A 56,711-nucleotide genomic window follows, 5' to 3' on the forward strand; every position below is an offset into this window, starting at 1 on the left:
CGGATAGATGCCAGACACATCCACTCCGCCAGGAGGTCCTCCCCATTTCAAGACGGCACGCCGTCAACAACCTCTCAGGTCACTACAGCTAGGCGACGTTCCGGGTGTGCAGCTCGTGGAGATGGACCTCGCCGATCAGGCCAGTGTGCGCGGCGACGATTGCGGACTTCGTCGACCGGGTCGACCTGCTGTTCGCGACCGCCGGCATCATGGCCACTCCCCTCGAACGCACAGCGCAGGGCTGGGAAAGCCAGTTCGCGGTCAACCACCTCGGCCACTTCGCGCTCACCATGCACCTATGGCCGCTACTGGCCGCGGCGAACGAAGCACGGGTGGTGCTGTACTCCTCCGCCGGCCACCACCACTCCCCCATACGGTGGTCCGACATCGACTTCACCGACGGCGACGACAAGTGGCAGGCCTACGGGCAATCGAACACCGCGATGATTCTGTTCGGTCGCGGACTCGCCGCGCTGGGCGCGGCAGACGGGATCGAGGCGTACTCCCTGCACCCCGGCGCCATCCTCACCCCACTACAAAGACACCTCCCACTGCAAGAGCAGATCGAACTCGGGTGGGTGGACGAAGACGGGAACGGCATCGACACTTCGTTCAAGTCCGTCTCCCAGGGCGCCGCAACAGGATTGTGGGCCGCGACCACCACGAACCTGACGGGCCGCGGCGGTGTGTACTGCGAGGACTGCGATATCGCTCCCCTCGCGCAGCCGGACGGGTCCATGGGTGAGGGAGGGGTGAACCCTATGCAGTCGACGCCGACGAGGCCGCCGCCCTGTGGGAGGAGAGTCGGCGGCGCACCGGACTCGGACCGGCTTTCGGTTGACGGGCGTGGCGCGCGCGACGACCGACCCGTCGCGCCCCCACGCTGTTCTCGGTGCCGACGACCAGCACTCAGTGGTATTCGACGACCGCGTGTGGAGTAGACAGTGCCGTCCCAGTTCCGCGGCTTTGTCGGAGGTGCCCTCATGGTCCAAGGCGTCCATCCCCCACGACGCCACTCAGGTACCGACAACGCAGCTGTACAGCTCCGGCTAGCTATAGCTGAACAGCGGATTAGCTAGCTAGCTAGCTAGCCGTGGCTAATTCGGCTCAAAACATTGCGAGCTGTGCGGGATTGACCAGTTTGCTCCGCCGCCCGGGTGTGCCGCGAACCGGTGGCGGAATCAACCCGGCGGCCACCAGGATCGCTGACCGCACCGCTCGCCGTTCCTGCGGCGAGAGCGACGGGCGCCGGAACTCCGTCAACCACTGTTTGGTGCCGGGTTGCGGTGCGCTCACGACGCGATCGGCGAGCCGATCGAGGAGAACGTCGACGCGGTCCTGCAGAACCGTCGCCGCCTCCGTGACGGCCGCGGTGGACACTGACGATGGGACGCCGCGACGCCGGGTCACCATGTTGCCCACTTCGCCGGGGCCGGTGTCGGCTCCGACGCCGAGGACGCGTCGGACGAGCCCCGGACGTCGTCCGCCGAGTCCGTCACCGAGGCCGTCGTGAAGAGCAACTTCGGAACGGCCCTCATGCTGGGCATCGCCTACGCGGCGTCGATCGGGTCGTTGGGCACCATCATCGGGACCCCGCCGAACACCCTCCTCGTCGGGTATCTCCAGGGTGAGGGCATCGACATCGGATTCCTGGACTGGATGATCGCCGGGGTACCGCTCGCCGTGATCCTCCTCGTCATCGCGTGGTTCCTCCTCACGCACGTCCTGTTCCGTCCGGAGATCGACGACATCCCCGGCGGTCGGGAACTCATCGCCGACGAACTCGGGAAGCTCGGTCCGATGGCGACGGCCGAGAAGCGGGTCGCCGCCGTGTTCGCCGCCGCCGCGGGGTCCTGGGTCGCGGTGCCGCTGGTCTTCGACGAGCCACCGGTGTCCGACGCGGGCATCGCGTTGATCGCCGCCGCCCTGCTCTTTCTCCTGCCCGGCGGGTCGGCTCCGGGCGTCCGACTGCTGGATTGGGAGACCGCCGTCAAACTTCCCTGGGGCGTCCTGCTGCTCTTCGGCGGCGGACTCGCACTCTCCACGCAATTCCAGCGCAGCGGCCTGACGGACTGGATCGGCAGTGTCGCCGCAGGCCTGGACACCATTCCCGTCATCGCCCTGGTGGTGGTCGCGACAGCCGCCACGATCTTCCTGACCGAGATCACCAGCAACACCGCCACGGCCGCGACGTTCCTCCCTCTCGCGGGCGGCGTCGCACTCGGCATGGGTCTCGACCCGCTCGTCCTCACGGTGCCGGTGGCACTTGCGGCCACGTGTGCGTTCATGCTGCCGGTCGCCACACCGCCGAACGCCGTCTCCTACGCCAGCGGATACGTCACGATCGGCCAGATGATGCGGGGCGGACTGTGGCTGAACGTCATCGCGATCGGGCTCATCACCGCCTTCTCGTACACGCTGTTCGCCTGGACGCTCGGCGCGTGACCCGCCGCGTCCCGCCCACCATGGGCCGGTAAGGTCGCCGCGTGACGACGACGGGAGGCGGCATGCGCCTGCGCGGCGTCGTCGTCGCCGTCTCGTCCGTTCTCGTCACCGCCGCGGCGCACGATCTCGGTGGGACGTCGGTCCCCTCCCAGTCCGCGGCCGTCGCCCTGCTCGCGGTGTGCCTCGGAGTGGGGTGGATCGCCTCGACGACGCGGCTCGGCACCGGCCGACTGGTCGCAGCCCTCGTCGCGGCGCAGGTGCTCGGACACTTGACCCTCGTCACCGTCGACGGTCATCTGCACGGGCCGCTGCTCGATCCGCGCATGGCCGTCGCCCACGCGGTCGCCGTCGGAGTCTGCGCCGTGGCCGTCCGCGGCGCCGAGGTCGGCCTCGTCCGTGCGGCCCGCGCGATGCGCCGCATCCTGCCTGCCGTCCTCGCGATGGTTCCGGTCGACACCGACACCGTCCGACCACCTCTGCCCGTCGTGCGCCGGAGCTCGCCCAGCCGCCTGGTCGATCTCTCGGGCCGGGGCACTCGCGGCCCACCCGCTCGATTCCGCTAGTCACCCTCCCCCTGCACCCGACGCCACCGGCGCTCGGGTGACCTCTCGTGGTCCGGACGTTCTCCCGGCCACGCCCGACGGAATCGAGTCGTACCCATGTCCACACCCGAGAAGATCGAGCCGACAGCCGATCTCGCTCCCCCACCCGCACGCCGCTGGCGGCCGCTGATCCTCCGCCTGCACTTCTACGCCGGCGTCTTCGTCGCCCCGTTCATCCTCGTCGCCGCCGTGACCGGCGGCCTCTACGCGATCGCGCCGACCCTCGAGAGCGTCGTCTATCGCGACCTGCTGCACACCGACACCACCGGCCCTGCGCTCCCGATCTCCGATCAGGTCCTCGCCGCGCAGGCCGAGCGGCCCGACCTCACCGTCGCCGCCGTCCGCCCGGCCACCGAGGCCGGTGACACCACCCGCGTGATGTTCACCGACCCGAGTCTCGGCGAGTCGAAGCGCACCGCCGTGTTCGTCGACCCCGCCACCGCCACCGCCGTCGGCGAGTCGACGGTCTACGGCTCGTCCGGCTCACTCCCCCTGCGCACCTGGCTCAGCGAGTTGCACCGCACCCTCCACCTCGGCGAGGCCGGTCGTCTGTACAGCGAACTCGCCGCGTCCTGGCTCGGCGTCGTCGCGCTCGGCGGGCTGTTCCTGTGGGTGGAGCGCTACCGGCGTCAGCGATGCCGGTCCGACGCTCGGTTGTTCACCGTCGATCGCACCACCCGCGGTCGGCGCCGCACCGTGGACCTGCACGGAGCCGGGGGCGCCTGGATCGTCGTCGGGCTGGTCTTCCTCTCGGCAACCGGTCTGACGTGGTCGGCCTACGCGGGGGCGAACATCGGCGACGTCCGCAGTGCGCTGAGCTGTACCACGCCGACCGTCGACACCGACCTCACCGGTCACGCCGGGCATTCCGACGACGAGCACGCCGGCCACGTCGGGCACGGGACGTCGGACGTGGCGACGCCGACCGTGCCGGTCGACGTCCGGCAGATCGACGGCGTTCTCGCCGTCGCGCGGGCGAACGGCATCACCGGCCCCGTCGAGGCGTCCATCCCCGCGTCGAGCGACACGGCGTTCCAGGTGTCGCAGCTCCGAGATCCGTGGGTCTTCTCCACCGATTCGATCGCGATCGACGGTACCTCCGACCGGGTGGTCGACGTGCAACGGTTCGTCGACTGGCCACTGGCCGCCAAGATGACCACGTGGGGCATCAGCCTGCACATGGGGGTGCTGTTCGGGCTCGTCAGCCAGCTCGCTCTGCTGGCGTTGGCCGTGGTGCTGGTGGCCGTGATCGTGGGCGGATACCGAATGTGGTGTCAGCGCAGGCCGTCTCGGTCCGGGGGTGCGCCGGTGGGACGTCCGCCGCAGCGAGGCACGCTCCGCCGCCTGTCGCCGGGCGCTCTGATCGGATTGGCCTTGGTCACCGTGGCGATCGGGTGGTTCGTGCCGCTCCTGGGCCTGTCGCTGCTGGCCTTCCTCGCGGTGGACGTCGTGACGGGGCGCCTACGACGCGCCTGAGATCAGCGGGCTCGCACGGTGATTCACCGTGCGAGCCCGTCTCGGCTCAGAAACGTGGGCGGTACCGGCCTCCGCGCATCAGGTGAACGGAGTAACCGAGGACCGCGATCGTGTACGCCGCCACGGGAACGACGAGCGCCCACAGCGCCACGGACTTCTCCGTCGTGACACAGACCGCCATGAGCCAGGAGAGCAGCACCACGGTGGCCGTGCCGATCCATTCGAGGTCCTCGGCCAGCAATCGGTGCAGCTCCGTCCTGTTCTCCGGCGCCGTCCAGAAGGCGTGCGCCTCGGCCGACGGGAGGTTGATCAGCCGCGCGGGGAGGTGCGGCAGAAACCGTTGCGCCCCGAGGAATGTCGCAGCCACCACGCCACCGACTCCGCCGAGCACCCCCACCAGCGTCCAGACGGATCCGACGCGTGTCACCGCGCCCGACCCGTCGACGCGCAGGGCCACCGGGCCGTCCGCGACCCATACGGCCCACAGCGCCGTCGCGACGAGTACCGCGACCGCGAGCCACAGCGCTCGTCGAGACCACCGTCCCTGGCTCGTGTCCATGATGGAGGTCTATCACAGCGTGCCGAGCGTCCCCTCGCGGGATTTGTTCGGCGCTGTCCCGGATTGCGGTCGGTTCGATGGATCGTGTCGGTGGGGGTCGATACAATCGAACACATGAGCGATCGGGGGGTCGGAGCGGTGGACGCGCCGCAGGTGGGGGGCGTTGCTTGGGCTGCGCGTGACCACGCCGCGATGGGCCTGCCCGCTTCGTTCGACCTCCCCGTCAGTGGGCACCTCGACGCCCTCGTCGACCTGGCTGCGGGGGCGGGATACCTGGAGTGGCGTCGCTATCGGCATGTCGCCGCCCTCCACACCGACCTGGTGCTCGCCGAGGAGGACCGGGACGAGCGGGCGGTCGATGCGTTCGCCCAGTGCGCTGCGCGCATCGCCACCGCTCTGTCGGTGTCGCAGTACGTCGCCGAACGGATCCTCGACAACGCCGTCGCCCTGCGCGATCGGTTGCCGCGGGTGTTCGAGTGCCTGCGCGACGGAGTGGTCTCCCCGACTCACATCCGCACCATCGTCTCCCGTACCGAACTGATCCACGGCCGGTCGTATCAGGGGCTGGTGGACGCCGACATCGCCGCCGCCCTGCGCAAGCCGGGGTCGTGGTCGACGGCGCGGGTGCGGGATCTGTGCGATCAGATGGTCTACCGCCGCGACCCCGACGCCGTCCGCGAACGCCGCGACGACGCACTGAAGGGGCGGTGCTTCTTCACCGAAGCCGGACTCGACGGGATGGCGACCGTGGGAGCGACGATGTCCGCCGAACGCGCCGCCATCGTCGCCCGCGTCGTCGAACGACTGGCCGCGCAGGTGTGCAAGCACGACAGTCGCAGCAAGGGTGCGCGGGCATCGGACGCGCTGTTCGCGTTGGTCAAGCACGCCCCGTTCGGCTGCGACTGCGCCCGCCCCGAGTGCACGTTCACCGTGGTCGATGCGGACGAGGTCGCAGCGAACGCAGCACGCATCGTGATCCACGTCGTCACCGACACCACCACCCTCACCGGCCCCGTCGCCGCCGCTGCGAATGACACCACCGCTGGCACGATTACCGCAGCTGCTGAGGATGCGACGGTCGACGAGGATGCGGCGCCGGCAGCGCACCCCCAGACCCGAGACGTGGACACGACAGCGACTGCCTCAGAGGGATTTTCGGCCGAGGAGAGTGTGGTCGAGGAGACAGCGACCGTCGACGAGGATGAGGTCGAGGAGGTCGCGGTCGACGAGGTCGCGATCGCGGTCGCGGTCGCGGTCGCGGTCGACGAAGCTGCAACCGAGGAGGCTACGGCCGATGCCGTTGCAGCCGAGGCGGTCTCGACCGACGAGATCGCAGCCGTCGAGGCGGTTGCGGTCGACGAGTCTGCTGCGCACGCCGAGCCCGAACTGGTGGACGGTGTCGGCTACATCGCCGGGCTCGGCATCATCTCCGGAGCCCACGTCCGCGACCTCGCCGCCGACCCCGACACCCTGATCCGCCCGCTCGGCGACGGCACGGACACTCCACTGCCGGCGACCCAGCCGGCGGATCCGTACCGACCTTCGACCGCGTTGGACACCTACATCCGCGCCCGCGATCGGTACTGCACCTGGCCCGGCTGCAGCACACCCGCCTGGGACGGCGACCTGGACCACATCACCGAATACGACCACGCCCATCCCGAGCGGGGCGGGCGCACCAGCGCGACCGGACTCGGCGCGAAATGCCGGTTCCACCACCTGCTCAAAACGTTCGGGGACTTCGTCGACGACCAGTACGACGACCCCGACCACCCGGGCCGCATCATTCGAACCTTCACCATCCCGGAAGGCCGGACCGTCCTCGGCCCAGCGCACACCGGGTTCGACACCCACCCCGGACTCGACATGATCGTCTTCGGCGACCCACCCGCCACCCGGCCGCCCACACCCGGCACCGAACCCACCCGCCCCGCCCCACGCACCGAGCAGAAACACGCCCGCCGCCGGCAGGAACGCAACCGAAACCGCCTGCGCAACAACCTGAGAGGAGTCCGACCACCCGAACCCGACGATGCACCACCCCCGTTTTGAACGAGCACCGGTCGCGCGGGGAACGCCGACGTGCGAGAGACCTCGCGCGCCACTCCGCCCGGGGTCTCTACGATCGACGCCATGACCGGGGGGCGAATACGACGGACGTGGCTCGTGGCGATCGGCGTCGTCGCCGTACTGATCGCGGCAGCGGTGATCACCGCCGTGGCGGTCTCGGGTGGATCCAGCTCGGACGACGACAGCACGCTCGCCGTGCCCGCCGAACCCCAACTTCTCGTCGTCGGCGACTCCTACGCCGAAGGCATCGGGGCGGAGGATCCCGCTGCCGACAACTGGGCGCGGCTGGCCGCCGACCGCCTGGCGGAACTGGGCTGGCAGACACGCATCGACGCGGCCGGCGGCACGGGCTGGGTCAACGGTGCGGGCGGGCCGAACACGTACGGCGAACGTCTGGCCCGCGCTGCGCAGAACGACGACTTCGTGCCGAACGTCCTCGTCTTGCAGGGTGGCGCGAACGACTATCAGAGCTCGCCCGACGTCGTCGGTGACGCGGTGGCATCGTCCATCGAGCAGGCCCGGCGCCAGTGGCCGGGAATCGAGGTGGTGGTCTTCTCCTCGTCCGTCCCGTTCGGCCTCACGGACCGGGCGGTGCCGCTCAGCACGGCCATCGCCGACGCCGCCGCGTCCGCAGGCGTGCCCGACATCAACCCCGTTGCGGAGCAATGGATGACGGCGGACACGGCTGCGGACTACACGGCGGGCGACGGGACCCACCTGACCACGGCGGGCTACGCCTACGTCGCGGACCGGTTCGTCGCCGATTTCACGGCGATGTTCGGCCTCGACCGGTGAGGAACTACCGGGCGGCGGTGGCGAACGGGTAGTCCGTGTACCCCTCGGCGCCGGAACTGTAGAACGTGCTTTGATCCGGCGTGTTCAGCGGCAGGTCTTCCTTCCAGCGGTGGACCAGATCGGGATTGGCGATCGCGGGCCGACCGACCACCACGGCGTCGCCGACGTTGTCGTCGACGATGGCCAGCGCCTCGTCGCGGGTCGTGATCTCACCGAAGCCGCTGTTGACCAGGAACGGGCCGCCGAACGCGGTACGTAGGTCCTGAACGAGCTCGCCCGCCGGATCCTTGTGCAGCACACTGAGGTACGACAGGCCCAGGGGTGCGATCCGGTCGACCAACGCACGGTAGGTAGCGCGCACGTCCGCGGGATCGGTCTCGAGCGCGTCCTGAATGTTGTGTTCGGGCGAAATGCGAATGCCGACGCGGCCGGCGCCGATCGCGTCGACGACCGCCTCCACGACCTCGGCCACGAATCGCGCGCGGTTCTCGGGGGAGCCGCCGTAGGCGTCGTCACGCTGGTTGGACGCGGGTGAGAGGAACTCGTGCAGCAGGTAGCCGTTGGCGGAATGAATCTCGACGCCGTCGAACCCGGCGGCGATCGCGTTGCGCGAGCCCCGCACGAACTCCTCGATCACGGACGGGAGCTCATCGGTGGTCAGCGCGTGCGGAACGGGGTACGGCTTCTTGCCGTCGTACGTCCGGGTCTCGCCCTCGATCGCGATGGCGCTGGGCCCGACCACCTCGTGGCCGCCGGTCGTCGCCTCGTGCGTCACTCGTCCGGCGTGCATCACCTGCGCGACGATGAGTCCACCCTCGGCGTGCACCGCGTCCGTCACGGCCTTCCAGCCGGCGAGCTGCTCGTCCGTCACCAAGCCGGGCTGGCCGGGGAAGCCCTGACCGGCGTGGCTCGGGTACGTGCCCTCGCTGACGATCAGCCCGAGGCTGGCGCGCTGGCGGTAGTGCTCGGCCACCAGTGGACCGGGGATGCCCTCGGGACCGGACCGCACCCGCGTCAGCGGCGCCATGACCAGGCGGTTGCGCAGGGCGAGGTCCCCGAGGGTGACGGTGGAGAACAGCGACATTGGTTGGCCCTTTTCCTCGACGACGGATCAAAGGTGCGCAAGGCGCACCGAGTCAGGCCAACCCCGCCGCCACGCAAGGCCATTCCCGGACGAGACGGGGGTCACGTCTCGCGACTTACTGAGCATCGGTTCGACGACTTCGCACGGGGAGGGGCCGCACCTACGTGGCCCGTGGACCGCACCCGTGACCTCACCGGTCCGCGCGTCGACATCGGCCCGTCCACGGAGGGTTCCCTTGATGCCCCTCGAGAAATTCGTCTGGCAGTTCGACGGCTACTGGTCCTCACCGGTGATTCTCGGGCACAAGGTCTCTCTGTGGACCCCGATGCGAACCGGCGAGCACAGCCTGATGGCGTACGAGACGTCGGCCGGCGGACCCACCGCCACCGTGACCGTGAATCCCGCAACCCCCATCGGCCCCGTCTGCATCGTGGCGCCCTGACCGTGCCCCCAGTCGGACTCGAACCGACAACACAAGGATTTTAAGTCCTCTGCCTCTGCCAATTGGGCCATGGGGGCCGTCGCGCGCACCCACCCTAGCGGCCGGAGGGCGGCTCAGGTCGAGCGACCGACTCCCAGCAGCCCGTCGAAGGCGCGCATGCAGATGTCGTACACGGTCTCGGCGTCGACGGCCCGCTCGTCGACCCAGTCGATGCACGTGGCGCGCACGAACGCAATCCAGCCGCGCACCGCCAGGGCGACAGCGGGATCGTCCCGCGCATCGGGACCGAGCGCGTCGAGGATGCGTTCCTGCTGCACGCGAAGATCGTCGGCCATGATCGATTGGATGTCCTCGTCCGCCGACAGGGCGCCACGGTTGACCGCGCGAACGCCGTGTTCGTGGGTGTCGACGTGGTGGATGTAGGCCCGCAGACCGTCGCCCACCTGCCGAGCCACGGGCAGCGACGTGTCGGGTGCGGTGGTCTCGAGCATCCGCGCCGATTCCAGGCGGATGATCTCGGCGAAGAAGTCCCGTTTCGACGAGAAGTAGTGGTACATCAGGCCTTGCGACACCCCGGCGAGGTCCGCGACCTCGTCGATGCCGACGTCGTCGTACGGCCGCGTCGCGAACAACCGGGTTCCGACGGCCAGCAGCTGTGTCCGCCGCTCGGTCGGCGTCAGACGCTTACGCGGACTGGTCATGGTGCCGCCGACCCTACTCGGCGGACCCCTTGACAGTCGTGGCCTCCCGAGTAGCGTCCGGTGTTGAACCGGCCTTCAACAAGCCTCGAGAAAGGGCCCGCGCCGTGGTCACCACCCTCGCTCCCGACGTCTCGCTCCCCCACCCGCCCCGCCGTCTCCCGGTGCTCGGCGACGTCATCGGCATGAACGTCACCACCCCGGTGCAGGACGCGGTCCGTCTCGCGCAGGAACTCGGGCCGATCTTCGAGCGGGTCGTGATGGGCAACCGGTTCGTCGTGGTCAGCGGAGTCGATCTGGTGACGGACCTCAACGACGACACCCGCTTCACCAAGCATCTCGGTCCGGCGGTCGAGGGCCTGCGTTCCATCAGCGGCGACGGGCTGTTCACCGCGTACTCCGACGAACCGAACTGGCGCAAGGCGCACGACCTGCTCCGGCCCGCCTTCACCCAGGCGGCCATGCGCACCTACCACGACACCATGGTCGAAGTGACCCGGGATCTGTTGTCGTACTGGCGCACTCGTGACCGAGTCGACGTGTCTGCGGACATGACCAAGCTGACGCTCGAGACCATCGGCCGCACCGCCTTCAGCTACTCCTTCGACGCCTTCACCCGGTCCGAACCGCACCCGTTCGTCGGCGCCATGGTGCGGACGCTCACGCACAATCAGCGCCGCGAGGTCATCCGCGTGCCCATCCTCACCGACCTGTGGTTCCGGAACCGCGACCGTCGCAACGAGGAGGACAAGGCCTTCCTTGCCGGTGTCATCGACGACATCGTGCGCACCCGACGCGATCACGGCGTGGGCCAGGAGAACGACCTGCTCGACATCATGCTCACCGCCGCTCGGGACGCGGACCCCAATGCGCTCGACGAGGTCAACATTCGTCACCAAATTCTGACATTTCTCATTGCAGGCCACGAAACCACCTCCGGCGCATTGTCGTTCGCGCTGTACTACCTGTCCCGCGACCCGGAACTGTGGGCGCAGGCGCGCGCCGAGATCGACGAGGTCTGGGGCGACGGGCCGCCCGCGTTCGAGCAGGTGGCCAAGGCCCGCCTGGTCCGACGCATCCTGGACGAGGCCCTGCGACTGTGGCCGACCGCACCCGGATACGCGCGGCAGGCGTTGACGGACACCGTCATCGGCGACGGCTACCGCATGAAGAAGGGCGACTGGGCGATGATCCTCATCCCCGGCCTGCACCGTGACCCCGTGTTCGGGGAGAACACCGAGGAGTTCGACCCGGACCGCTTCCTCTCCGCGGCCGTACGCGCTCGGCCGGCGCAGGCGTACAAGCCGTTCGGCACGGGTGAGCGCGCCTGCATAGGCCGACAGTTCGCAGTGCACGAGGCGATGATCGCGCTCGGCACGGTCCTCCAGAACGTGGACGTGCGGCCCGATCCGGACTACCGACTCCGCATCGAGGAGCGCCTGACGCTGATGCCCAAGGGCTTCGAGCTGTCGATCTCGCCCCGCAGGCGGTGAATGGAACTCACGGCGAGTAGAACCGCTGACACGTCGACCGCCGTCGAGAAGTCTGCACGGGAGCCCGTCCCCTCCCGTCAGGAGAACCCGTGTCCCGCGAATTGCACCTCGCCGGCTTCCTCATCGCCTCCCACGTCACGCATTCCCACGCCGCGTGGCGCCACCCGGCGTCGGAAACCGACTATCTGAGCCCGGACTACTACACCCGCGTCGCCCGCACGCTCGAGCGCGGTACCTTCGACTTCCTCTTCTTCGCCGATCTGTTGGCGACGCCCGTCCGCTACGGCGACGACATCGCGGTTCCGCTCCGCAGCGGCACGCAAGCGTCGGCGACCATCGACCCGTCGTTGGTGGCGGCCACACTCGCGTCGGTGACCGAGCGCATCGGACTCGCGATCACCAAGTCCACCACCTACTTCCATCCCTACGAGGTCGCCCGCATCTTCGCGACGCTCGACCACCTGTCGCGAGGTCGGGCGGGATGGAACGTGGTGACGTCCCTGAATCAGGCCGAAGCACAGAACTTCGGGCAGCTCGACCATCTGCCGCACGATCAGCGGTACGACCGCGCGCACGAGTTCCTCGAGCTCGCCTACGACCTGTGGGGCAGCTGGGACCGTGACGCGCTGGTGCAGGACAAGGGCACCGGGGTCTTCGCCGACCCGAGCAAGGTGCGCACCGTCGATCACGACGGGCGGTTCTACAGGAGCCGCGGCCCGCTGACGGTGCCGCATTCCCCGCAGAGCCGGCCGGTGATCTTCCAAGCCGGATCATCCTCGACCGGGCGGGATTTCGCGGCGCGATGGGCGGATGCGATCTTCGAGATCGACCCGACTCCCGAGGGACGACGGGCGTACTACGACGACGTGAAGTCCCGCGCGTCGAACCTCGGCCGGAACCCCGACCACCTGAAGATCTTCCCGTCGTTCGTTCCGTTCGTCGGCGAGACCGAGTCGATCGCCCGAGAGAAGCAGGCCTTTCACAACGAGTTGGCCGATCCCATCTCCGGACTGATCACCCTCTCGGTCCACACCGATCACGACTTCTCGCAGTACGACCTCGACGCCCCGGTCACCGACGTCACCGTGCCCGGCAGTCAGGGGCTGTTCGACCTCGCGCGTCGCCTGAGCGATCGGGACTCGTTGACCCTGCGGGACGTCGGCAAGCTCTACGCGCAGGGGGTGCTGCTGCCGCAGTTCGTCGGCACCGCCTCCGACATCGCCGATCTGATCGAGGAGGGCTTCCACGGCGGCGAGGCGGACGGCTACATCCTGTCGGCCGCGCAGGCGCCGGGCACGTTCGACAATTTCGTCGATCAGGTGGTGCCGGAGCTGCGGCGGCGCGGGTTGTTCCGCACCGAATACACCGGAACGACCCTGCGCGAGCACCTCGGCCTTCCCGCCGCGAGCCTCACCCCCACGCCCCGGGCGGTGGCGGCTCCGGCCTAGGACGAGTCGTGGACTCCGAGCCCCGGATCGCGGGGCTCGGATTCCACGACCACGCGGTCAGTCGGCGTCGGGGTGCGGCACGTTCTGCTCGTCGACGACGGCGCCGCGCTCCTCCTCGTGCGACGAGTCCCGCGGGCCGTCGTTGCTCCCGCTCGACGGAACGGCGTCGGCAGCGTCACTGGGCATGGTCATCGGAGCCTCCTGGTGCGATGGGGTACTGCACTGTCATGCCCCACCGGGGCCGGTCCGAACCTCACTCCGGACCCGTGGCCACCGGGCGGTCCGGGTCCGACGACCACGCCGACCAGGATCCGGGGAAGAGGGCGGCGTCGATCCCGGCGAGGGCGAGCGCGGCCACCTCGTGCGCGGCCGTGACCCCGGACCCGCAGTAGACCCCGACAGTGTCCCCGGCTCGAATTCCGATGTCGGCGAATCGTTCTCGCAGCTCCGCCGGGGAGCGGAACCGTCCGTCCGCGCCCACGTTGTCCGCGGTCGGGGCGCTCACGGCCCCGGGGATGTGACCCGCCCTCGGGTCCATCGGCTCGACCTCACCGCGGTACCGCTCCCCCGCCCGCGCGTCGAGCAGCACGCCGGGAAAATCGGCTGCGTCGTCGGCCGTCAGCGTCGGCATCGCCCCCGGCCGGAGCACCACGTCACCCGTCGCACGCGAGGTCTCGTCGCCGGACCGGATTGGCAGGCCCGCGTCCTGCCAGGCGGTCAGTCCGCCGTCCAGCATCCGCACGTCGTCGTGCCCCGCCCAACGCAGCAGCCACCAGGCGCGGGCCGCGGCCTGGTTGCCGGTGGCGTCGTAGACCACGACGGGTGTGTCCGCGCCGATCCCCCACCGCCGCGCCGACGCCTGCAGCTCGGTGATGTCGGGGAGGGGATGCCGTCCGTCCGTTGCGACGCCGGCGCCCGAAAGTTCGGTGGGTAGGTCGACGTAGATCGCGGTGGGAATGTGGTTGTCGCGGTAGCGCTCATGGCCGTCGGTGCGCCCGAGAGCCCAACGGACGTCGAGCAGGACGGGTGGGTTCCGATCGATCGACGACGCCAGCTCGGACACGCTCACGAGGATGTCGGTCATGGCCCCGAGCCTAGGACGCGCCAGGCGTCCGCGCCCGGCCGCTTGCCAAGACGGAAAGTCGGTGGTTCACTTTCCACATCGGAAAGACACTCGGAAAGACACTGATCCAGACCGAGGAGGCACGATGAGCGACGACTTCTCCCCCGCCGACGCCCTCGCCGCAGTGCAGGCCCAACGCGACAAGCTGGCCGAGGATGCGGCGTCGCCGCGCGGCTACCACCTGATCCTCGCGCTGGCGGCCGGCGTTCTGATCGCCTCTCCGTTCTGGGACAGCCTCTGGGTGGTCGCCGTGGTCTACGTGGCGTTCTTCCTGATCCTGTGGGGTCTGGTCACCTGGTACAAGCGCGCCAAGGGCATGTGGATCAACGGTCTCGACCAGCGCCCCGCACGCGTGTACTCGGCCACGGCCGGCGCGATCGGTGGCGGCGGGTTCGCGGCGTCCCTGGCAGCGGAGTGGGTCCTGCACCTGCACGGCACGAGCCTGGTCCTCGCCGTCATCGCCGTACCGACGATGACCTGGCTCGGCTACCGCTGGGACGCGGCCTACGAGCAGGAACTGCGGGAGTCGGCGTGACGGTCACCCCCGCATTCGATCCCGTCATCCACGCGCCGCTCCGGCTCCGGATCTGCGCCCTGCTCGCGCCGGTGACCTCGATGGACTTCGCCACCCTGCGCGGTCACCTGGACGTCAGCGAATCCGTGCTGAGCAAACACCTGAAGACGCTCGAGGACGCCGGTCACATCCGCATCCGCAAGGCCACCAGCAACTCCCGTGTTCGTACCAGCGCGGCGATGACCCCGGAGGGCAGAGCCGCGTACGACGCACACGTGGCCGAACTTCGACGCATCGTCGGAAGCTGACTCGGTGTGCGCTCGAACGGCTATCGCGCGAGCGACAGGGCGATCCCGTCGAGAATGTCGTGCTCGCTGACCACCAACGAGTCGATCCCCGACTCGGCACCGATGTGGTCGGCCAGCGCGGCGGTCACCAGCGACCCACCACCGATCACGTCGACCCGGCCCGGATGCATCGATCCGATGGCCGCACGCTGCTCCCGCGTCATGCCCACCAGCCGGTCGCACACCTCGTGCAGCTCTCCGAACCCGATGCGCGACAGGTGAATACGGTCCGGGTCGTAGGACGGCAGATCCTGCGCGACCGCCGCGATGGTCGTCATGGTGCCGGCCACGCCCACCCAGGTCCGCGCCTGCGCGACCGGCACGGCCTCGAACGCCGGCGCCAGACGCTCGGCGACGAACTCCCGCGCCGCACCGATCTCGGCCGCGGTGGGCGGGTCGGACGCGAGGCACCGCTCGGTCAACCGCACGCATCCGATGTCGGCCGAGTGGGCCGAGCTCACACCGGACGCGTCGCCGAGAACGAGCTCGGTGGATCCCCCGCCGAGATCGACCACCAGGAACGGGCCGTCGGCCGGATCGAGATCGCCGACCGCGCCCGCGAACGACAATCGCGCTTCCTCGTCGCCCGTCACCACTTCGGCGACGGCGCCGGCGGCCACCGGTTCCAACAGCCGAGAGGTCATGTCGAAGAACAGGTCTCGGTTCGCCGCATCGCGGGTAGCGGACGTCGCCACCATCCGCACCGCGTCGACCCCACCGAGCCCGCCGATGATGTCGACGTACTCCGCCAACGCCACGCGCGTGCGCTCGATCGCCTCGGGGACGAAGGCACCCGTGGCGTCGACTCCCTGCCCGAGCCGCACGACGCGCATCTCGCGCGCCAGGTCACGCAGCCCGGTGGCGCCGGCCTCGACGTCGGCCACCAACAGTCGGATCGAATTGGTGCCGCAGTCGATCGCCGCGACCCTCACGAGCGGAGGTCCTCGATCGTGGGCCACTCCGCCGGCAGCGCGGTCCCGCGCAGCGGACCCTCCGCGGCCAGAGCCACCGACTCGTCACCCAGAGGGTTCACCCCCGGCCCCTTGGCCAGTGAGTGGGCCATGAGCACGTGCAGGCACTTGACACGGTCCGGCATACCGCCGCCGGTGAAGGTGGTTCCGAGAGAACCGATCTCGTCGCGCTCGGCGAGGTACGACTCGTGGGCCCGGCGATAGTGCGCCGCGAGATCGGCGTCGGTGCCGAGACGCTCGGTCATCTCCCGCATGACACCGGCGGACTCCTGACGGGACGCTTCGGCGGTGAGCCGCGGGTCCGTCAGGTAGTAGAGCGTGGGGAACGGCGTGCCGTCCGGCAGCGTCGGCGCCGTCTTCACGACGGCCGGCCGACCGTCCGGGGTGCGATAGGCCACCGCGAGCACACCACGAGGCTCACGGCCCAGTTGCTGCGCGACCACCGCCAGATCCTCGGGGGACACGTCGGTCATGACGAGAGAACTTCCTTCGATCGAACGGGCATGAGCGCCGGTCGGCACTGTCAGCGCGGCACGGTCGCGGTGGACCACAACTCGCTGTACCAGGGGCCGGGGGGAGGCGGAGGCGGATCGTTCGCGATGTCGGATCGTGCTCGCGCGCCGGGCAACTGCACCTGGTACGGCGTCTCGCCGGGCATCACGAAGCCGAGCCGCTCGCGCGCCTGGGCGGTGATGTACGCGGGGTCGTCGCTCTGGTCCTTGCGAATCTGCAGGTCCCGCACCCGTTCCTCGAGCACGACCCGCTCGGCGGCGACGTCGGCCGCATCCGACCGCTGGGAGACGTAGGTGCGCAGCGGGTACGCGAGGGTCAGCGCCAGCGCGCACACCACCACGGCGAGAATCACGGCTTTGCCGGTGGACAAGCCGAGGAAGGTGCGTTCGCCGCCCCCCTCGGCGCGTCCCCGCCGACCTCGTCGGCCGACCAGGGCCGCGCCGTCGGTGAGGACGTCGTCGACCAGCCCGGCCACACCCCGCGCGCCCGAGCCCCGCCGCCGGGTGGACCGACCGGGACGTTCCCCGCGCCGCGACGATCGACCCTCGGGCCGCGCCGCGGGACGGTTCCCGTTCCGGTCGGACGTCACCTCGATCAGTCCTTGGCGAAGTCGAGACGCGGGAACGCCAGGTCCCCGGCGTAGCGCGCGGCGTCGCCGAGCGCTTCCTCGATGCGCAGGAGTTGGTTGTACTTGGCGACGCGCTCGCTGCGGGCGGGCGCGCCGGTCTTGATCTGCCCGCTGCCCACGGCGACCGCGAGGTCGGCGATGGTGGTGTCCTCGGTCTCGCCGCTGCGGTGGCTCATCATCGTGCGGTAGCCACTGCGGTGCGCGAGCTCGACGGCATCGAGGGTCTCGGTGAGGGTGCCGATCTGGTTGACCTTCACCAGCAGTGCGTTGGCGGCACCCTTGACGATGCCCTCCTCGAGGCGCTCGGGGTTGGTGACGAAGAGATCGTCGCCCACCAGCTGCACGCGCTCGCCGATGCTGTCGGTGAGGGCGACCCAGCCGTCCCAATCGTTCTCGTCCAGCGGGTCCTCGATGGACACCAGCGGGTACTGATCGAGCAGCCCGGCGTAGAACGCGGACATCTCCTCCGACGAGCGGGTGGTCCCCTCGAAGGCGTATCCCGTTCCGGCGGTGTAGAACTCGGTGGCGGCGACGTCGAGCGCCAGCGCGATGTCGGAGCCCAGCGTCAGCCCCGTCTTGCCGATGGCCTCGGCAATCAGATCGAGCGCGGCCGTGGTACCGGCGAGGTCGGGCGCGAAGCCGCCCTCGTCACCGAGACCCGTCGACAGTCCCTTGCTCTTCAGCACGGACTTCAGGGCGTGGTAGACCTCGGCGCCCCAGCGCAGCGACTCCTTGAAGGTGGGTGCGCCGACGGGCGCGATCATGAACTCCTGGACGTCGACGCCGCTGTCGGCGTGCGCGCCACCGTTGATGATGTTCATCATCGGCACCGGCAGGACGTGGGCGTTCGGTCCGCCGAGGTAGCGGAAGAGCTCGAGGCCGGCGGACTCCGCGGCACCCTTGGCGACGGCGAGCGAGACGCCGAGCAGCGCGTTGGCGCCCAGCCGCGACTTGTCGGGGGTGCCGTCGAGGTCGAGCAAAGCCTGGTCGACGGCGCGCTGCTCGATGGCGTCGAGACCGATGACGGCCGGAGCGATGTCGTCGAGCACCGCGTTCACGGCCTTCTGCACACCCTTGCCGCCGTAGCGATCGCCACCGTCACGCAGCTCGACGGCCTCGTGCTCGCCGGTGGACGCACCGGACGGGACGGCGGCGCGGGTGAGCGTGCCGTCGTCGAGCGCGACCTCGACCTCGACCGTGGGGTTGCCACGGGAGTCGAGAATCTCGCGAGCTCCGACCTGTTCGATGATGGCCACGACTGAACTCCTAGCAAAGCGATGGGCGGACCTGACACGGTTCGCAGACAGACTAGCCGCCACGCCGTCCCGCCCGACGCCCGACGCGCAGGGCCGTCGACCCCGCTACGGCGACGTCCCCACCGAGTACGCCGCCGCCGCGTCGCGTACGTCCCGCGCGTAGGCGCCGGATCGGTTGTAGGCCAGCAGCGCTCGCTGCCACCCCTCCGGGGTGGTCAGGTCCCCGCCCGACGCGCAGAGATACCGGCCGGCGGACAACGCCGCGTCGTCGAGGGTGTCGGGATCGGCCCGACCGTCGCCGTTGGCGTCGACTCCCCACTTCCGCCACGTCTCCGGGATGAACTGCATCGGCCCCATTGCCCGGTCCAGGACCGGGTCACCGTCGAGTTCGCCGCCGTCCGTGTCACGAATCTCGGCGTTCCCCGCGGTGCCGTCCAGCGGAACCCCACGGATGGGCGGCGACACCACCGAGTCGGGCCCGACGGTCGACCCGCGGAAGGTGCCGTGCCGGGACTCGACGTAGCCGATGCCCGCGAGCGTGGTCCACGCCAGTCCGCACTCGGGCGCCGAGCGCGCCATCACGGCGGCGGCGTGGCCGTACGCCTCGATCGCGGTTCGCCCCACCCCCGTCGAGTCGGCGATGGGAGCGGCCCAGTCGGCGAGCAGGTCCGCGGTGCGACCGGGCCCGTCGACGTCGATCGCGGGGACGGGAACGCCGGGCGCGGGCGGGACGCCCTCGGGAATCTCGACGCCCGGCCCGGTGGTGGTTCCGCATGCCGTCAGCACCAGCGTGCCCGTCACGACCGCGACGAGCGCCGCCCGGGATCGGTGGGGGCCGACAGGGTCACGGAATCGGTCGCGGCGGCGGGATGCGGGCACGGTCCCATCATCCCGAGCGAAGGTAATAAGACCCTAAAGAGAAGCAAAAAACCAGGTCCAGGGCTGTTTTCGACGGGCCCGACCGTGTAGCTTCCTCGCTCGGACAAGGTTTGCCTAACCTCCGATTCCTCCGATCCATCTCCGTCAGCCCACCGTCGATCCCCCCGGGAGCCGCAGTGTCCGTCGTCCTCGCCGCCGCGTCGACACCCGGCGTCGCCACCCAGATCGCCGGCAGCGCCCTCATCGGGCTCCGCGAGGGCCTCGAAACCGGCATCGTCGTGACGATCCTCGTGGCGTTCCTGGTGAAGTCGAACCGTCGCGACGCTCTGCGGTGGGTCTGGACCGGCGTGATCGCCGCCGTCGCCCTGGTGATCGGCGTGTTCGCCGTCATCCACTGGGGGACCTCGACCGTCACCGGCCTGACGGCCGAGATCGTCGCCGGCGCAGCATCGCTGGTCGCGGTCGCGATCGTCACCACCATGGTCCTCTGGATGCGCCGGGCCGCCGCGACGATCTCCGGGACCCTGCGCACCGGGCTCGCCCGCGCCCTCGACGTCGGCCCCGCCGCCCTGGTGTCGCTGTCGTTCCTGGCCGTCGGCCGCGAAGGCATCGAGACCGCCCTGCTCATGGTCGGGTACGCCGAGAACGCGGCAGGCAGTCCCTGGCCGCTCGTGGGGCTGCTCGTCGGCATCGCGATCGCCGCCGCCCTCACGGTCGCTCTCTACGCCGGCGCCATCCGCATCGACCTCGCCCGGTTCTTCCGTTGGACCGGAGTCGCGTTGATCGCGGTCGCCGCCGGCATCCTCGGCTACGGCGTCCGCGCACTCCAGATCGGCGGCGTCGTGCCCGGCGGTGACGCGATCGCATTCGACCTCGGTTCCTGGTGGGACGCCGGCAGCTGGTACGGCACCCTCGTCGCCGGCGTCCTCAACCTGCGTCCCGATCCGACGGTGCTGCAACTTCTCGCGTGGGCGACCTACCTCGTCGTCGTCCTCGCTCTCTTCCTCCGGCCGACGCCCGTGCCCGCCGCACGCTCGGCCGCGCCTGCCCCCGCCGCGTCCTGACCGCACCACCGAGCACTTCCCACCCGCTCCGCACCCCGCCCGAGTACCTCCCACCCGCTCCGCACCCCGCCCGCCTCGAAAGGCATCACCCATGTACGCCGCTCGTCGACGGACCGCCCTGGCCGTCTGCCTCGCCCTGCCCGTCGTCATCGCCGGCTGCACCGCCAAGACCCCTGCGGACGCCTCCGCCGACGGCGAGATCGCCGTCGAGGCCACCGACTCCGCCTGCACCGTCGCCCGCTCGGAGGCCGCCACCGGCCCGTCGACCTTCCGCATCACCAACAGCGGGTCCTCGGTCACCGAGTTCTACGTCTACGGCGAAGGCGACCGGGTCATGGGCGAGGTCGAGAACATCGGCCCCGGCCTGTCCCGCCAACTCGTCGTCTCCCTCCCCCAGCCGGGGACGTACCGCACCGCGTGCAAGCCCGGCATGGTGGGCGACGGGATCCGCCACGACTTCGTCGTCACCGGCGATGCCGTGACCAGGGACGACGACGGCGCGCTCGCCGATGCCGCCGACGGCTACCTGCGGTACGTGCGCGCGCAGACCACCGCCCTGCGCGAGACGACGGGCGGGTTCGTCGACGCCGTCGTCGTCGGGAACGTCGACTCCGCCAAGGCGCAGTACCCGCTGGTCCGGACGTACTACGAGCGCATCGAACCCGTGGCCGAGAGCTTCCCCGACGACCTCGACCCGCGTCTCGATCTGCGCGAACCCGACGTCGAGCCCGGCGACCGGTGGACCGGCTTCCACCGCCTCGAGAAGGATCTCTGGGCGCAGGGCCTCCAGCCCGACACCGCCGAGATCGCCGAGCAGTTGCGAGCGGACGTCGACGAACTGGTGCGCGGGGTCGACTCGGCCGAATTCGTCCTCGACCCGGTCACCGTCGCCGGCGGCGCGCAGGGCCTGCTCGACGAGGTGGCCCAGACCAAGATCACCGGTGAGGAGGACGTGTATTCCCACACGGACCTCTACGACTTCCAGGCCAACGTCGACGGGTCGCAGGCGGCCGTCGCGGCCCTCGACCCGATCCTGCGCGCGAAGGACGCCGAGCTCGCCGACACCATCGCTGCGCGCTTCGCGGATCTCGACGCGGAGTTGGCCCGATACCGCACGGGCGAGGCCTTCGTCTCGTACGACACCGTGACCGAGCCGCAGCGCCAGCAGCTCTCGCAGAAGATCGACGCGCTGTCGGCGTCGGTGAGTCGGGTGCAGGGAGTCGTCGCCGGTGCCTGAGCTGTCCCGGCGCTCCGTCCTCGCCGGCGCCGGGCTGGGCGCGGTCGCCGTCGGGGCGGGGGTCGCTCTGGGACGCGGAACCGCCCCCGCGCCGGCCGTCGCGACGATCGGCGCGGCCGACACCGTGGTGCCGTTCCGCGGCGCCCATCAGGCGGGCATCGTCACCCCCGCGCAGGACCGCATGCACATGACGGCGTTCGACGTCACCACCACCTCGCGCGCGGACCTTCTGGACCTGCTGCGCACGTGGACCCGGATGGCCGAGCGGATGACCCTCGGCGCGGAGGCCGAGCCCGGCGGCGTCGTCGGCGACGGGCCGTACTCCCCGCCGAGCGACACCGGCGAAGCCCACGGCCTCGCCGCGGCGCACCTGACTCTGACCATCGGATTCGGACCGAGCCTGTTCGACAAGCTCGGCCTCGCCGACCGCAGACCGGCGGCGCTGCAGGAGCTTCCGCGCTTTCCCGGTGACGCGCTCGACCCGGCGCGCAGCGGCGGCGACCTGGTGATCCAGGCCTGCGCCGACGATCCGCAGGTGGCCGTGCACGCCGTCCGCAACCTCGCCCGCATCGCCTTCGGTACGGCGTCGGTGCGGTGGTCGCAACTCGGGTTCGGCCGCACGTCGTCGACGTCGACCACCCAGGCGACCCCGCGAAACCTCTTCGGCTTCAAGGACGGGACCAACAACGTCAAGGCCGAGGACATCGCCGCCGTCGAGCAGCACGTGTGGGCGCGATCGGGCGACGGCATGGACGGCGGCAGCTATCTCGTCGCGCGGCGCATCCGCATGCGTATCGAGCCGTGGGATCGGTCCGTGCTGGGCGAGCAGGAACGCGTGATCGGGCGCAGCAAGGGCACCGGCGCGCCTCTCGGATCCACCGACGAGTTCGATCCCGTCGACCTCGCGTCCACCGCGATCGACCGCGACGCGCACGTCCGGCTCGCCTCGGCCGAGGCACTGGGCGGCATCCGCATCCTGCGCCGGGGGTACAACTTCACCGACGGCACCGACGGATTCGGCCATCTCGACGCCGGGCTGTTCTTCGTGGCCTTCTGCGCCGACCCCGGCGCGCAGTTCGTCCCCATGCAGCAGGCCTTGGCGCGCCACGACGCGCTGAACGAGTACATCTCGCACGTCGCGTCCGGCGTCTACGCCTGCCCACCCGGTGTCGCGGAGGGGCGTGACGACGACTTCTGGGGTGCCTCGCTACTCGCCTGACACACCGTGGCCGGGAACGTCACCGGGCCAGTACTTGGTCCACGCCGGGCCGTCCAGATCCGTCGGACGGAGGCCGTCCATCGCGGCGGCGCGTTCGGCCGCACGCACATCGGCGGCGAACGCGGTGACCCGGCGACGCAACCCGTCCTCGGCACTGTCGCCGCCGTGGTCGGGCGAGACGTCGATGCGCACGGCCAGGACGTCCTCGGGAACCAGCTCGGTAGGCAATCCCGCCCGGACCGCCCGAGTGGTCACCTGCTGGGCCAACGCGAGCGCCGGCTGACCGAACGCCACCCCGTCGAGGCAGGAGCCGCGCACCTTCTCCGCGGCCTTGCGCTCCTCCCATGCCCGTTCCTGCGCCGCGATGTCCACCGGTGCGCCCGAGGTGTCGGACAGGTGGGGACTGCGATGGGTCAGCTTGGCCACCAGCGTCGCCGCGACGTCCTCGATGTCGAACGCGTCGCTCTCGGCGTCGGCGGCGATGCGGGCATGGAACAGCACCTGCAAGAGCAGGTCGCCGAGTTCCTCCCGGACCGCGACGGCGTCGCCCGACTCGATGGCGTCGAGGAGTTCGTAGGTCTCCTCGAGGAGGTAGGTGCGGAGGGAGTCGTGGGTCTGCGTCGCCTCCCATCCACCGAGGGTGCGCAGCCGATCCATCACGTCCACGGCCTCCGCGAGCGCACCCGTCCGACGCTCGGCGGTCGGCCGATCACGAGCCTCGACGACGTCCTCGCCTCGATCGATGCGCTCGCGCACGTCGGGGTTGTCCCGGCTGGTGCTGACGAGTACCTCGGGTCGATCGTCCGGGGTCGTGGACGTGTGCGCGGCCAGCCGCCAGCGCACCGAGACGGGAACCTCCTCGGTGAACCCGACGGGCTGATTCAGCAGCGCGATGGCCTGCACGGGAACGAGGGTGGGTCGCAGCGGGTCCAGCAGCAGAACCGTCACCGATCACACCCCACTCGGCTGCTCCACCCGGACGGAGCCCGCCGGTCGCCCGTCGAGTGCGAGCAACGCGTCGGCGACGAACTGGAGCAATTCCTCGTCGCGCACACGGGCCGAACCGACTCCACCGCCCGCGACCCGCGGGATGGGGATCTGCACCGTGCCGGTGGTGGCGCGGTACTGCGCACTGGGGTAGAGCCGCTTCAACCGTAACTGCTTGGAGTCCGGCAGGTCCATCGGCGCGATCTTGACCATCGTGCCGGCCACCGAGACGTCGACGATGCCGTACTCGCGGCACAGCATCCGGAGGCGCGCCACGGCGACCAGACGCCCGACCTCGTCGGGGATTGGTCCGTACCGGTCGGTGAGCTCGTCGATCACCGCCCCGATCTCCTCCTCGTTCTGCGCCGCCGCGAGCTTCCGGTACGCCTCGAGTCGCAGCCGATCGCTGGTGACGTAGTCGGGCGGGATGTGCGCGTCGACGGGCAGGTCGATGCGCATCTCCTTCGGCGCCTCGTCGGTGGTGACGGGCCGGCCGTCCGCCACCGCGCGGTAGGCCTCGACCGCCTCCCCCACCAGCCGGACGTACAGATCGAATCCGACGCCGGCGACGTGACCCGACTGCTCCGCGCCCAGAACGTTGCCCGCGCCGCGGATCTCGAGGTCCTTCATCGCGACGGCCATGCCGGCGCCGAGGTCGGAGTTCTGCGAGATGGTGGCGAGGCGGTCGTACGCCGTCTCGGTGAGCGGCTTCTCCGCCGGATACAGGAAGTATGCGTAGCCGCGATCACGACTGCGCCCCACGCGACCGCGGAGCTGGTGCAGCTGCGACAGCCCCAGGGAATCGGCTCGCTCCACGATCAGCGTGTTGGCGTTGGAGATGTCCAGACCGGTCTCGATGATCGTGGTGCACACCAGAATGTCGTACTCGCGCTGCCAGAAGCCCTGCACGGTCTGCTCGAGCGTGTCCTCGTTCATCTGGCCGTGCGCGACCACCACCCGCGCCTCGGGCACGAGCTCGCGAATCCGCGCGGCGGCCTTGTCGATGCTGCTGACCCGGTTGTGCACGTAGAACACCTGACCGTCGCGCAGCAGTTCGCGGCGGATGGCCGCGGCCACCTGCTTGTCCTGGTACGCCCCGACGTAGGTGAGCACGGGGTGCCGCTCCTCGGGCGGGGTCAGGATGGTCGACATCTCACGGATCCCGGCCATGCTCATCTCGAGCGTGCGGGGAATCGGCGTCGCCGACATGGTGAGCACGTCGACGTGCGTGCGGAGCGCCTTGATGTGCTCCTTGTGCTCGACGCCGAAGCGCTGCTCCTCGTCCACGACGACCAGGCCGAGGTCCTTCCACCGCACACCCGTCTGCAGCAACCGATGCGTACCGACGACGATGTCGACGGTGCCCTCGGCCAGTCCCTCGAGAATCTCGCGGGACTGGGCGGGATCGGTGAAGCGGGACAGCCCTCGCACGGTCACGGGGAAGTTGGTCATGCGCTCGGTGAACGTCTGCAGGTGCTGCTGTGCGAGCAGCGTCGTCGGCACCAGCACCGCGACCTGCTTGCCGTCCTGGACGGCCTTGAACGCCGCCCGCACCGCGATCTCGGTCTTGCCGTAGCCGACGTCGCCGATCACCACGCGGTCCATGGGCACCGGCTTCTCCATGTCCGCCTTGACCTCCGCGATGACCGTCATCTGATCGACGGTCTCGGTGAAGGCGAAGGCGTCCTCCATCTCCTGCTGCCACGGCGTGTCCGGACCGTATGCGTGACCGGGCGCCGCCTGGCGCGCGGCGTAGAGCTGCACCAGCTCGCCAGCGATCTCGCGAACGGCCTTGCGCGCCTTGCGTTTGGTGTTGGTCCAGTCGGACCCGCCCAGCTTGCTCAGGCTGGGCATCTCGCCGCCGACGTAGCGGGAGAGTTGGTCGAGCGACTCCATGGGGACGAACAGTCGGTCGCCCGGGTGGCCGCGCTTGGACGGCGCGTACTCCACGACCAGGTACTCACGCCGGGCGCCGCCGACGGTGCGTTCGACCATCTCCACGAACCGGCCGATGCCGTGCTGATCGTGCACCACCATGTCCCCAGCGGTCAGGGCCAGCGGATCGACCTGGTTGCGACGCTTGGCGGGCAGGCGGCGGCCGTCACCCGCGGCGGCCACTCGGTTACCGGTGAGATCGGCCTCGGTGACCACGACCAGTCCCGCGTCGCGCAGGATCACACCGCTCTGCAGCGATCCGCAGAGCACCGCGACGGTGTCCGGGGTCGGTTCCATCCCGGGCTCGAGGTGGGTGCCGGGGACGCCGGCCTCCCGCAGCCGTTCCACGGTGCGTTGCGCCGTGCCCGCTCCGGCCACGACGACGGCGACGCGCCCGCCCGTCGCCAGGTGGGCCGAGAACTGCTGGAACAGCGCGGCCAGCGCCTCCTCCGACCCGCGCACGTCGGGCGCGGTGTCGACGGGCAGGACGATCTCCTCGTCCGACCCGGACGCCAGCGGGCCCAGCGTCCACCAGGGGCGCCCCGTCGCCTCCACGGACTCGCGCACCTGCCGCAGCGAGCGATACGCCGACGCGCTGAGGTCGAGCCCCGACGCCGGCGTGCCGTCCGCCTGGTCACCGTGCAGACCGCTGGTGTCGAGTGCCTCGGTGTCGAGCGGCGCCGCGGCGCCGATACTCGCCGCCGTCCACGACGCCTCGAGGAATTCGCGACCCGTTCGCACCAGATCGGTCGCGCGCGTCCGGACCTTCTCCGCGTCGCACACCAGCACGTGCGCACCGGTGGGCAGAGCGTCGGTGAGCAGTTCCAGGCCGCCCGCCTTGAGCACGGGCAGCAGCGCCTCCATACCCTCCACCGGGATACCGGCGGAGATCTTGTCGAGCATCTCCACCAGGGCTGCGTCGGACGCGTTGTTCTCGGCCAGCAGGGCGGCGCGACGGCGCACGTCCTCGTCGAGAATCATCTCGCGGCACGGCGGCGCGATGACCGAGTCGACCGGAGCGTCCGGAATGGAACGCTGGTCGGCCACCGAGAACGCCCGCACGTCGGTGACCTCGTCGCCCCAGAACTCCACGCGCACCGGATGATCCGCCGTCGGCGAGAAGAGATCGAGAATGCCGCCGCGGACCGCGAACTCGCCGCGCTTGCCCACCATGTCGACACGGGTGTACGCGAGCTCGACCAGCCGGGTCTGCAGGTCCTCGAAATCGATCTCCGTGCCGACGCGCAGTCCGATCGGTTCGATGTCGCCGAGACCGCGCGCGATCGGCTGCAGGACCGACCGCACGGTGGTGACGACGACGCGCAGCGGTACGCCGTAGTCCGGGTCCTGCGGACGCGCGAGCCGCCGCAGCACCTCGATGCGGCGGCCGACCGTGTCGGCTCCCGGCGACAGGCGCTCGTGCGGCAGGGTCTCCCACGAGGGGAACTGGGCGACGGCGTCGCCGAACATCTCGCCGAGCTCCGCCGTGAGGTCGTCCGCCTCCCGTCCGGTGGCCGTGACGACGAGCACCGGTGCGGCCTGCGCGACGGCGGCCGCGACGAACGAACGGGCGGCCGTCGGCGCGACGACGGTGGCGGTGGGCCGCCCCGCGAGCTCGGTGATGCGGCGGAAGGACTCGTCGGACAGCGCGAGGCGGACCAGCCCGGACAACCGGCCGTCGGCCACCGGCGGTGAGGTGTCCGCAGCGGTCAGCGCAGCAGAGGACGAGGAAGAGGACAAGAACGAGCTCCTGACGGACATCGACGTGGCGCGGCCCGCACCTCACGCAGCACGCGGTGCGGCGTGCCGTGCTGCGTCGGGCGGTACCACGATTCTAGGAGCCCACACCGACAGCCCGACAACGGCGATCGGGTGCCGTCCTCGAGACAGCGGCGATCAGTTGCCGTACTTCAGCACCCGGCGCGCGGCGAACTCGCGGAAGTAGTCGAGCTTGGTCGGCGGCACCAGGGACGGCAGCAGGTAGTGCCACAGCCGTTCCATCCGACTGGACATGCGGTCGGTGCTGTCGGTGGCCACCGCCACCATGTGCGCCCCCACGATCACCTCGAGGAAGAGCATGCCCGTGGTCTCCGCGTCGAGGTCGGGCAGCAGATCGCCCTCCTCGAGGGCCCGGCGGGCGAGTCCGGTGTGGTACTCGGTCCACGTCTCCAGGATGTTCTCGCCGGTACCGCGGTAGTCGCCGATCTGGTACTCGAGCCGGAACATCGCCGCCACCATCGGATCGGTCACGGCCATGTCGACGGTGATGTAGGAGACGCCGATCTCGGCCTCGAGGGCCGGCACTCGGCCGTCGTCGAGCGTCGCACACGCCGCGGTGAGGCGGCGGACGCCCTCGTCGATGACCGCCCTTGCCAGCTCTTCCTTCGATCCGAAGTGGAAGTAGAGCGCACCCTTGGTCACCTGGGACTGCGAGATGATCTCGCTGAGGCTCGCGTTCGCGTAGCCGAGGCGCAGGAACACCGTCGCGGCACCGGCCAACACCGTGTCCCGGGTGATCTCGGCGCGTGCCTGTCTGACCATGCGATCCGCCTCGAAAGTGTCTGCAACGAAGGGTGGGTCCGATCGGACGCCGTGTTCGACACCCGTCGGCACACCGAAACTGTGAACGGTGCCAGAAAACGGTACCACTGCACCTGTACCGGACCCGAGCACTCGTCCCCCGGTCTCGGACGTCGTGTCGGACCGTGCTCGGCGTTCGGATCCGCCGCGCGCCTTACGCCGGACGGCCCGGTCAGGCCCCCAACTGCGGATCCGCCTCCAGGTTGGTCAGACCGTTCCAGCACAGGTTCACGATGTGCGCGGCCACCGCCTCCTTCGACGGCGTGCGGTCGTCGAGCCACCACTGCGCCGTCATCGACACCATGCCCACGAGGGCCTGGGCGTAGAGAGGCGCGGTGTCCGGATCGATGCCGCGGCGGGAGAAGTCCCCCGCCAGGATGTGGCCCACCTGGCTCACGGCGTCGTTCAGCAGCGAGGAGTAGGTGCCCTCGGCGGCCGCCACGGGCGAGTCGCGGACGAGGATGCGGAACCCGTCGGTGTGATCCTCGACGTACGTGAGCAACGCCAGGGCCACCCGTTCCACCCGCACGCGCGACCTGTTCTCCGTGAGCGACGACGTGATCATCGACAGCAACGTCGACATCTCCCGATCGACGACGACGGCGTACAGGCCTTCCTTGCCGCCGAAGTGTTCGTAGACGACGGGCTTGCTCACCTGCGCTCGCTGGGCGATCTCCTCGATGGAGGTGGCCTCGTACCCGCGTTCGGCGAAGAGCGTGCGGCCGATCTCGATCAGTTGCGCCCGGCGTTGCGTCCCGGTCATCCGCACCCGCGGGCCGCGCTCGGGGGTGGCGGCGTTCGACGACGTCATGGCTTCACTGATACACCACACCGGTCGCGTCGGGGTTTTACCCGCCGGGGCACTTCGTGCGAGACTCCTTCCGCTCGGTGCACGCCGGCCGAGGCTGTGATCCGCCGTGGTGTAATGGCAGCACCTCTGATTTTGGTTCAGATAGTTCAGGTTCGAGTCCTGGCGGCGGAGCTCACTGTCTGAACATCCCCGAGGAGTTTCATGTCGTCGAAGGTCGCCGTCGTCGTGCTCGCCGCAGGTGCGGGGACACGGATGCGATCGAAGACACCCAAGGTGCTGCACCGACTGGCCGGTCGCTCCATGCTCGCCCACGCCCTGCACGCCGCGGACGGCGTGGACCCCGATCATCTGGTGACCGTGGTCGGACACGACCGCGAGAAGGTCGGTGCCGCCGTCGGCGAGCTCGCCGAGTCCCTGGGTCGGACCATCGACATCGCCGTGCAGCACGAGCAGCACGGCACCGGTCACGCCGTGCAGTGCGGACTCGCCTCGCTCCCCCGGGACTTCTCCGGCACCGTCCTCGTCACCGCGGGCGACGTTCCCCTCCTCGACGCCCACACTCTCCGGGCGCTGCTGCACGACCATCGCTCCTCCAGCGAGACCGTCGCCGTGTCGGTACTGACGTTCGTCCCGGCCGAGCCCAACGGCTACGGCCGCATCGTGCGGGACGCGCAGGGCCGGGTCGCCGAGATCGTCGAGCACGCCGACGCCACCCCCGAGCAACTGCGCATCACGGAGGTCAACTCCGGCGTCTACGCGTTCGACGCCGACGCGCTGCGGACGGCGCTGGCCTCGCTCGGCACGGACAACGCCCAGCACGAGCTGTACCTGACCGACGTCTTGAAGATCTCCCGCTCCCACGGGCTGCCGGTGTTCAGCACCCAGCTCACCGATCCCGATCTGGTGCGCGGGGTCAACGACCGCGTGCAGCTCGCCGAGGTCACCCGCACCTTGAACGAGCACATCCTGGCCCGCCACATGCGCGCCGGGGTCACCGTGATCGACCCGGCATCGACCTGGATCGACATCGGGGTGACCATCGGGCGCGACGCCGTCCTGCACCCGGGCACCCAGCTGCACGGCACCACCGAGATCGGCGAGGACGCCGTCGTCGGACCCGACACCACCCTCACCGACGTGTCCGTGGGACCCGGCGCCAGCGTGGTGCGCACCCACGGCAGCGAGTCGACCATCGGACCGGGCGCCGTCGTCGGGCCGTACACCTACCTCCGGCCGGGTACCGAGCTGGGCACCGCCGGCAAGCTGGGGGCGTTCGTCGAGACCAAGAACGCGGCCATCGGTGCTCACTCGAAGGTCCCGCATCTGACCTACGTCGGCGACGCGACCATCGGCGAACACTCGAACATCGGCGCGTCGAGCGTCTTCGTGAACTACGACGGCGTCGGCAAGTCCCGTACCGAGATCGGATCGCACGTGCGGACCGGCTCGGACACGATGTTCATCGCCCCGGTGCGGGTGGGCGACGGGGCCTACACCGGCGCCGGGACCGTGCTGCGCCATGATGTACCCGCAGGTGCGCTGGCCGTGTCCGGTGGTCCGCAACGGATCATCGAGGGCTGGGTGCAGAAGAAGCGTCCGGGAACGCCGGCGGCGGAGGCCGCCGAACGCGCCCGTTCGACCGAGGATCCACACGTGCACGAATCGAAGGACGGCGAGTAGAGCAGTGACCACAGCCAACTGGACCGACAACCAGAAGAACCTGATGCTCTTCTCCGGTCGCGCTCATCCCGAGCTCGCCGAGCAGGTGGCGAAGGAACTGGGCATCGAGGTCACCCCGCAGACCGCCCGCGACTTCGCCAACGGCGAGATCTTCGTGCGCTTCGAGGAGTCGGTCCGCGGATCGGACGCCTTCGTCCTGCAGAGCCACCCGTTCCCGCTGAACCAGTGGCTCATGGAGCAGCTCATCATGATCGACGCGCTCAAGCGCGGCTCCGCCAAGCGCATCACCGCGATCCTGCCCTTCTACCCCTACGCCCGGCAGGACAAGAAGCACCGCGGCCGCGAGCCCATCTCGGCCCGACTGGTGGCCGATCTGCTCAAGACCGCCGGTGCCGACCGCATCATCACCGTCGATCTGCACACCGATCAGATCCAGGGCTTCTTCGACGGCCCGGTCGATCACATGCACGCTCACAGTCAGCTCGCCGACCACATCCGCGAGGGCTACAGCCTCGAGCACATCACCGTCGTCTCGCCGGACTCCGGACGCGTGCGCGTGGCCGAGAAGTGGGCCGACTCGCTGGGCGGCGCTCCCCTCGCCTTCATCCACAAGACGCGTGACCCGTTGGTGCCCAACCAGGTCAAGTCCAACCGCGTGGTCGGCGAGGTCGAGGGACGCACCTGCATCCTCATCGACGACATGATCGACACCGGCGGCACCATCGCCGGCGCGGTCAAGGTGCTGAAGGAAGCCGGCGCGGGCGACGTGGTCATCGCCGCCACGCACGGTGTCCTCAGCGACCCGGCCGCCGAGCGACTCGCGACGTGCGGCGCCAAGGAGGTCGTGGTCACCAACACCTTGCCGATCAGCGACGACAAGCGCTTCGACACCCTCACCGAGCTGTCGATCGCACCGCTGCTGGCCCGCACCATCCGCGAGGTCTTCGAGAACGGCTCGGTCACCAGCCTGTTCAACGGCAGCGCCTAGTCCGTCCGCGGCTCGGCGCGGGGGGTCGCCCCTCGCGCCGAGCCGCGCTCAGCCCTCCCGACGCGCCGCGAGGACGGCGAATCGACGATCTGCGTCGGTCCAGAAGCGGTCGACCACGAAGCCGGCCGCGGCCAGTTCGCCCGTGATGGACTCCTCGCGGAACTTGGCGGAGATCTCGGTGCGCATCTCCTCGCCCTCGTCGAAATGCACGTCGAGCCCCAGGGCCTCGATCCGAACGTCCTGTGCGCGGGACGATCTCAGGCGCATCTCGATCCACTCGTGCCGGTCGTCCCACACCGCGACGTGTGCGAAGGACTCGGGATCGAACGTCGCGTCCAGAGAGCCGTTCAGGACCGTCAGCACGTTGCGATTGAACCGCGCGGTCACGCCTGCGGCGTCGTCGTACGCCGGCACCATCACCGCCGGATCGACCACCAGGCCCACACCGAGCAGCAGGAACTCCCCGGCGTGGACGGTGCGTCCGATCTCGGCGAGGAACTCGGCGCGCTCCTGCGGCACCAGGTTGCCCAGGGTGCCGCCCAGGAAGGCCACGGTTCGCCGTCCTCCGGCGGGCAGCGATCGCAGGGTGTCGGTGAAATCGCTGACCACACCGTGAATCTCGAGCTCCGGGTAGTCGCGGACGAGATCCTCCATGGCCCCGGTCAGCGCCGACGGGGACACGTCCTGCGGGACGTATCGCCGCAGCGATCCCTCCGCGGTGCCCGCCGAGAGCAGCAGCCGGGTCTTGTCGGACGATCCCGACCCGAGCTCGACCAGGACCTCGGCGCGGGTGAGCGCGGCGATCTCGTCGGCGTGCTCGGTGAGCAGGCCCCGCTCGGTGCGCGTGGGGTAGTACTCGTCCAGCTCGGTGATGAGCTCGAACAGCTTGCTACCGGTGGCATCGTAGAACCACTTGGGCGGCAGCCACTTCGGGGTGGCGGTGAGACCGCGCAGGACATCCGTGCGCAGTGACGCACGCACATCGGCATCGGTGAGGTGAACGTCGAGCGTCGGCGCAGCCATGGTGGAACCCTTCGGGTCGGTCGAGACGGTGGGAGGCGGGGGCAGAAGTCGAGGTGAGCAGCGGGGTCAGCGATCGAGTGGTGTGACCTCCAGCGCGCCGACCGCGGCGGTCACGATCGACCGATCCGGAACGGCACGCCAACTCGGGTCGTCGTCGGTCGGTTCGGACGCGACGACGGCCGACTCGCCGTCGACGCGAACCGAGAGCGCATGATGCACCGCCGTGGCCCACAGCGTGCGGCCGTCGGAGAGCAGCAGGTTGAGCCGGGATCCGGGGGCGGCCGCGTCGACGTCCCGCACGAGACCCGCGAGCGCCTCCCCCGGTTCCTGCCGACCGAGCCTGTGCTGCAGCACCGTCCAGAGTGCGGCGGCGTCCGTCGGAGTTGCGAGGCGAAGGAGGTCGACCGTCGGAACGTCGGCGGCCAGGGCGGCGACACTGCGCGGCCACCCGGTGACCACGCCGTTGTGGCTGAACGCGAACGTTCCGGCCACGAACGGAGCGCACGCCGAGCGGTCGACCGGCATGCCGACCGTCGCCGACCGGATCGCCGCCAGCACGGCCGTGGACCGCACCGACGTCAGTGTGTCGGTCACGGCGGGGTCGGTCCAGATCGGCATCGGATTGCGGTAGTGCCCGACACCGCCGTCCGTCCACCACGCCGCGCCGAACCCGTCGGCGTTGACGGTGCCGCCGCCGCGCATGTCGCGCGGCGCCCACGACTGCTGCATCAGGGACGAGGTGCCGGCGGTGAGGACGTCACCGACCGATCGGGCGGGACCGAGGTAGCCCAGGTGGCGACACACTCAGGCGACTCCCACGTCCCGCGCACACCGGAACCCCGAGAAGATCTGCCGACGGATCGGGTGGTCCCAGTTGCGGAACGTCGACCGGATCGCCGTCGGATCGGTGCCGAAGGATCCGCCGCGCAGCACCTTGTAGTCGCCGCCGAAGAACACCTCGGAGTACTCCGGGTACGGGAACATCTCGAATCCCGGATACGGCTCGAAGTCCGACGACGTCCACTCCCAGACGTCGCCCATCAGCTGCTCGACCCCGAGCGCCGACGCCCCGTCCGGATACGCACCCACGTCGGCCGGTTCGAGGTGTCGCTGACCCAGATTGGCGTGGTGCGACGCGATCTCGTCGTCTCCCCACGGGAAGCGACGCGAGCCGCCGTCGGCCGGATCGAGGCGAGCGGCCTTCTCCCACTCCGCCTCGGTGGGCAGGCGTTTGCCGGCCCAGCGCGCGTAGGCGTCGGCCTCGAACCACGACACGTGTACCACGGGCTGCGCCGGACGGACCGGCACGCGGCGGCCGAACACCCGCCGCCACCACGTCCCGTCCGGGTCCTGCTCCCAGAAACCGGGCGCGATCAGACCCGCCTCGCGGCGGTGCTGCCAGCCGCGCTCGGTCCACAGCTCCTCGCGGTCGTAGCCGCCGTCCGCCACGAACCGCAGGAAGTCGCCGTTGGTGACCGGCACCGCGTCGATCGCGAAGGTCTCCACGTGCACGGTGTGGGCGGGACGTTCGTTGTCCAGCGCCCACGGATCGGTGTCGGTCCCCATCTCGAACGGCCCGCCGGGGACGATCACCTCGAGGTTTCCATCGGCGGGAACCTCCGCCCGCGGCGCGTCCGGCGCGTGCAGGACTGCCGGACCGGTCCGGAGTTGGTGGGTGGCGAGCATGGTCTCGTCGTGCTGCTGTTCGTGCTGGGCCACCATGGCGAAGACGAACCCGTTCTCGGTGAGCCGACGCTCGTCGAACGTCGTGTCCTGCAATGCCTCTCGCGACAGCTCGCGTACCCGCGCCACGTACTCGCGCGCCGCGTCGGGCGTGAGGAGCGGTAGTCCCGGTCGCGTGGACCGGGCGTGCCGGAACGCGTCGTACAGATCGTCGATGTCCCCGAGCAGCGGGGCGTGTCCGCCGACGTCCCGCGCCAGCCACAACTCCTCCTGGTTCCCGATGTGCGCGAGATCCCAGACCAACGGACTCATGAGTGGCGACACCTGTTCGCGCAGACCGTCGTCGTCCAGGCAGTCGGTCAGCGCGGCCGTGCGGGCACGGCTGCGATCGAGCATGTCCTGCAGTCGCTCTCGCAGGACCTCGGTGTCGGTGGTCCGGACGGGGTCGGTGGTGGTCACCGGGCGGCCTCCTTCGTGAACGCGTGGGTGGACGAACGGGACTCTCCGGGGGCGAGACGGGCAGCACAGCGCTCGGCCGCGGCCTGCAGACGGTCGGCGACGAGGCCCACCGACGCGGCCGCCGCCACCGCGAGCACGGCGGACGCCGCGTCCGCGAGCGCGGCGTCGGCCAGACCGAACCGGGCGGCGTCCTCCCACCGGTTCTCGGTGCCGAGCACGGCCGCGCGCGCCGCGGCGCGGACGGACTCGTCCGCGACGAGGGCGGCCACGGCATGGATCGGTACGTCCCACAGCCCGTCGGGCTGACCGTCGAGGTAGCGCACCTCGAGGTGACCGCCGGCCCGGACCAGCGGGAACAGCGTGGTGAGGTGGTAGTCGAGATCCGCCGTGGTGGGGCGGTGCTCTCCAGGGCCCACCGCGTCGTCCAGCGCGCCCGCCATCCACTGCGCGAACGTGGTCTCGCGCGGCGGAGACTGCAGTCGGCTGCCCACCCGAATGCACAGCAGCGGGACGTCGAGGGCCCACCGCGCGTAGTCGACGACGGGGTCGACGCCGAGGGGAACCCGCGTCCGGGTCCGGTCGAGCTCGAACCACGTCCGCATGCGCTGTGACGCCCACGGCTCGGCGGGCACCCCGGCCAACACGGGTGTGGCGGCGAACGCGGCGAGGAGCGCCGGCCCCACCGCGTGCAGGGTTTCCCAGCGATCCCGAATCTCGGCTCGATCGCGCCCCGCGTCCACGCTGATCTGGACGGCCGCGGTGTTGCACATCATCGCGCGCCCGAACGGTCCGACCGTGTCGAAGCGCGACTCCATCGCGCAGTAACGCGGCAAGGTCAGCAGACGCTCGGGATCTCGCGCGACGTCCGCGCCGCCGGTGCCGAGGGTCACGCCGTAGGGCGCGAGCAGATCCTGCAGGCGGTCGGTGTCGCGCCGCATGGCATCGACCACCAGGTCGGCCGACGCGGCCGGGGCGGAGGACAGTTCGAGTTGGCCACCCGGCTCGACGGAGACGACGTTTCCGGAGCGGAGGGGCAGGGCCGGGGAATCCGGACGCAGCGACGCGGGGGTGTGATCACCGAGCGCGGCGGCCAGCAGATCGAGCGACGGGCGGGACCCGTCGGGAAGGGACGTGAAGAACTCGAGTTCGGCACCGACCAGCGCGGGCGGGCCGATCTTGAAACACACTCGCTCGAGGTAGGCCTCGGCGACGGGGCGCGAACCGAGTTCGCTCGACGCGGTCATGCCTCGACGCTAGCGCGCCGGACCGACATAGTCTTCGAGGCGATGGAAAAGAACTCGTCGTCCGTAGTCGACACCGTGCTCGCCGAGACACCCGCGGCCGCCCGCGGCGTCTTCCTCGACAGCGCCGGCTCGTCCCTGCCGCCGCGGGTGGTCACCGACACCGTCGTCGACCACCTTCGTCGCGAAGCGGAGATCGGCGGGTACGCCGCGGCCGCCGAACGCGCGGACGACCTTCTCGCCGTCCGCGGCTCGGTCGGTCGTCTGCTCGGCGCGCCCGCCCACACGATCGCCCTGTCCGACTCCGCGACCCGCGCCTGGTGCGACGTCTTCTACGCCGTGCCGCTCGCACCCGGTGACCGCATTCTTCTCTCGCCCGTCGAGTACGCCACCGGGGCCGTCGCGGCCCTCCAGCGCGCCCACGCCACCGGAGCGGTGGTGGAGCAGCTGCCCGCCGACGACACCGGGGCGATCGACGTCGCGGCGCTGGGGCGCGTGTTGGACGAGCGGGTGAAACTCGTGTCGTTGGTGCACGCCCCGACCAACAGCGGCCTGATCAATCCGGTGCGCGAGGTGGTCGACGCGGCCCACGCCGTCGGGGCACTGGTCCTGCTCGACGCCTGCCAATCGGTGGGGCAGGTCGACCTCGACGTGCGCGAGCTCGGTGTCGACGCACTCTCGGCCACCGGCCGCAAGTGGCTGCGCGGACCGCGCGGGACCGGGATGCTGTACGTCGCCGAGCACCTGCTCGACGGGCTCGAACCGCGATCGCTGGATCTGCACAGCGCCACCTGGACCGGGCCCACCTCCTACGAGATCGTCGACGACGCACGACGATTCGAGACCTGGGAGCACGACGTCGCCGCCCGGCTCGGCCTCGGCGCCGCCGCGGACCACCTCCTCGCTCTCGGTCCGGACGTCGTCGAGGCCGCGGTCCGCGACCGGGCGGACCATCTGCGCGCCGAACTGGACGCGCTCCCCCGCGTCACCGTGCAGGACGCCGGGTTCCGACGCCCGGGCACGCAACTGTCCGGCATCGTGACGTTCACCGTCGACGGCGTCGACCCCTACGAGGTGAAGTCCCGCCTGGCGGAGCAGGGTGTCACCGTCACCGTCAGTCCGCGGTCGTCGACACTGCTCGACATGACGGCGCGTGGTCTGGACGCGGTGGTGCGGGCGTCGCCCCACTGCTTCCTTCGGACCGACCAGCTGGACGCGGCCGTGTCGGCCGTGGCGGCGCTGCGGTAGGTGCGCGCAGCACCAGCGCCACGGCCACCGCGCACAGCGCGAGACCCGGGACCGTCGCGAGACCGAGCCTGTCCCCGAACATCGCCCAGCCCCAGATCATCGTGACGGGCGGGGTCAGGTACAGCAGGGCGCTCGCCGCGGTGGCCCCGCGGCGTCCGATGACGACGAAGTAGCTGCCGATCGCGAGGAAGGTCGAGAGCACCACGGTCCACCCGACGGCGAACCAGAACCCGCCGTCGGCCGGGGGCAGGGCGTCGCCCGCCGCGAGGCTCCACGCGAGGAAGAAGACCGCGGCGGTGGCGGACTGCACGGCGAGTCCCACCGTGATCGGCACCGGCTCGGAATTTCGGGACTGCAGCAGGGTGCCGACCGACAGCGAGACGGTCCCCCCGACGGTAAGGGCGTACGCCCACCACGGCGCGTCGCCGCCGAGATTGCCGCCGACCACCACCGCCACCCCGACGATGCCGAGAAGCAGTCCCGCCGCGGTGCGCCCGCCGATGCGTTGGGCGAGGAACGCGGCGGCGAGGGCGGCCACCACCATCGGCTGCAACGCGGCGATCAGCGCACTGAGTCCGGCGGACACCCCGTACTGGACGCCGGTGTAGATCCCGCCCAGGTACAGACACTGCATGACGACGCCGAGTCCGATCTGGCGGCGCACGGCCGCGCGGGACACGCGCTGCGCTCGAACGAGGACCACGGCCCCGAGGACGAGGGCGGCGACGACGAAGCGCCACGCCAGCACGGCGTGCGACGAGGCGGTGCGCGTGCCGAGCTCGGCGCCGACGAAGCCCGAGCTCCAGGTGACGACGAGCAGGGCGGCCAAGGAGGCGTCTCGTGGGTTCACGCCACGAGGTAACCATACTGGTCTGTATACTCGCAGTGTCCTGTTGTCTCGACCGACGGGAGCCTCCCCGGTGCGCACGATTCCCGACCCCGCCGCCGCCCTCACGCCGGCCGGCGAACGCATCCACGACGTCGCGGCCCGGTTGTTCTACGAACGCGGCATCCGCGCCACCGGAGTCGATCTCGTCGCGGACGAGGCCGGCACCACCAAGAAGACCCTCTACGACCGGTTCGGCTCGAAGGACGGGCTGGTGGCCTTCTATCTCGGTCGTCGCCGACTGCGGTGGCAGCGGTTCGTCCTGGACCGGCTGGACGGCGTCGCCCCGGGACTGCCACGCATCCTGGCCATGTACGACGCGCTCGAGGAGTGGCTCGCGGATGCCTCCCGCGGGTGCGGATTCGTCAACGCCCACGCCGAGATCGCCGGCACCGACCACCCCGGCCTGGCCGTCGTGCACGCCGAGAAAGCCTGGGCGCGTGCGCTGTACGTCGAATTCTCCCGCGACGCCGGGGTGACCGACCCCGACACCGTCGGCACCGGACTGTTCCTCCTCCACGAGGGCGCGGTGGTGGCGTCGACCGCCGGCGGCGTCGCCGACGCAATCGCGGTCGCTCGGCAGTCCGCGCGAGCGCTGATTGCCGGGGCCGTCGCGGCGGCGTCGCCCGGGGCGGCGGATTCGGTGGTCGCCGAGCCCGTCCGGTAAGGTGTTCCAGGTTGTCTCGGCGAGGGTGTCCGGGCCACGGACCCGTCCGAGGACCGACACCGTGATCGACGCAGGCACGGCCCGTCTCTCGGCCGTCCTCGTCCGTGTCCGCGCCGGACAAGTCGTACCGCCGCACACGCCGTCATTCGAGGAGTTCCACCATGGCCGACACCAACGTTCTCACCGCTGCGCTGCGCACGGAGTTCGGCAAGGGCGCCGCCCGCCGCACCCGTCGCGACGGCCAGGTCCCCGCCGTCCTGTACGGCCACTCCACCGACCCGAAGCACCTCGCCCTGCCCGCTCGGGAGTTCGCAGCCGTGCTGCGCGCCGACGGCGTGAACGCCGTCGTCGAGCTCGACATCGACGGCGAGAAGCAGCTGGCTCTGACCAAGTCGGTCGTCGTCCACCCGATCAAGAACTACATCGAGCACGCCGACCTGCTGGTGATCCGCCGCGGCGAGAAGGTCACCGTGGAGATCGCCGTCACCACGACCGGCGACGCCGCCCCCGGCACGCTGGTCACGGTCGACACCAACGCCGTCGAGATCGAGGTCGACGCCACGCAGATCCCCGAGCAGTTCGAGGTGTCGGTCGAGGGCGCCGAGATCGGCACGCAGATCCTCGCCTCCCAGCTCGAGCTGCCGTCGGGCGCCACCCTGGTCACCGACGGCGAGACCCTGCTGGTCAACGTCGTCGAGGCCCCCACCGAGGCCGAGCTCGAGGCCGAGGGTGCCGGCGACCTCGCGTCGAACGTCGCGGCCGAGGAAGAAGAGGCCGTGGAGGACTCCTCCGCTGCCGACGAGGCCGCCCCGGCGGACTCCGACAACTGATCTCAGCCCCACCCGCACGGCGCGCTCTCCGCACGGAGAGCGCGCCGTGCGTCGTTCCCACCCGAGACGAGGCGACATCATGACCAGTTCCGCAGCCGGACCGATGGTGGTGATCGGCCTCGGCAACCCGGGCTCGCAGTACGCGAAGACGCGCCACAACATCGGCGCCGTCGTGCTGGACACCCTCGCGGCCAGGGCGCACGGGTCGTTCTCGGCGCACAAGCGCAGCAACTGCGACGTGCTGTCGGCCCGGCTGGGCGACCGCGCGGTGGTGCTCGGCAAGCCCCGCTCGTACATGAACGAGTCCGGCGGCCCGGTGGTCAACCTGGCCCGGTTCCATTCGGTGGCTCCGACCGACGTGATCGTGGTGCACGACGAGCTCGACCTGGACTTCGGCGTCGTCCGACTCAAGCGCGGCGGCGGCGAGGGCGGCCACAACGGGCTGCGCTCGATCTCGAAGTCGCTGGGCACCAAGGACTACGTCCGGGTGCGCGTCGGTATCGGCCGCCCGCCGGGTCGCATGGATCCCGCGTCGTTCGTCCTGAAACCGTTCGCCGCCGCCGAACGCGACGAGATCGCGGTGAGCGTCGAGGACGCTGCCGACGCGGTCGAACTGGTGGTGCGCCTGGGCCTCGAGGATGCCCAGAACCGCCTCCACGGCCCCTGATCGGCCCGTCCGTTCCGCGTAGTCTGCAGATGCCGCCGTCGTCTCCTCGACGGCGCGCGCCCGATCGAGAAAGGCCCCCGTGAGCACCCCGTCCGATCTGTCACCGACCGCCGAGAGCGCCCCCGCCGCACCGAAGAACCTGCGTCGGGAGGTCGATCGCCGACGGACGTTCGCGGTCATCTCGCACCCGGACGCGGGCAAGTCGACGTTGACCGAGGCGCTCGCCCTGCATGCCCGCAAGATCTCCGAGGCGGGGGCCATCCACGGCAAGGCAGGCCGCAAGTCCACGGTCTCGGACTGGATGGAGATGGAGAAGGCCCGCGGCATCTCCGTCAGCTCCACCGCCCTGCAGTTCGACTACGCCGATCACACCATCAACCTCGTCGACACCCCCGGCCACGCCGATTTCTCGGAGGACACCTATCGGGTTCTCACCGCCGTGGACGCGGCGGTCATGCTGATCGACGCCGCCAAGGGTCTCGAGCCCCAGACCCTCAAGCTCTTCCAGGTGTGCCGCCACCGCGGCATCCCCGTGGTGACGGTGATCAACAAGTGGGACCGTCCGGGCCGCACGCCCCTCGAACTGCTCGACGAAATCGACGAGCGCATCGGGCTGACCCCCACCCCGCTCTTCTGGCCGGTGGGCATCGCCGGCGACTTCCGCGGACTGCTGGACGTGACCGCCGGCGGGTACATCCACTTCACCCGGACCGCCGGCGGCGCGACCATCGCGCCCGAGGAGTTCCTGGACGCCGACGCCGCTGCGGCGCGTGAGGGCGACGAGTGGACCACGGCGCTCGAGGAGAGCGAGCTGTTGGTCGAGAGCGGTCAGCAGCACGACGAGGAGGCGTTCCTCGCCGGGCGCACGTCGCCGGTCATCTTCGCGTCGGCCATGCTGAACTTCGGCGTCCACCAGATCCTGGACACCCTGGTCTCCTTCGCCCCGCCGCCCGGGCCGCGTCCCGACGTCGCCGGCGGCGCCCGCGACGTCACCGACCCGTTCAGCGCCGTGGTGTTCAAGGTCCAGGCGGGCATGGACACCGCACACCGCGATCGCCTGGCGTTCATGCGGGTGGTCTCCGGTGTCTTCGAGCGCGGGATGGTGGTCACCCACGCACAGACCGGCAAGCCGTTCACCACGAAGTACGCACTGACCGTGTTCGGGCGCGAGCGCACCACCGTGGAACACGCCTATCCCGGCGACGTCGTGGGTCTGGTCAACGCGACGGCCCTCGCGCCGGGCCACACGCTCTACGCCGACCGCAAGGTCGAGTTCCCTCCCATCCCCTCGTTCGCGCCGGAGCACTTCTCCATCCTGCGAGCCGAGAGCGCCGCCAAGTACAAGCAGTTCCGACGCGCGGTGGACCAGATGGATTCCGAGGGCGTCGTGCAGATCCTGCGCAACGACCTGCGCGGCGATGCCTCACCCGTGCTCGCCGCCGTCGGCCCCATGCAGTTCGAGGTGGTCGCGGCGCGCATGAAGTCCGAGTTCGGCGTCGAGGCCCGCATGGAGCCGCTCGGCTACTCGCTGGCCCGCCGGACCGATGCCGAGTCCGCCGACGAGCTGGGCCGTCAGCGTGGGGTCGAGGTGTTCACGCGCAGCGACGGGGTGTTGCTCGCCCTGGTCAGCGACAAGTGGCGGTTGCAGTACATCGAGAAGGAGCTGCCGCACCTCACGCTCGAGCCGCTGGTGGCTGCCGCGGACTGAGGGGCGCGGACCGAGGGGCGCGTGGCTCGAACCCCATGCCTCACTGCACACAAGTCGGAGGTCTCGGCGGGAATCCGTCGAATCGGACGAGCTGTGTGCAGCCAGGCAGGTCGCGGCCGTCATGCTCGGACCGCTGTCGTGTGATGTCACCACGAAACATCCCGTGAGTTGGGCTCATTACCAGCCATTGGCTGCATATATCGGACGAATAACGCGCCCGTGGTACTTTTTGCCGTGTCGAACGTACTCGAAGTCCGTTTTCGTGCGTCGACACGGCGGGGGGCCACGTGGTTGTCCGCCCCGCGACACCGCACACCTCACGACGATGGAGCACTCCGAGCATGAACGACGGATCAGGTGGGCCCCTCACGGGCGTCAAGATCGGCAAGGCCCCCGCCCACAGGTCCACCAGGACGCCCTCCACCACCGCAACCCCGACCAACACCAGCGAGGCCGACGTGACCACCAGTGACCAGATCTCCGAGCACGCTCTGCCGGGCAGCTCTTCGGCGACCAACGGCGGATCGAACGGGAGCAGCTTCTCCGGCGCGTCCCGCCACCCGAGCCCGGATCGCCGCACCGCGATGGGTATCGCGTCCATCCGCATCGCCGGCCGGCTCACTCAGAACGAGCTGACCAGCCGCGACACGCGTCCGATGGACACCTCCAACGGACCCGACGAGCTGCTGCAGCTGCTCGGCGAGTACCTCACCTCCGGCGGTCTCTCGAGCCCCGAGCTGCACGTCCGGTCCAACGGCACCACCGTCGTGCTGGACCTCACCAACCCCGCGAAGGGCTTCCGCTGATCCGAGCGCGTCACCGCATGCGAACGGCCCCCGGTTCCACTGGAACCGGGGGCCGTTCTGCTACGAGAGTCGGGTCCGAACGCTACCCGTCATCGCGAGGGGATCAGGCCGGGGGCATGAGCACCGAGTCGATGAGGTAGACGGTCGCGTTGGCGGTCTGGACGCCACCGCAGACGACGTTGGCGTCGTTCACCTTGAGGGCGTCGGTCTCACCGGTGACGTTGACCTGCTGGCCCTCGACGGTGGTCTGCTCGCCGTCGATGTCGGACGGTGCGATCTGGCCGGGCACCACGTGGTAGGTCAGGATCTTGGTGAGCAGCGCCGAGTCGGTCTTCAGCGTCTCGATGGTGGCCGGGTCGATCTTCGCGAAGGCGTCGTCGGTCGGCGCGAAGACGGTGAACTCGCTGCCGTTCAGCGTGTCGACCAGGTTGACTTCCGGATTCAGCTGGCCGGAGACGGCCTGCGTCAGCGTGGTCAGCAGCGGGTTGTTGGACGCGGCCACGGCGACCGGGTCGGCGGCCATGCCGCTCACGGAGCCGGCACCGTCCGGAACCTGCTCGGCGTACGCGGCGCAGCCGGGTCCGACGAGGTTGGAGGCGGGGTCGGCGGAGCCGGACGCCATCGCACTCGAGGTCATCGACTGTGCGGACGTGGTCATCTCGGCCATCGACGACGTGGCGGCGTCGGTGGTGCTGCCGCCGTCGTCGGAGGAACAGGCGGACAGGCCGAGAACGGCCACCGCCGCGAAGCCGACGGCCATTGCGCTCTTGCTCTTCGTGACGCTCATTGCGAAACCCTTCTCGTTGTGTGAACCGAACTGCTCAGCGGCCGGTGTGCTCGGTCACTGTCGGTTGTGTCATCTACTCTTCGGAGCATCCCCACAGGGGGGATTGGTGCATCTGTCGGAAAATACTCGAGCCGCTCCGAATCGGACGAGTCGGACATACATCACTGCAGGTGGAGGCAATTTTCCTCCCCCACAGCCGATCTCATTTTCTGGGATCCACCCTCTTCGGACCGACGCCCGCGGGCAGCTTCTCGGGCGGGCAGCTCTCCTGCACCGCGGTGAACCATCCGCTGTAATGGAACAGGCGTCCCAGAGCCCGCCCGCGCACCTCGATGTCGATTCGGTGCCGCCCCTCCTTCTCGTCCCACCACTCTCGGCCGAAGGTCTCCGCCGACAGGAGAGCGGGCGGCTTCATCGATCCACGGGGCGCGAGGAAACGCGGTGTGCCACTGGTCAACCGGAGGCCACCCTCCTCGTCCGCCGCGCACGACGTCGAGACCACCATGTCCGGTCCGGCCCCGATGTAGTCGAGCGCGTCGCCCTCGGGATCTCGCACCATCACCGAATCGAGCGACACCTCGCGCCCGGGAAACTGGAACCGTCGGACGAAAGCCAGTGTCTCCCTTCCCAGCTCGTCCACGTAGGCATAGTTGGCGATCGTGAAGGGGATGTTCTCCCCCGCGCTCGCGGGCACCATGCGCCGCGCACCACCGAGCCACAGCGCCGGCGGCGGGAGCAACCGTGAGTGCTCGATGGTGTCCATGACCCCGGTGCCGAACTGAGCGACGTGATCGTCCGAACCGAACCCGAAGCGCCACTGCACTTTCGGATGCAGGCGATCGAATTCCGGCCCCATCACCGCGGACACGACGGACGGCATCGGCACACTCCTCCTCCGCGCGACCGACCGGACACGCGATGACGGTGTACCCCGTCTCGTTCGAAACGACACAGCACCCGACACTGCACCGACGCACGGCGCCGAGAGAACGGGCCTCAGCCCAGCTCGTCCGCCAGTTCCATCCAGCGTTCCTCGACGGCGTTCTTCTCGGCGACGACGGTGTCGAGCTCGGCTCCGAGGGTCTGCACTCGGACGGGATCGGTGGCCGCCTCCGCCAACGCCGCGTGCAACGCCTTCTCGCGATCGTCGAGCTTGACCAGGGACCGTTCGAGCCGCGACAGCTCCTTGCGGGCGGCGCGTTCGTCCGCACTGCCCTTGACGGACGACGCCGACGCCGCCGCCGACGCGCTCGCGGCAGGTGCCGAGGCCCCGGCGGACCGCCCGGAGCCGGCGTCGACCGCGTCGGCGAGCTGTGCCCGACGGCGGAGGTACTCCTCGATGCCCCCGGGCAGGTTGGTCAGTCGACCGTCGCCGAACAGCGCCCACGTGGAGTCGCAGATGCGCTCGACGAGGTACCGGTCGTGGCTGATGACCACCAGCGTCCCCGCCCACGAATCGAGCAGATCCTCGAGCTGCTGGAGAGTGTCGATGTCGAGGTCGTTGGTGGGCTCGTCGAGCAGGAGCACGTTCGGCTCGGACATGAGCACGCGCGTCAGCTGCAACCGTCGGCGCTCGCCGCCGGACAGGTCACCGACGGGCGTCCGCTGCCTCGCCGGGGTGAAACCCAGCCTCTCGGCGAGCTGGCCCGCGCTGATCTCCTTGTCGCCCAGCTGAATTCGCTCGGCCACGTCCTGCACCGCCTCGAGAACGCGCATGTCGACCGGGAGATCGTCCAGTTCCTGCCGGAGCCAGCCGATGCGCACGGTCTGCCCCTCGATGCGGCGACCGGACGCGGGATCGAGCTCGCCGGCCAGGGTGCGCAGCAGCGTCGTCTTGCCCGAGCCGTTGACGCCCACCAGGCCGACTCGCTCCCCCGGCGCGAGACGCCAGGTGAGGTCCTCGACGAGAACGCGGCCGTCGGGCGTCGTCAATGTGGCGTCCTCGAGTTCGACGACGACCCGCCCGAGTCGCGTCCGGGCGAAGGATGCCAGCGCGACGGAATCGCGCGGCGGGGGCACGTCGGCGATCAGCGCCTCGGCCGCCTCGATCCGGTAGCGCGGCTTGGACGTGCGCGCGGGCGGACCGCGGCGCAGCCAGGCCAGCTCCTTGCGGGCGAGGTTACGACGCCGGTCCTCGGCGGCGTCCGCCTGTCGCGCGCGTTCGGCGCGGGCGAAGATCCAGTCGCCGTAGCCGCCCTCGTACGTCTCGACGCGCCCGCCCACGACCTCCCAGGTGCGGGTGGCGACGGTGTCGAGGAACCACCGATCGTGTGTCACGACCACCAGCGACGACCGGCGTCCGCGCAGATGCTCGGCCAGCCACTGCACACCCTCGACGTCGAGGTGGTTGGTGGGCTCGTCGAGCACCAGGAGGTCGAGGTCGCGCACCAGCGCCGCGGCCAACGCGGTGCGCCGCCGCTCGCCTCCGGAGAGTTGCTCGACGGGCGCGTCCAGCCCGAGGCCGGTGATCCCGATGCCGTCCAGCACGCTGCGGATGCGGGCATCGCCGGCCCACTCGTGCTCCGCGACACCGAGCGGAGCGAGCACGACGTCTCCGACGGTGGAGCCGGGCGGCAGCACACCGCGCTGGGTGACGACGGCCATGCGGAGGCCACCGACGCGGCTGACCCGGCCGGAGTCGGGCTCCTCGATGCCCGCCAGGACCTCGAGCATGGTGGTCTTGCCGCCGCCGTTGAGACCGACGACGCCGATGCGCTCGTTCTCCTGCACGCCCAGCGACACGCGTTCGAGCAGCGGCTTGACCCCGAACGACTTCGAGACCTGTTCGAGGTTGACGAGATTGGCCATCAGGAACGTCCTCGTTCGTCTCGGGTGACGCGGGCGCCGGGCACCGGCCCGGACGCGACGCGCACCGTGCGGCACACCCCGGCGCCGGACAGTTCGGCGCCGACCTCGACGGCGTCGTCGGCGGACGCGCACAGGAACGCGCAGGTGGGACCGGAACCCGACACGATGCCGGCGATGGCGCCCGCGTCGAGGCCGGCGCGCAGCGTCCGGCGCAGGTCCGGGCGCAGCGACAGGGCGGCCGCCTGGAGATCGTTCACCAGCAGCGGACCCACGCGGGTGGGGTCACCCGACGCGAGCGCCTGCATCAGTTCGTCCGGATCGCCGGCGCGCGGCGGGGTGCCGCGCTCGCGCAGCCGATCCAGTTCGCGATACACCGATGGGGTCGACAAGCCATCCTTCGCCAGGGCCAGAACCCAGTGAAACGTATTGCGGGACAGCACCGGGAGCAGCTTCTCCCCGCGTCCCGTTCCGACGGCGGTCCCGCCGGCCACCGAGAACGGCACGTCGCTACCGAGCCGGGCCGCGAAACCCATGATTTCGGCGCGGGACAGGCCCAGTTCCCACAGCTCGTCGAGCGCGACGAGGGTGGCGGCGGCGTCGGCACTCCCCCCGGCCATACCGCCCGCGACGGGAATGCCCTTGTCGATCGTGATCGCGACGCCGGGCGCGCGGCCCACGGCCTCGGCGACCATGACGGCGGCCCGCCACGCGAGGTTGCTCGAATCCACGGGCACCGACGCGGCGTCGTCGCCCCGCACGGTGATCGCCATGCTCGGAGCACTGACCACCGACACGTCGTCCACCAACGACAGGGCGTGGAAGACGGTGGTGAGGTCGTGATAGCCGTCCGCGCGCAGATCACCGACGGCCAGGTGCAGGTTGACCTTGGCGGGGGCGCGAACCCGGACGGGCCGCGTGACGACGGTGAGCACGACGAACCACTCTAGTCGGGGCCGGGTCCGGGACCCGCATCAGGCGGAGTCGGGGCCGGCCCGGTCAGGACGAGGTGGCCGCCAGCCGCACGAACGCGGCGGCGTCGAGCGTCTCGCCGCGCGCCGACGGGTCGATCCCGGCCTCGACGAGGCGACGCTCCGCCGCGGCGGCTCCGCCGGCCCATCCGGCCAACGCCGCCCGCAGGGTCTTGCGGCGCTGCGCGAAGGCGGCGTCGACGACGGCGAACACCGCCCGTCGGGTGTCCTCGTCCTGCGGCCACGGCGGCGTCGCGTAGCGGTCGATGCGCACCAGACCGGATTCCACCTGCGGGACGGGCCAGAACACGCTGCGTCCCACGGCTCCGGCGCGGCGAACGACACCGAAGAACGACGCCTTCACCGACGGGACGCCGTAGATCTTGGACCCCGGGTCGGCGGCCAAGCGGTCGGCCACCTCCGCCTGGACCATCACCAGCGCGGTGCGCAGGCTCGGCAGGGTCGAGAGCAGGTGCAACAGCACCGGCACGGCCACGTTGTAGGGCAGGTTGGCCACCAGCGCGGTGGGGTTGCTCGGCACCTCGTCCGGCCGCACGCGCAGCGCGTCGGCCTCGATCACGGTCAGCCGGTCCGCCCGCGAGCCCGCGCGCTCCGCGGCCGTGATCGGCAGGCGCGCAGCGAGAGGAGGGTCGATCTCGACGGCGACGACGCGGTCGACCACGTCCATCAGGGCCAGCGTCAAAGACCCGAGTCCCGGACCCACCTCGAGCACCGTGTCGTCCGGCCCGACGCCGGCCGCGGCGACGATGCGCCGCACGGTGTTCGCGTCGTGGACGAAGTTCTGGCCGAGCGTCTTGGTGGGCCGCACGCCCAGCTCAGCGGCCAGGGTGCGGACCTCGGCCGGGCCCAACAGGCGCACTTCGCTCGACGACACGGGTGCCGAGCCTACTGCGCCGAGAGCCGACCGCTCGCGGCTCAGCGCAGACCGAGCTTGCTGGAGCAGGACGGCCAGGCGCCCCAACCCTGCGTCTGCTGCGTTCGGGTTGCGACGGCGATCTGCTCCTCGCGGGTGGCGAGGTCGGCGCGGGGGGCGTACTTGAGACCACCCTGCCGCTCCCAGGTGTTCTGGTCGAACTGGACGCCGCCGTAGAACCCGTTGCCGGTGTTGATGGCCCAGTTACCGGTCGCCTCGCACTGGGCGAGGGCGTCCCAGGTGGCGCCGTTCTGCACGGGCGGTACCTCCGTGCCCGGCTTGGCGCCGACGCGCACGACCTTCGGCACGGCGGGAACGGTGACGTCCGCGTCGACGAGCGTGCGGCCGGTCTCGACGCCGTTGACCAGCGTCACCTCGTACGTCGCGTTCTGCTCGCCGGGCGCGCCGGCCGATTCCTCGACGGTCCGCGACATGTTCATCGTCGGGTCCTCGATACGCTGGTCCGGCGGCGGCACGGCCTCGGTGAGCGTGCGCACCTCGGTGCGCTGGCGGGTCACGGTGATCTGCTGGCCGTCGGTCAGCGGGGTGTCGGCGGAGGGCTCGACGGTGTCCTGCTGTTCGAGCGGTGCACCGGCGGCCGCGAGGAACTCGCCCACGGTCGGGGCCGCGAGGCGCAGCGGCGCGGGCTGCGCGGCACCGTCGACGAGCGTGACGGACTTGGGCAGAACCACCTCGACGGTGCCGCCCTCGAGCGGGATCTGCTGATCCTCGGGCTGGTCGATGTGCACGTCCGGAGCGATACCGAGCTCGTCCTTGGCCTCGGCGACGGTGCTCGCCGTGGTCCACACCGACGACGGCGCACCGTCGACGAGCAGCGTGACCTCGCGGGCCCGCTTCAGCGTCACCGTGTCGCCGTCGGTGATGGCCGCGTCCGCGGCGGGTTCGACGACGTCGCGCTCGGCCGGGACGTATCCGGCCGCGGCGAGCGCGCCGCGGGCGTCGGTGCTCATGGTCGACAGCGAGATGCGCTGCCCGTCGACGTCGACGGTGATCGTCTTGTGCCGGACGACGGCGACGGACGCACCCACCACGAGGGTGAGGAGGAGCGCGGCGACGGTGGCGTACAGCAGTCGCGAGCGTGCGGAGTTGAGGCGGGCTACGTGAGACATGTGCTCACGGCATCGCGAAGGGTCACGAGAAGATCACGCACGAGAGGTCCTTGCCGGTGAAACGATCCCGCTCGCGTCGCGGCGGACACGAACCAGGGCTTGCGGTCACGATACGGTAACGGACGTGCGTCGCCCCGGCAACTTCGGACGGTGCGCGTACGCTCCGCGGCTTCTTACCGATCGGTAATAAGAGGCGTGGCCCCGGAGGGGTTTAGTGTCCGACCCGTGAACTCGACCATCCCACCCGTGCGTCGACTGTCCGTGGTCGCCGCCCTCGTCGCCCTCCTCGCGCTCGTGCTGGGCCCGACCGCACAGGCGCAGCCCGCGCCGCCGAGTCCCGTCGAGGGCCGCACGTTCACGATCGCCACCGACGTCACGTTCGCGCCGTTCGAGTTCCAGAACGCCGACGGGCAGTTCGTCGGTATCGACATGGACCTCATCCGGGCGATCGCCGAGGATCAGGGGTTCTCCGTCGACATCCGGCCGCTCGGCTTCGACGCGGCGCTCCAGGCAGTCCAGGCCGGCCAGGCCGACGGCGTGATCGCCGGCATGACCATCACCCCGGCCCGCGAAGCGGTGTTCGACTTCTCCGAGCCGTACTTCGAGTCGGGCGTTCAGATGGCCGTCCTCGAGAACTCGTCGATCACGTCGTACGAGGACCTCGCCGGCCAGCAGGTGGCGGTCAAGAACGGCACCGAGGGCGCGGACTTCGCCGAGTCGATCAAGGACCGGTACGGCTTCACGACGCGCTACTTCGCCGACTCGGCGAGCATGTACGACGAGGTGCGGACCGGGAACTCCGTCGCCGTCTTCGACGACTACCCGGTGCTGCAGTACGGCATCACGCAGGGCAACGGACTGAAGACGGTCACCGAGAAGGAATCGCCCAGCAATTACGGATTCGCCGTCAACAAGGGCGCGAACGCCGATCTGCTCGCGGCGTTCGACACCGGTCTGGCCAATCTGCGCTCGTCCGGTCAGTACGACGAGATCCTGAACACCTACATCGGCGCGGGCGCCGAGGAGACCGACAACTCCATTCCGGGGCTGATCAAGACCGAGTACAAGGAGCTGCTGAAGGGTCTGTGGCTCACCGTGGTCCTCACGGTGATCTCCATCGTCATCGCCCTGATCCTCGGTGCGATCTTCGGCCTCTTCCGCGTCAGCACCAAGTCCTGGCTGCGGGCGATCGGGGCGACCTACGTTGCGATCTTCCGCGGGACCCCGCTGCTGGTCCAGGCGTTCTTCATCTACTTCGGCATCCCGGCCGCGCTCGGGTTCACGATGACGGCCTTCACCGCGGGCATCATCACGCTCTCGCTCAACGCCGGTGCGTACATGGCCGAGATCGTGCGCGGCGGCATCCTGTCGGTGGACAAGGGCCAGATGGAGGCCTCTCGCAGCCTCGGCATCTCCTACCTGACGTCGATGCGCAAGGTGGTCATGCCGCAGGCCATCCGCACCATGATTCCGTCGTACATCAACCAGTTCGTCATCACACTCAAGGACACCTCGATCCTGTCCGTGATCGGCCTGGCCGAGCTCACGCAGTCCGGGCGCATCATCATCGCCCGCAACTTCCAGTCCTTCAACATGTGGCTGATCATCGCCGTCATGTACTTCGTCATCATCATGGCGCTGACGATGCTGTCGAACCGTCTCGAGAAGAGGATCAACAAGTGACCAGCACGGAGAAGTCGGACGCGGGACAGTCGGCCGCCGAGGTCAAGATCCGCGCGACCGGCCTGAAGAAGGCGTTCGGCGACCTCGAGGTGCTCAAGGGCCTCGACGTCGACATCCACTCCGGCGAGGTGGTGTGCGTGATCGGGCCGTCGGGCTCGGGCAAGAGCACGTTCCTGCGCTGCCTGAACAAGCTCGAGGACATCACCGGTGGCACCGTGGTGGTCGACGGATTCGATCTGACGAACCCGAAGGTCGACCTGGACGAGGTGCGTCAGCACATCGGGATGGTGTTCCAGCACTTCAACCTGTTCCCGCACATGTCGGTGATCGAGAACGTCATGCTCGCGCCCGTCGAGACCAAGCGGGCCGACAAGAAGTCGGCGCGGGAGAACGCCCTGCGGCTGCTCGACCAGGTCGGTCTGGCCGAGAAGGAGAACGCCAAGCCGGCCCAGTTGTCGGGTGGGCAGAAGCAGCGCGTCGCGATCGCTCGCGCGCTGGCGATGAATCCCGACATCATGCTGTTCGACGAGGCCACCTCCGCCCTGGACCCCGAGATGGTCGGAGAGGTGTTGCAGGTGCTGCGCGATCTCGCGAAGGGCGGCATGACCATGGTGGTCGTGACGCACGAGATGGGTTTCGCCCGCGAGGTCTCGGACCGTGTGATCTTCATGGCCGACGGGTACATCGTCGAGGAGGGCACGCCGGAGCAACTGTTCGGTGACCCGCAGAACGACCGCACCAGGGACTTCCTGAACAAGGTTCTCTGACGACAACCACGGTGCCGCCGGGCCGATCCCGTCCGGCGGACACCACGAAAGGCGCGCCATGACCGACGAGCAGGAACTCATGCAGAAGATCGTCGCGACGATCGACGCCCGGCTGGGACAGGAGACGTCGGGCCTGCAGAACGAGGTCCCGCCCGGCGCCAGCGCGCAGTCCGACGACGAGGACGGTGAGCGCGGCCCCCTCGGCCGCGACTACCACCTGGCGGGCAAGTACGCCCAGGCTCTCGCGATCGGTGAGGCGCAGGTGATCGACCGGGCCGAGTTCGACCGCCTGGTCGAGACCTATGGCGAGGACGCGAAGTAGGCCGCTCGTGGCCCGATCGTGACCTTCGGGTTGCTAACGATCGGCACGTGACCGGCGACACATCGGTCATGACCATCACCACCGCGACCGTTCGAGTCGTCGTGCTCGCGGCCTGCGCGGCCGTCGCCGCGGCCTGCGGCGGCCAGACGGGCGGAACCGCCCTACCGGCCCCGGCCGACCCGACGACGTCCGTCGCTGCGGCCCCCTCGTCGACTCCCGCCGCCGCGCCGTCGGCGTCGGACGTCCCCACGCCGGGGCCCACGTTCACCGAGACCGTCACCGTTCCCGCCCCGGCTCCCGCCGGTCCCGTGCCGTGCGTGGACCCGTCGTCGTCGAACGTCCGGGCCGCGGTGGCCGACCTCGGAACCGATTCGCAGGGCGGGCGTTTCGTGATCGACGATCACACGACGGGCATCAGCTCCGACGGGTGCCCGTCACTGGAATGGGCGCGCGCCACGGGCACCGGCATCCAGAACGGCACCGTGCAGTCCCACGTCCTGTTCTTCACGAACACCGGGTCCTACCTGGGTACGGCCACGTCGGATGCGTACAGCTACACCTCGGTGGTCGGGGCCTCCGACGACACGGTCACCGTGCGGTACCGGTGGCTCTCCCCCGACGACGCCAACTGCTGCCCGTCCAACGAGTCGTACGTGACGTTCACCCTGGTCGGCGGAAACACCATCGTGCCCGACGGGCAGTTCCCGCCGCGGCCGTGACCGGCCGGCCCTGCGCGGCGCGTCAGAGCCGCAGGTAGATCTCCTCGTTGACCCGATCGGCGATGCCCTGCAGGCGGCTGCGCCGGTGGGCGCCGGCGATCGCGGCGATCTTGGTGGGCCGCCATGCATCGTCGTCGTCGTGCACGATGCGCACACGCGACGACGACCACAGCGGATCGACGTACGGGTGCGATCCGTGGCGGCTCGTGATCGGCGGGCTGCTGGGCACGATCACCGCCGACAGGGTCGGGGCGAGGCACAGCGCGACATGGGCCAGAGCCGGACCGAAGTACAGCCGGGGCCACGGCACGCGCAGGGGATCGCTGACCCGTCGCACCGTCGTCCGGACGACGATCAGCTCCTTGCCCAGCTCCGTCGCGGCTGCTCGGGCCCGCTCGGTGGCCAGCGCCGCCGCCGACCCGTCGTGCTGGTCGAGGTCCATGCCCAGCGCGAAGATCAGGTGGGTGATCTCGTCCAGGTGCTTGCGCACGGCGTGGAAGGAGTCGACGCCGAGGCTGAAGAAGCAGCCGACGACGCGAACATCGCACCCGCCGCGGCGGCGCCCGCGCGCTGCTCGCGGTCGACGTGCCCGGTCACGCCCGTTCCCGCCCGCAGCTCGAGGGAATCCGCCACCCGCATCGCGAGGGCGTAGGTAGCGGGAACCCAGGGCGCGACCCCGGTGTCGATGGGCACCGAGGCCGAGGTCTCCGCGGTGAAGTGGCCGCGTCCGGTGTCCAGACGCACCGCGGTGCCGTGGGCATCGCGCTGCTCGACCGTGGCGATCATCGGTCGGCGCGGGCGGCGGAGGGGAATCACGAGCTGTGTTGTATCACAACGATCGGGTGGGCCGAACGGCGAAACCGACCGGTCAGGTCAGCCGGTAGACCCGCTCCGCCGTGGCCGTCGCCGACGCCGCCGCGGCCTCCGGATCCCGCCCGGTGATCTCCGCGAAGGCACGGGCCGTGTAGGGCAGACAGTAGGGCTCGTTCGGCGCCCCGCGGAACGGGTGCGGAGTGAGGAACGGTGCGTCGGTCTCGAAGAGGAACTGCCCGTCGGGAACCAGCTGCGCGGCTTCGCGCAACTCGTGCGCGTTGCGAAAGCTGACGGTGCCGGAGAAGCTCAGAACGTATCCGGCCTCGACGCAGGCCTCGGCCATCTCCGGACCGGAACTGAAGCAGTGGAAGATCACCGTGTCCGGGGCGCCCTCGTCCAGCAGCACCGCCAACAGGTCGTGATCGGCCTCGCGGTTGTGGATCATCAACGGCTTGTGCAGTCGCTTCGCGAGGTCGATGTGCCACCGGAAGCCGTCGACCTGCTCCTCGACGGTCGCGCAGCCGTCGAGCTTGCCCGGCCAGTAGTAGTCCAGTCCGGTCTCCCCCACCGCGACCACGCGACGATCCCGGGCGAGCGACTCGATCTCCGCCTTCACCTCGTCGGTGAGGACGTTCGCGCGTGTGGGATGGATGGCAACGGCGGCCCACACCCGTGTATCCCAGTGCGCCGCCTCGACCGCGAAGCGTGCGGCGTCGAGATCGTCCGCCACCGTGACCACGCGCGAGACCCCGACCGCCTCGGCGCGGTCGAGAGCCGCGGCCACACCGGCCGCGTCCGTCGCACCACAGGCGTCGAGGTGGGTGTGCGCGTCCACGAGCGGGACCAGCGGGGCAGGGGCATCCGGGGCGGGACGGTCTTTCGGCACGAAAGATAGAGTATGCGCACCATGACTCCTACTTCCGATGCTCCGGTGAACGCCGCCGGCCGCCCGCCGTTCTACATCACCACCGCGATCGCGTACCCGAACGGCACCCCGCACATCGGGCACGCCTACGAGTACATCGCGACCGACGTGCTGGCGCGGTTCAAGCGTCTCGACGGCTACGACGTCCGGTTCCTCACCGGCACCGACGAGCACGGGCTGAAGATGGCGCAGACCGCGGCGAAGGAGGGTCTGAGCACGGCGGATCTCGCGCGACGCAATTCGGACGCCTTCCAGGCCATGCAGGAATCGCTGGGCATCACGTTCGACCGCTTCATCCGCACCACCGACGCGGACCACCTCGAGGCGAGTCGCACTCTGTGGCAACGCATGGCCGACCGGGGAGACATCTACCTCGACACCTACAGCGGGTGGTATTCCGTGCGGGACGAGGCCTACTACGCGGAGAGCGAGACCACGCGGCTGGACGACGGGTCGCGCATCGCGACCGAGACCGGAACGCCGGTGGAGTGGACCGAGGAGTCGACGTACTTCTTCCGACTCTCGGCGTACCAGGACAAGCTGCTCGCGCTGTACGAGGAGCGTCCCGACTTCGTGCTCCCCGCCACCCGGCGCAACGAGGTGGCGAGCTTCGTCGCGAGCGGACTGAAGGATCTGTCGATCTCCCGGTCGACGTTCGACTGGGGTGTTCCGGTGCCGGGCGATGAGGCACACGTGATGTACGTGTGGGTCGACGCCCTCACGAATTACCTGACGGGCGTGGGCTATCCGGACGTCGAGGGCGACGCGTTCCGCACCTACTGGCCCGCGGACGTGCACATGATCGGCAAGGACATCGTGCGTTTCCACGCCGTGTTCTGGCCCGCCTTCCTCATGTCCGCGGGCATCGAACTGCCGAAACGGGTGTTCGTGCACGGCTTTTTGACCAACAAGGGCGAGAAGATGTCCAAGTCGGTCGGCAACGTGGTCGATCCCGCGGCGCTGATCGCCGACTACGGCCTGGACGCCGTACGGTTCTTCCTGCTGCGCGAGGTCTCGTTCGGCCAGGACGGCAGCTACAGCCACGAGGCCATCGTCACGCGCATCAACGCCGACCTGGCCAACGAGTTGGGCAATCTCGCGCAGCGATCCTTGTCGATGGTGGCGAAGAACTGCGACGCACGCGTACCGACGCCGGGGGACTTCACCGACGCCGACGAGGCCATGTTCGCGCACGTCGCCGGTCTCGCGGATACCGTTCGGGCACACATGGATCGGCAGGAACTGCACCTTGCGCTGGAGGCGATCTGGTCCGTTCTGGGCGAGACCAACCGCTACTTCTCCGCGCAGGAGCCGTGGGTGCTGCGCAAGACCGACCCCGAGCGCATGGCCACGGTCCTCTACGTGACGCTCGAGGTCCTGCGCGTCGCGGTGATCCTCACTCAGCCGTTCATGCCCGATTCCTGCGCGCGCCTGCTCGACCTGCTGGGGGTGTCCGATCGCGACTTCGCTTCTCTCCCCACCCGTCTCACCGCGGGTGTCGAGTTGCCGAAGCCGACGGGCGTCTTCCCGCGCTACGTCGAGCCCGACGTGAACTAGACCCGTGTAGATCCGTCAGGCGAGCTTCTCGAGCTCCTCGAGGGCCGTGTCGAGGTGAGTCAGCATGCGCTGCAACGACGGAACGCTCCGGCGGTCTCCCACCAGCCCGAAGTTGACGTTGTCGGCGTTGGTGGCCAGCGTGATGTTGAGCGCCTGCCCGTCGAGCACGATCGACGCCGGGTAGACGCCGTCGAGACGCGCGCCGTTCCAGTACATCTCGGTCTTCGGCCCGGGCA

56 protein-coding genes, 2 tRNA genes and 1 pseudogene (1 of these 59 running past the window's edge) are annotated in these 56,711 nt (G+C 70.1%); 28 read left to right on the forward strand and 31 right to left on the reverse strand.

The features are described from left to right. The first annotated feature begins 143 nt into the window (after positions 1–143). A complete protein-coding gene (locus BMZ18_RS14605) occupies positions 144–941 on the forward strand; it encodes an SDR family NAD(P)-dependent oxidoreductase (protein ID WP_068364858.1) in 798 nt (265 codons plus the stop codon). A gap of 166 nt (positions 942–1,107) precedes the next feature. Here the strand turns inward: BMZ18_RS14605 and BMZ18_RS14610 are convergent, their stop codons facing one another. Further along, on the reverse strand, positions 1,108–1,380 hold the full coding sequence (locus BMZ18_RS14610) for a hypothetical protein (protein WP_068364855.1): 273 nt from the start codon (positions 1,378–1,380) through the stop codon (positions 1,108–1,110). A 129-nt stretch (positions 1,381–1,509) separates the two neighbouring features. Between BMZ18_RS14610 and BMZ18_RS14615 the strand changes: the two genes are divergently transcribed. From BMZ18_RS14615 to BMZ18_RS14625, 3 genes are all read left to right on the forward strand, one after another. Continuing rightward, positions 1,510–2,445 carry an SLC13 family permease gene (locus BMZ18_RS14615; protein ID WP_082895126.1) on the forward strand — a complete coding sequence of 312 codons (936 nt, stop codon included), beginning with the start codon at positions 1,510–1,512 and terminating at the stop codon, positions 2,443–2,445. Positions 2,446–2,486: 41 nt separating this feature from the next. Next, positions 2,487–3,008 carry a hypothetical protein gene (locus BMZ18_RS14620; RefSeq protein ID WP_139203985.1) on the forward strand — a complete coding sequence of 174 codons (522 nt, stop codon included), beginning with the start codon at positions 2,487–2,489 and terminating at the stop codon, positions 3,006–3,008. A gap of 96 nt (positions 3,009–3,104) precedes the next feature. Next, the gene (locus BMZ18_RS14625; protein ID WP_068364850.1) at positions 3,105–4,523 is read left to right on the forward strand and encodes a PepSY-associated TM helix domain-containing protein; all 1,419 of its coding nucleotides are present in this window, start codon (positions 3,105–3,107) and stop codon (positions 4,521–4,523) included. A 46-nt stretch (positions 4,524–4,569) separates the two neighbouring features. Here BMZ18_RS14625 and BMZ18_RS14630 read toward each other — a convergent pair whose 3' ends face one another. Continuing rightward, positions 4,570–5,082 carry a hypothetical protein gene (locus BMZ18_RS14630; RefSeq protein WP_068364847.1) on the reverse strand — a complete coding sequence of 171 codons (513 nt, stop codon included), beginning with the start codon at positions 5,080–5,082 and terminating at the stop codon, positions 4,570–4,572. 114 nt (positions 5,083–5,196) lie between these two features. Between BMZ18_RS14630 and BMZ18_RS14635 the strand changes: the two genes are divergently transcribed. Next, positions 5,197–7,134: an HNH endonuclease signature motif containing protein gene (locus BMZ18_RS14635; RefSeq protein WP_074922270.1), complete on the forward strand. Its 1,938-nt coding sequence runs from the start codon at positions 5,197–5,199 to the stop codon at positions 7,132–7,134. 81 nt (positions 7,135–7,215) lie between these two features. Next, positions 7,216–7,947 (forward strand): SGNH/GDSL hydrolase family protein, encoded by a 732-nt coding sequence (locus BMZ18_RS14640; protein ID WP_082895030.1) that lies wholly within the window; start codon positions 7,216–7,218, stop codon positions 7,945–7,947. A gap of 4 nt (positions 7,948–7,951) precedes the next feature. On the opposite strand, the gene BMZ18_RS14645 is transcribed toward BMZ18_RS14640, so the two are convergent. Then, entirely contained in the window at positions 7,952–9,031 is a 1,080-nt protein-coding gene (locus BMZ18_RS14645; RefSeq protein ID WP_068363325.1) for an alkene reductase, read from the reverse strand. A gap of 238 nt (positions 9,032–9,269) precedes the next feature. On the opposite strand from BMZ18_RS14645, the gene BMZ18_RS14650 reads away from it, so the two are divergent. Further along, positions 9,270–9,473, forward strand: a complete 204-nt coding sequence (locus BMZ18_RS14650) for a hypothetical protein (protein ID WP_068363323.1) — start codon at positions 9,270–9,272, stop codon at positions 9,471–9,473. Positions 9,474–9,476: 3 nt separating this feature from the next. On the opposite strand, the gene BMZ18_RS14655 is transcribed toward BMZ18_RS14650, so the two are convergent. Together BMZ18_RS14655 and BMZ18_RS14660 are read right to left on the reverse strand one after the other, a co-directional pair. Continuing rightward, positions 9,477–9,550: transfer RNA gene (locus BMZ18_RS14655), tRNA-Leu, on the reverse strand. 36 nt (positions 9,551–9,586) lie between these two features. After that, a complete protein-coding gene (locus tag BMZ18_RS14660; protein WP_068102577.1) occupies positions 9,587–10,174 on the reverse strand; it encodes a TetR/AcrR family transcriptional regulator in 588 nt (195 codons plus the stop codon). Positions 10,175–10,278: 104 nt separating this feature from the next. On the opposite strand from BMZ18_RS14660, the gene BMZ18_RS14665 reads away from it, so the two are divergent. After that, positions 10,279–11,664 carry a cytochrome P450 gene (locus BMZ18_RS14665; protein WP_068102579.1) on the forward strand — a complete coding sequence of 462 codons (1,386 nt, stop codon included), beginning with the start codon at positions 10,279–10,281 and terminating at the stop codon, positions 11,662–11,664. Positions 11,665–11,753: 89 nt separating this feature from the next. Next, entirely contained in the window at positions 11,754–13,112 is a 1,359-nt protein-coding gene (locus tag BMZ18_RS14670) for an LLM class flavin-dependent oxidoreductase (protein WP_068363321.1), read from the forward strand. A gap of 57 nt (positions 13,113–13,169) precedes the next feature. Here the strand turns inward: BMZ18_RS14670 and BMZ18_RS20215 are convergent, their stop codons facing one another. Together BMZ18_RS20215 and BMZ18_RS14675 are read right to left on the reverse strand one after the other, a co-directional pair. After that, positions 13,170–13,304 (reverse strand): hypothetical protein, encoded by a 135-nt coding sequence (locus BMZ18_RS20215; protein ID WP_256365857.1) that lies wholly within the window; start codon positions 13,302–13,304, stop codon positions 13,170–13,172. A gap of 61 nt (positions 13,305–13,365) precedes the next feature. Beyond that, positions 13,366–14,196, reverse strand: coding sequence for a sulfurtransferase (locus BMZ18_RS14675; RefSeq protein WP_068363320.1), 831 nt, complete (start codon positions 14,194–14,196; stop codon positions 13,366–13,368). A 124-nt stretch (positions 14,197–14,320) separates the two neighbouring features. Between BMZ18_RS14675 and BMZ18_RS14680 the strand changes: the two genes are divergently transcribed. Next, entirely contained in the window at positions 14,321–14,770 is a 450-nt protein-coding gene (locus BMZ18_RS14680) for a hypothetical protein (protein WP_068363319.1), read from the forward strand. Further along, a complete protein-coding gene (locus BMZ18_RS14685) occupies positions 14,767–15,057 on the forward strand; it encodes a transcriptional regulator (RefSeq protein ID WP_068363316.1) in 291 nt (96 codons plus the stop codon). The genes BMZ18_RS14680 and BMZ18_RS14685 overlap by 4 nt, the downstream gene beginning before the upstream one ends. 20 nt (positions 15,058–15,077) lie before the next feature. On the opposite strand, the gene BMZ18_RS14690 is transcribed toward BMZ18_RS14685, so the two are convergent. The 5 genes from BMZ18_RS14690 to BMZ18_RS14710 form a co-directional block, all read right to left on the reverse strand. Beyond that, positions 15,078–16,028: a Ppx/GppA phosphatase family protein gene (locus tag BMZ18_RS14690; protein WP_068363313.1), complete on the reverse strand. Its 951-nt coding sequence runs from the start codon at positions 16,026–16,028 to the stop codon at positions 15,078–15,080. Next, positions 16,025–16,540 carry a DUF501 domain-containing protein gene (locus BMZ18_RS14695; RefSeq protein ID WP_068102589.1) on the reverse strand — a complete coding sequence of 172 codons (516 nt, stop codon included), beginning with the start codon at positions 16,538–16,540 and terminating at the stop codon, positions 16,025–16,027. The genes BMZ18_RS14690 and BMZ18_RS14695 overlap by 4 nt, the downstream gene beginning before the upstream one ends. A gap of 50 nt (positions 16,541–16,590) precedes the next feature. Beyond that, a complete protein-coding gene (locus BMZ18_RS14700) occupies positions 16,591–17,169 on the reverse strand; it encodes an FtsB family cell division protein (RefSeq protein WP_068363311.1) in 579 nt (192 codons plus the stop codon). A gap of 5 nt (positions 17,170–17,174) precedes the next feature. Beyond that, positions 17,175–18,464: a phosphopyruvate hydratase gene (gene eno, locus BMZ18_RS14705; RefSeq protein ID WP_068363308.1), complete on the reverse strand. Its 1,290-nt coding sequence runs from the start codon at positions 18,462–18,464 to the stop codon at positions 17,175–17,177. 105 nt (positions 18,465–18,569) lie between these two features. Next, complete coding sequence (locus BMZ18_RS14710; RefSeq protein WP_068363306.1) at positions 18,570–19,343, reverse strand: lytic transglycosylase domain-containing protein; 774 nt, start codon at positions 19,341–19,343, stop codon at positions 18,570–18,572. Between the two features lie 176 nt (positions 19,344–19,519). Between BMZ18_RS14710 and efeU the strand changes: the two genes are divergently transcribed. The 3 genes from efeU (at position 19,520) to efeB (ending at position 22,863) form a co-directional block, all read left to right on the forward strand. Beyond that, positions 19,520–20,407, forward strand: a complete 888-nt coding sequence (gene efeU, locus BMZ18_RS14715) for an iron uptake transporter permease EfeU (protein WP_074922271.1) — start codon at positions 19,520–19,522, stop codon at positions 20,405–20,407. 91 nt (positions 20,408–20,498) lie between these two features. Further along, positions 20,499–21,644, forward strand: a complete 1,146-nt coding sequence (efeO, locus tag BMZ18_RS14720; protein ID WP_074922272.1) for an iron uptake system protein EfeO — start codon at positions 20,499–20,501, stop codon at positions 21,642–21,644. After that, positions 21,637–22,863 carry an iron uptake transporter deferrochelatase/peroxidase subunit gene (gene efeB, locus BMZ18_RS14725; protein ID WP_068365111.1) on the forward strand — a complete coding sequence of 409 codons (1,227 nt, stop codon included), beginning with the start codon at positions 21,637–21,639 and terminating at the stop codon, positions 22,861–22,863. Before efeO ends, efeB begins: the two co-directional genes overlap by 8 nt. Here the strand turns inward: efeB and BMZ18_RS14730 are convergent. The 4 genes from BMZ18_RS14730 to BMZ18_RS14745 all read right to left on the reverse strand — a co-directional run bounded on the left by BMZ18_RS14730 (position 22,852) and on the right by BMZ18_RS14745 (position 29,176). Further along, positions 22,852–23,811: a nucleoside triphosphate pyrophosphohydrolase gene (locus BMZ18_RS14730; protein ID WP_068365102.1), complete on the reverse strand. Its 960-nt coding sequence runs from the start codon at positions 23,809–23,811 to the stop codon at positions 22,852–22,854. The genes efeB and BMZ18_RS14730 overlap by 12 nt on opposite strands. Positions 23,812–23,814: 3 nt before the next feature. Further along, a complete protein-coding gene (gene mfd / locus BMZ18_RS14735; protein WP_082895138.1) occupies positions 23,815–27,546 on the reverse strand; it encodes a transcription-repair coupling factor in 3,732 nt (1,243 codons plus the stop codon). A gap of 135 nt (positions 27,547–27,681) precedes the next feature. Then, complete coding sequence (locus BMZ18_RS14740) at positions 27,682–28,326, reverse strand: ScbR family autoregulator-binding transcription factor (protein WP_068106119.1); 645 nt, start codon at positions 28,324–28,326, stop codon at positions 27,682–27,684. A 211-nt stretch (positions 28,327–28,537) separates the two neighbouring features. Continuing rightward, positions 28,538–29,176: a TetR/AcrR family transcriptional regulator gene (locus tag BMZ18_RS14745; protein ID WP_068365096.1), complete on the reverse strand. Its 639-nt coding sequence runs from the start codon at positions 29,174–29,176 to the stop codon at positions 28,538–28,540. A 100-nt stretch (positions 29,177–29,276) separates the two neighbouring features. Between BMZ18_RS14745 and BMZ18_RS14750 the strand changes: the two genes are divergently transcribed. From BMZ18_RS14750 to BMZ18_RS14760, 3 genes are all read left to right on the forward strand, one after another. Continuing rightward, positions 29,277–29,347 (forward strand) — tRNA-Gln (locus tag BMZ18_RS14750). Between the two features lie 30 nt (positions 29,348–29,377). Then, on the forward strand, positions 29,378–30,856 hold the full coding sequence (glmU, locus tag BMZ18_RS14755; protein WP_068365093.1) for a bifunctional UDP-N-acetylglucosamine diphosphorylase/glucosamine-1-phosphate N-acetyltransferase GlmU: 1,479 nt from the start codon (positions 29,378–29,380) through the stop codon (positions 30,854–30,856). 4 nt (positions 30,857–30,860) lie between these two features. Further along, the gene (locus tag BMZ18_RS14760; protein WP_074922273.1) at positions 30,861–31,844 is read left to right on the forward strand and encodes a ribose-phosphate diphosphokinase; all 984 of its coding nucleotides are present in this window, start codon (positions 30,861–30,863) and stop codon (positions 31,842–31,844) included. 48 nt (positions 31,845–31,892) lie between these two features. Here the strand turns inward: BMZ18_RS14760 and egtD are convergent, their stop codons facing one another. The 4 genes from egtD to egtA all read right to left on the reverse strand — a co-directional run bounded on the left by egtD (position 31,893) and on the right by egtA (position 36,253). After that, on the reverse strand, positions 31,893–32,867 hold the full coding sequence (gene egtD, locus BMZ18_RS14765) for an L-histidine N(alpha)-methyltransferase (protein ID WP_068365089.1): 975 nt from the start codon (positions 32,865–32,867) through the stop codon (positions 31,893–31,895). 66 nt (positions 32,868–32,933) lie between these two features. Further along, positions 32,934–33,671, reverse strand: a complete 738-nt coding sequence (gene egtC, locus BMZ18_RS14770; protein ID WP_068365085.1) for an ergothioneine biosynthesis protein EgtC — start codon at positions 33,669–33,671, stop codon at positions 32,934–32,936. Continuing rightward, positions 33,672–34,946: an ergothioneine biosynthesis protein EgtB gene (egtB, locus tag BMZ18_RS14775; protein WP_082895141.1), complete on the reverse strand. Its 1,275-nt coding sequence runs from the start codon at positions 34,944–34,946 to the stop codon at positions 33,672–33,674. A gap of 59 nt (positions 34,947–35,005) precedes the next feature. Further along, entirely contained in the window at positions 35,006–36,253 is a 1,248-nt protein-coding gene (gene egtA / locus BMZ18_RS14780; RefSeq protein ID WP_068365079.1) for an ergothioneine biosynthesis glutamate--cysteine ligase EgtA, read from the reverse strand. A gap of 42 nt (positions 36,254–36,295) precedes the next feature. On the opposite strand from egtA, the gene BMZ18_RS20100 reads away from it, so the two are divergent. Continuing rightward, positions 36,296–37,498: an aminotransferase class V-fold PLP-dependent enzyme gene (locus tag BMZ18_RS20100; protein ID WP_068365076.1), complete on the forward strand. Its 1,203-nt coding sequence runs from the start codon at positions 36,296–36,298 to the stop codon at positions 37,496–37,498. Positions 37,499–37,517: 19 nt separating this feature from the next. Here the strand turns inward: BMZ18_RS20100 and BMZ18_RS14790 are convergent. Further along, positions 37,518–38,471, reverse strand: a pseudogene (locus BMZ18_RS14790) (DMT family transporter); the annotation flags it as partial. On the opposite strand from BMZ18_RS14790, the gene BMZ18_RS14795 reads away from it, so the two are divergent. The 5 genes from BMZ18_RS14795 to BMZ18_RS14815 all read left to right on the forward strand — a co-directional run bounded on the left by BMZ18_RS14795 (position 38,419) and on the right by BMZ18_RS14815 (position 43,062). After that, on the forward strand, positions 38,419–39,051 hold the full coding sequence (locus BMZ18_RS14795) for a TetR/AcrR family transcriptional regulator (RefSeq protein ID WP_082895136.1): 633 nt from the start codon (positions 38,419–38,421) through the stop codon (positions 39,049–39,051). The pseudogene BMZ18_RS14790 and the gene BMZ18_RS14795 sit on opposite strands and share 53 nt — an antisense overlap. A 161-nt stretch (positions 39,052–39,212) precedes the next feature. Continuing rightward, entirely contained in the window at positions 39,213–39,881 is a 669-nt protein-coding gene (locus BMZ18_RS14800; protein ID WP_068365072.1) for a 50S ribosomal protein L25/general stress protein Ctc, read from the forward strand. Between the two features lie 79 nt (positions 39,882–39,960). Then, entirely contained in the window at positions 39,961–40,548 is a 588-nt protein-coding gene (gene pth, locus BMZ18_RS14805; protein WP_068365069.1) for an aminoacyl-tRNA hydrolase, read from the forward strand. Between the two features lie 79 nt (positions 40,549–40,627). After that, on the forward strand, positions 40,628–42,256 hold the full coding sequence (locus tag BMZ18_RS14810; RefSeq protein ID WP_068365066.1) for a peptide chain release factor 3: 1,629 nt from the start codon (positions 40,628–40,630) through the stop codon (positions 42,254–42,256). Between the two features lie 341 nt (positions 42,257–42,597). Continuing rightward, positions 42,598–43,062, forward strand: a complete 465-nt coding sequence (locus BMZ18_RS14815) for a hypothetical protein (protein ID WP_068102626.1) — start codon at positions 42,598–42,600, stop codon at positions 43,060–43,062. A gap of 103 nt (positions 43,063–43,165) precedes the next feature. Here the strand turns inward: BMZ18_RS14815 and BMZ18_RS14820 are convergent, their stop codons facing one another. The 6 genes from BMZ18_RS14820 to BMZ18_RS14845 all read right to left on the reverse strand — a co-directional run bounded on the left by BMZ18_RS14820 (position 43,166) and on the right by BMZ18_RS14845 (position 49,689). Then, on the reverse strand, positions 43,166–43,849 hold the full coding sequence (locus BMZ18_RS14820) for a fasciclin domain-containing protein (RefSeq protein ID WP_068365063.1): 684 nt from the start codon (positions 43,847–43,849) through the stop codon (positions 43,166–43,168). Between the two features lie 202 nt (positions 43,850–44,051). Beyond that, positions 44,052–44,729, reverse strand: coding sequence for a DUF4166 domain-containing protein (locus tag BMZ18_RS14825; protein ID WP_068365060.1), 678 nt, complete (start codon positions 44,727–44,729; stop codon positions 44,052–44,054). Positions 44,730–44,845: 116 nt separating this feature from the next. Then, positions 44,846–46,657, reverse strand: coding sequence for an ABC-F family ATP-binding cassette domain-containing protein (locus tag BMZ18_RS14830; RefSeq protein WP_068365058.1), 1,812 nt, complete (start codon positions 46,655–46,657; stop codon positions 44,846–44,848). Beyond that, entirely contained in the window at positions 46,657–47,589 is a 933-nt protein-coding gene (locus BMZ18_RS14835; RefSeq protein WP_068365055.1) for a 4-(cytidine 5'-diphospho)-2-C-methyl-D-erythritol kinase, read from the reverse strand. The genes BMZ18_RS14830 and BMZ18_RS14835 overlap by 1 nt, the downstream gene beginning before the upstream one ends. Before the next feature lie 64 nt (positions 47,590–47,653). After that, positions 47,654–48,520 (reverse strand): 16S rRNA (adenine(1518)-N(6)/adenine(1519)-N(6))-dimethyltransferase RsmA, encoded by an 867-nt coding sequence (rsmA, locus tag BMZ18_RS14840; RefSeq protein WP_068365052.1) that lies wholly within the window; start codon positions 48,518–48,520, stop codon positions 47,654–47,656. 41 nt (positions 48,521–48,561) lie between these two features. Further along, a complete protein-coding gene (locus BMZ18_RS14845; protein WP_068365049.1) occupies positions 48,562–49,689 on the reverse strand; it encodes a resuscitation-promoting factor in 1,128 nt (375 codons plus the stop codon). Between the two features lie 225 nt (positions 49,690–49,914). On the opposite strand from BMZ18_RS14845, the gene BMZ18_RS14850 reads away from it, so the two are divergent. The 4 genes from BMZ18_RS14850 (at position 49,915) to BMZ18_RS14865 (ending at position 53,180) form a co-directional block, all read left to right on the forward strand. Beyond that, entirely contained in the window at positions 49,915–51,372 is a 1,458-nt protein-coding gene (locus BMZ18_RS14850) for an amino acid ABC transporter substrate-binding protein/permease (protein ID WP_068365046.1), read from the forward strand. Next, on the forward strand, positions 51,369–52,139 hold the full coding sequence (locus tag BMZ18_RS14855) for an amino acid ABC transporter ATP-binding protein (protein WP_082833901.1): 771 nt from the start codon (positions 51,369–51,371) through the stop codon (positions 52,137–52,139). The genes BMZ18_RS14850 and BMZ18_RS14855 overlap by 4 nt, the downstream gene beginning before the upstream one ends. A 58-nt stretch (positions 52,140–52,197) precedes the next feature. Continuing rightward, a complete protein-coding gene (locus BMZ18_RS14860) occupies positions 52,198–52,461 on the forward strand; it encodes a modification methylase HgiDII (protein WP_068102639.1) in 264 nt (87 codons plus the stop codon). Positions 52,462–52,529: 68 nt separating this feature from the next. After that, a complete protein-coding gene (locus BMZ18_RS14865; protein ID WP_139203986.1) occupies positions 52,530–53,180 on the forward strand; it encodes an LppP/LprE family lipoprotein in 651 nt (216 codons plus the stop codon). Positions 53,181–53,202: 22 nt separating this feature from the next. Here the strand turns inward: BMZ18_RS14865 and BMZ18_RS14870 are convergent, their stop codons facing one another. Genes BMZ18_RS14870 through BMZ18_RS14880 form a run of 3 tightly spaced genes read right to left on the reverse strand, consistent with a single transcriptional unit; the run spans position 53,203 to position 54,879 of the window. Continuing rightward, positions 53,203–53,670: a hypothetical protein gene (locus BMZ18_RS14870; protein ID WP_068365040.1), complete on the reverse strand. Its 468-nt coding sequence runs from the start codon at positions 53,668–53,670 to the stop codon at positions 53,203–53,205. Continuing rightward, entirely contained in the window at positions 53,637–53,996 is a 360-nt protein-coding gene (locus BMZ18_RS14875; protein WP_139203987.1) for a hypothetical protein, read from the reverse strand. The genes BMZ18_RS14870 and BMZ18_RS14875 overlap by 34 nt, the downstream gene beginning before the upstream one ends. 52 nt (positions 53,997–54,048) lie before the next feature. Then, positions 54,049–54,879: a TatD family hydrolase gene (locus tag BMZ18_RS14880; protein ID WP_068365034.1), complete on the reverse strand. Its 831-nt coding sequence runs from the start codon at positions 54,877–54,879 to the stop codon at positions 54,049–54,051. Positions 54,880–54,900: 21 nt separating this feature from the next. Between BMZ18_RS14880 and metG the strand changes: the two genes are divergently transcribed. Beyond that, positions 54,901–56,475: a methionine--tRNA ligase gene (gene metG, locus BMZ18_RS14885; protein ID WP_068365132.1), complete on the forward strand. Its 1,575-nt coding sequence runs from the start codon at positions 54,901–54,903 to the stop codon at positions 56,473–56,475. A gap of 15 nt (positions 56,476–56,490) precedes the next feature. Here the strand turns inward: metG and BMZ18_RS14890 are convergent, their stop codons facing one another. Next, positions 56,491–56,711 carry the end of a WS/DGAT/MGAT family O-acyltransferase gene (locus BMZ18_RS14890; RefSeq protein WP_068365031.1) on the reverse strand. It continues 1,156 nt past the right edge of the window, so only the last 221 of its 1,377 coding nucleotides appear in the window; its start codon lies off the right edge, out of view; it ends in the stop codon at positions 56,491–56,493.

Source organism: Rhodococcoides kroppenstedtii (assembly GCF_900111805.1).
Taxonomy (GTDB): Bacteria; Actinomycetota; Actinomycetes; order Mycobacteriales; family Mycobacteriaceae; genus Rhodococcoides; species Rhodococcoides kroppenstedtii.

What these genes read in the sequence shown, in the direction of transcription:
- BMZ18_RS14625 (WP_068364850.1), top strand. Translation starts at nt 3,105, where the DNA reads ATGTCCACACCCGAGAAGATCGAGCCGACAGCCGATCTCGCTCCCCCA.
- BMZ18_RS14630 (WP_068364847.1), bottom strand. Translation starts at nt 5,082, where the DNA reads ATGGACACGAGCCAGGGACGGTGGTCTCGACGAGCGCTGTGGCTCGCG.
- BMZ18_RS14635 (WP_074922270.1), top strand. Translation starts at nt 5,197, where the DNA reads ATGAGCGATCGGGGGGTCGGAGCGGTGGACGCGCCGCAGGTGGGGGGC.
- BMZ18_RS14640 (WP_082895030.1), top strand. Translation starts at nt 7,216, where the DNA reads ATGACCGGGGGGCGAATACGACGGACGTGGCTCGTGGCGATCGGCGTC.
- BMZ18_RS14645 (WP_068363325.1), bottom strand. Translation starts at nt 9,031, where the DNA reads ATGTCGCTGTTCTCCACCGTCACCCTCGGGGACCTCGCCCTGCGCAAC.
- BMZ18_RS14650 (WP_068363323.1), top strand. Translation starts at nt 9,270, where the DNA reads ATGCCCCTCGAGAAATTCGTCTGGCAGTTCGACGGCTACTGGTCCTCA.
- BMZ18_RS14660 (WP_068102577.1), bottom strand. Translation starts at nt 10,174, where the DNA reads ATGACCAGTCCGCGTAAGCGTCTGACGCCGACCGAGCGGCGGACACAG.
- BMZ18_RS20215 (WP_256365857.1), bottom strand. Translation starts at nt 13,304, where the DNA reads ATGACCATGCCCAGTGACGCTGCCGACGCCGTTCCGTCGAGCGGGAGC.
- BMZ18_RS14675 (WP_068363320.1), bottom strand. Translation starts at nt 14,196, where the DNA reads ATGACCGACATCCTCGTGAGCGTGTCCGAGCTGGCGTCGTCGATCGAT.
- BMZ18_RS14680 (WP_068363319.1), top strand. Translation starts at nt 14,321, where the DNA reads ATGAGCGACGACTTCTCCCCCGCCGACGCCCTCGCCGCAGTGCAGGCC.
- BMZ18_RS14695 (WP_068102589.1), bottom strand. Translation starts at nt 16,540, where the DNA reads ATGACCGACGTGTCCCCCGAGGATCTGGCGGTGGTCGCGCAGCAACTG.
- efeO (WP_074922272.1), top strand. Translation starts at nt 20,499, where the DNA reads ATGTACGCCGCTCGTCGACGGACCGCCCTGGCCGTCTGCCTCGCCCTG.
- mfd (WP_082895138.1), bottom strand. Translation starts at nt 27,546, where the DNA reads ATGTCCGTCAGGAGCTCGTTCTTGTCCTCTTCCTCGTCCTCTGCTGCG.
- BMZ18_RS14740 (WP_068106119.1), bottom strand. Translation starts at nt 28,326, where the DNA reads ATGGTCAGACAGGCACGCGCCGAGATCACCCGGGACACGGTGTTGGCC.
- BMZ18_RS14745 (WP_068365096.1), bottom strand. Translation starts at nt 29,176, where the DNA reads ATGACGTCGTCGAACGCCGCCACCCCCGAGCGCGGCCCGCGGGTGCGG.
- glmU (WP_068365093.1), top strand. Translation starts at nt 29,378, where the DNA reads ATGTCGTCGAAGGTCGCCGTCGTCGTGCTCGCCGCAGGTGCGGGGACA.
- egtD (WP_068365089.1), bottom strand. Translation starts at nt 32,867, where the DNA reads ATGGCTGCGCCGACGCTCGACGTTCACCTCACCGATGCCGATGTGCGT.
- egtB (WP_082895141.1), bottom strand. Translation starts at nt 34,946, where the DNA reads ATGCTCGATCGCAGCCGTGCCCGCACGGCCGCGCTGACCGACTGCCTG.
- egtA (WP_068365079.1), bottom strand. Translation starts at nt 36,253, where the DNA reads ATGACCGCGTCGAGCGAACTCGGTTCGCGCCCCGTCGCCGAGGCCTAC.
- BMZ18_RS20100 (WP_068365076.1), top strand. Translation starts at nt 36,296, where the DNA reads ATGGAAAAGAACTCGTCGTCCGTAGTCGACACCGTGCTCGCCGAGACA.
- BMZ18_RS14800 (WP_068365072.1), top strand. Translation starts at nt 39,213, where the DNA reads ATGGCCGACACCAACGTTCTCACCGCTGCGCTGCGCACGGAGTTCGGC.
- pth (WP_068365069.1), top strand. Translation starts at nt 39,961, where the DNA reads ATGACCAGTTCCGCAGCCGGACCGATGGTGGTGATCGGCCTCGGCAAC.
- BMZ18_RS14815 (WP_068102626.1), top strand. Translation starts at nt 42,598, where the DNA reads ATGAACGACGGATCAGGTGGGCCCCTCACGGGCGTCAAGATCGGCAAG.
- BMZ18_RS14820 (WP_068365063.1), bottom strand. Translation starts at nt 43,849, where the DNA reads ATGAGCGTCACGAAGAGCAAGAGCGCAATGGCCGTCGGCTTCGCGGCG.
- BMZ18_RS14825 (WP_068365060.1), bottom strand. Translation starts at nt 44,729, where the DNA reads ATGCCGTCCGTCGTGTCCGCGGTGATGGGGCCGGAATTCGATCGCCTG.
- BMZ18_RS14830 (WP_068365058.1), bottom strand. Translation starts at nt 46,657, where the DNA reads ATGGCCAATCTCGTCAACCTCGAACAGGTCTCGAAGTCGTTCGGGGTC.
- BMZ18_RS14845 (WP_068365049.1), bottom strand. Translation starts at nt 49,689, where the DNA reads ATGTCTCACGTAGCCCGCCTCAACTCCGCACGCTCGCGACTGCTGTAC.
- BMZ18_RS14860 (WP_068102639.1), top strand. Translation starts at nt 52,198, where the DNA reads ATGACCGACGAGCAGGAACTCATGCAGAAGATCGTCGCGACGATCGAC.
- BMZ18_RS14865 (WP_139203986.1), top strand. Translation starts at nt 52,530, where the DNA reads ATGACCATCACCACCGCGACCGTTCGAGTCGTCGTGCTCGCGGCCTGC.
- metG (WP_068365132.1), top strand. Translation starts at nt 54,901, where the DNA reads ATGACTCCTACTTCCGATGCTCCGGTGAACGCCGCCGGCCGCCCGCCG.